Genomic DNA, 57,671 nt, shown 5'->3' with positions numbered 1-57,671 from the left:
TATTCACGCCAGAACGCGTGCGCAAATGTATAAAGGCCATTCTGATTGGACGCATATCGCTAGGGTTAAAGAAAATCCAAGAATTACCATGCCTATTTTTGGAAATGGTGATATCGATTCTCCAGAAAAAGCATTAGAGTACAAGAATAAGTTTGGTTTGGATGGAATGATGATTGGACGTGCAGCAATTGGATATCCATGGATTTTTAATGAAATCAAACATTATTTTACAACAGGAGAGAAACTAAGTGCTCCAACAATGGCTGACAGAATCGAAGCGGCTCGAAATCATTTGATCTGGAGTGTGGAATGGAAGGGAGAGCGATTGGGAATTGTGGAAATGCGTCGTCATTATACTAACTATTTCAAGGGAATTCATGGGTTCAAAGAATACAAGCAGAAATTGGTAACAACAGATGGTTTGCATCAATTACTGGATGTGTTTACAGAAATTGAACAAGTATATACAAATTATCAATTTGAAATATAAAAAAAGGCTGAACATCTAGTTCAGCCTTTTTTGTTTTTTTATTTTAAAGGGCGCAAGGTGTTGCTGTAGGTTAAAAGGTATTTTGCTTTTTCATTTTCGTACTTTTTCATTACATAAATAAATTTGTACTTCGTGGCATTTTTAGGTTCAATTTTGATTTCTTCATTAGTGAAATTGTCCTTTAAAGTTAGTGTAGTGGTGTTTTGAAAACTAAAACTATCCGCGTATTTGGTTTTCAAATTTGAAATGGGATAATCCGCATACGTTTTTTTGTTGTTTTGGAACGCTAAAATTTGTTCACCTTTAAAACCTTGGGTAAGGATTAGCACACTTTTGTTGCTTGCGGTTGCGTTAAGGTCTTTTAAAATTTTCGCTTTTTCAGTGTCACTTACACTTTTAAAATCATCTCTAACTTGGATGTTGGTTGTGCTACACATAATAAACAATTGACATGTAACGAGCAGTAAAATCTTCTTCATTTTTTAAGTTTCATTTGTATTTAAACGAATTCCTGGCTATTCTATTATATCTTTGTAGAATTAATTTCATTTTATGCTACAAAAAATTGGTCATCGTGGTGCTCAAGGATATGTTGCTGAAAACACATTAGCATCATTTCAAAAAGCTATAGATTTAGGTGTGGATGCTATCGAGTTAGATGTGCATTGTTGTGCTAGTGGTGAATTAGTAGTTTTTCATGATTTTACTTTAGGTAGGATGACGGATGGAGTAGGTGAAATTCACAATTTCACACTACCTGAATTGAAAGAACTTAAAGTAGCAAATCAATATGATATACCTACTTTGGAAGAAGTTTTGCTTTTTGTTGATAGAAAATGTAAGGTGAATATTGAGCTTAAAGGGCATAACACAGCTAAAGCGGCTTGTGATTTAATTTTGCAATGTATTGAAGATCATAATTGGTTAATGAGTGATTTTATAGTGTCGAGTTTTCAAAGTGATGAATTGGAGAAAATGGTTCATTTAAATCCACAGATACCTTTGGCAATTTTGACACAAGCAAGTGTAGAACAAGCTATGGAATGGGCGAAACGATTTGGAGCAACTATTATACATCCCCATTTTTCGTTATTGACGGAGGAAAATTGTAAAATGGCAAAAGTTTTAGGTTTTCAAATTAATACTTGGACAGTAAATGACTTGTCTGATATCGAGCGTATAAAGAAATGGGGTGTTGATGGGATTATTTCAGATTATCCCGATAGAATATAAAGTTAAAGATGAATTCAAATTACGATATACTAATTGTAGGAGGTGGTGCGGCTGGATTTTTTACGGCGATTAACATAGTTGAAAGGAAACCGCATTTGAAGGTTGCTATTCTAGAACGTGGTAAAGAGGTTTTGTCAAAAGTTCGTGTTTCAGGTGGAGGTAGATGTAATGTGACGCACGCTTGTTTTGTTCCTAATGAATTGGTGAAATTTTATCCAAGAGGGGAGCGCGAGTTAAAAGGTCCTTTTCATCAGTTTTGTTCAGGTGATACAATTGAGTGGTTTGAAAGCCATGGTGTAGAACTTAAGATTGAAGAAGATGGTAGAATGTTTCCGGTAACGGATTCTTCTCAAACAATTATTGACTGTTTTTTACAAGCTACTAAAAGCTTGAAAATAGATGTTCTCACGGGACAAAGTGTGCGTTCTGTTTTTAAATCGGAAGATTTTTGGAAAGTAGAAACCAATATTGAAACTTTTGTATCTGAAAAAGTTGTTATGACTACTGGTAGTAATCCCAAAATTTGGGAAATGTTAGAAAGTCAAGGTCATAAGGTGGTTTCTGCGGTTCCTTCTTTGTTTACCTTTAATATCAAAGATGCTCGTATTAAAGATTTAATGGGTGTTGCTGCTTTTGCATCAGTAAAAGTAAAAGGATCCAACTTAAAAGCTTCAGGACCTTTGTTGATTACGCATTGGGGTATGAGTGGACCAGGTATTCTTAGGCTTTCTGCTTGGGGAGCTCGTGAATTGTTTGATAAAAATTATCAATTTGTTTTACAAGTCAATTGGCTGAACGAAGTTACTTTTGAAGAATGTTTAGAAGAGCTTAAAGACTTGAAAGAAGAAAACAGTAAAAAGTTAGTAGTTAAATTTTGTCCGTTTGATTTTCCAAAACGTTTGTGGGAAAGTTTAATTGCTGCAGCAGGTTTTCAAGCTGATTTAAAATGGGCAGATGTTTCAAAAAAGCAAATGATAGCTTTGGCTGAACAGCTAACAAATGGCCATTTCCAAGTAAATGGGAAAAGCACTTTTAAAGAAGAGTTTGTAACTGCAGGGGGTATTGATTTAAAAGAGGTGAATTTTAAAACTATGGAAAGTAAGCTACTTCCAGGGTTGTTTTTTGCTGGGGAGGTTTTAAATATTGATGCAATAACAGGTGGTTTTAATTTTCAAAATGCTTGGACGGGTGGTTTTATAATCGCACAAAATATATAAAGAAAAACGCTTCCTTTTGGAAGCGTTTTTCTTTATTTTTCTCTACCACCGTCAAGTTGGTCTTGCCAGTTTTTGAGTTCGTGCCATTTGCCTTCGTAGGCTAATTTTGCCTGTCTCGGCCATGTGCCAGGATCATGTATTGCGTATCGTTCTCCTGCTTTCATTAATATTTCACGACATCGGTCAACAGAGGTTTCGGATAAGCTTTTCCAAGATTGTATTCCAGAAGTGGTGAATAACTCTTCAATTTTGGGACCAATGCCTTCAATTACTTTTAAATCGTTTTCTTTTATTTTTTTTCCAAAAATAGATTTTGCTTCTTCAGCGTCAAAAGGTTGATGCGATGCAGTAGGAGTTGAAATGAGATTTTGATATGATTTTTCACTCTGCCTATAAGCGGCTATTTGTTCTTCAAGTGCACGTTTTTCTTTTTTGCAGGTTTCAAGTTCTAAATTTGAAATTCCGATTTGAGGTTTTTGTTGTGATTTACCAATAAAATATCCGATAAATCCACAAATTAATCCTGTAATAGTAAATGTGATCATCATGTCCTAGTTGTTTGATTGTTACTCAAATTTAATGAATTTTAACAAAAAAAAACAACAAAAACTTTGGAAATCAAATAATTAAAGGTTTAGAAAATAAATGCTTCCTGTTAGAATAGTAGCAAATCCTACCCACGCAAGGTAAGGGATAAGAAGACGACCTGCTGTTTTGTCTAGTTGTTTAAATAAAATATAAGTTTCGTAAATGATGAGCCATAAAAGAATAATTTCAATTAAAGCGAGTAATATGTTGTTGAGACCAAAAAATAAATAGGACCAAAGTGCATTTAAAAGTAATTGTGCTGTAAAAAAGAAAAGTGCTTTTTTTACGGCAGTTTTATTGGATTCTAATTTGTTCCATATTATTCCTCCAGAAACACCCATCATGATAAATAATAAGGTCCAAACTGGTGCAAATACCCAATTTGGAGGATTGAAAATAGGCTTTTCAATTGTGGGGTACCAAGTGGTAATCGAACTTTGAGTTACCAAACTCGAAAGATAACCAATGGCCAAGCAAATGGCTACAACATATATGATTCTTAAATATTTTCCCATAATAAATTTCAGTTGGTACAAAATAACGAATAAAGAAATTAATTAGGTTGTTCAAAAATGGTATTTTTGCTAAAATTTAAAATTATGTTTTCCGAAAAGGATTTTATTGCGTCAAATTATACTACTATTGAGAATGCAAATTTTCAATGGTCTGCACCTAGTAATATTGCTTTAGTGAAATATTGGGGTAAAAAAGACAATCAAATTCCAGCCAACCCTTCTATAAGTTTTACGCTAAATAATTGTAAAACCATTACTTTGTTAAGTGTAGTAAATAAAGGAGATGTGAATGATTTTTCTTTTGATTTGTTGTTTGAAGGAAAACCGAAAGAAAGTTTCAGACCAAAAATTCAAAAATTCTTGGAACGTATTGTTGTTTATTGCCCCTATTTGAAACAATACCATTTAACAATCGATACTGAAAATACTTTTCCACATAGTTCTGGTATCGCTTCTTCTGCTTCTGGTATGGCTGCTTTGGCAATGAATATCATGAGTTTGGAAAAAGAAATATGTCCAAGTATTTCCGAAGATTATTTTTATACAAAAGCATCATTTTTGGCACGATTAGGTAGTGGAAGTGCTTGCAGAAGTGTTAAAGGTCAAGTAGTGGTTTGGGGTAATCATGCTGAGGTTTTAGGAAGTTCCGATTTGTTCGGTGTTGATTTTGACGCAATGCACGAAGTTTTTCAAAATTATCAAGACACTATTTTATTAGTAGATAAAGGAGAAAAACAAGTTTCGAGTACGGTGGGGCACGATTTGATGCACAATCATCCTTTTGCTGAAAAGCGTTTCGAACAAGCGCATGAGAATTTGTCTAGTATAAAAGAAATACTTATTTCTGGAGATATACCAGAATTTGTTAAGGTTGTAGAAAGTGAAGCTTTGACTTTGCATGCTATGATGATGACTTCAATGCCATATTTTATCTTAATGAAACCGAATACGCTTGAAATTATCAATAAGATTTGGAGTTTTAGAAACGAGACTGCTATTCCGGTTTGTTTTACATTAGATGCTGGTGCAAATGTGCATGTTTTGTATCCGGAAAATGTGAAAGAAATAGTTTTACAATTTATTAAGAATGAATTGGTTGGGTTTTGTCAAAATGGTCAGTATATTTGCGATCAAATTGGACAAGGTGCAAACCAATTGAAATAATTCGTACATTTACGTTAGCGTATTTAGCAAAATCATATCCAGCTATGAAAGGACCATTATTTTATTCAAAAATATTATTGTTTGGAGAGTATGGGATTATAGAAGATTCCAAAGGGCTTTCAATTCCTTACAATTTTTATAAAGGTGCATTAAAATCTTCTGAAAACCCAACTGAAGAAGCTTTGAAATCCAATCAAAGTCTGTTGCGGTTTTCAATGTATTTGGATCATTTACAAAATGATAAGCCTGAGTTGGTTACTTTCAATATTCAAGAAATGCAAAATGATATTGCTTCTGGGATGTATTTTGATTCTAGTATACCGCAAGGTTATGGGGTAGGAAGTAGTGGTGCATTAGTTGCTGCTATCTATGATAAATATGCTAATGATAAAATTACGGTTCTAGAAAATTTAACACGCGATAAATTATTACAGCTTAAAGGTATTTTTGGTCAAATGGAATCTTTTTTTCACGGGAAAAGTTCTGGGTTAGATCCATTAAATAGTTATTTAAGTTTACCCATTTTAATCAATTCAAAAGATAATATTGAACCAACAGGTATACCTAGTCAAAGTGTACAAGGTAAAGGGGCTGTTTTCTTGATTGACTCTGGAATTGTTGGTGAAACTGCACCTATGGTAAATATTTTTATGGAAAATCTTAAAGATAATGGTTTCCGTAAAATGTTAAAATCGCAATTTATCAAACATACTGATGCGTGTGTTGAGAACTTCTTGCATGGTGATATCAAATCTTTATTTGAAAATACAAAGAAGTTATCAAAAGTGGTTTTAAATCATTTTAAACCTATGATTCCTGAGCAATTTCATCAGGTTTGGCAAAATGGTATTGAAACGAATGATTACTATTTAAAGCTTTGTGGTTCAGGTGGTGGAGGGTATATTTTAGGATTTACTGAGGATTTAGAGAAGGCAAAAGCTTCATTGAAGGATTATAAGCTAGAGGTAGTTTATAACTTTTAAAATAGCTATTTTTATTTTGCCCTAACTTTCTAAATTTTCGTCTCTAAATGCTGACAAGAAAATCTAAATTATTCTTAACTAAAATTTTCAGTTTCTTTTCTGTAATTCGAGGTTACAATATTTGGGTTGTTGCTTTAGCGCAATATTTAGCTGCTATTTTTATACTGGCTTCTGAAAGAAGAGCCTTGGATATTCTACTAGACTGGCAATTGTTTTTAATTGTAATTGCGTCTTCTTTAACAATTGCTTCGGGTTATATCATCAATAATTTTTACGATGCTCAAAAAGACTTGATTAATCGGCCTAGAAAGGCTATGATTGATCGTTTAGTAAGTCAAACAACTAAATTAAGAGTGTATTTTGCAATTAATTTCCTGGTGGTTGTGTTGATGTCTTTTGTTTCTTGGCGAGCCGTTTTGTTTTTTTCATGTTATATCTTTTTAATTTGGTTTTATTCTCATAAGCTTAAAAAGTTATTTATTATAGGTAACCTTACGGCGGCATTGTTGGCAATTCTTCCATTTTTCGGAATCTTAATGTATTACAAAAACTTTAAATCCGTGATTTTTGTTCATGCCACTTTTTTAATGCTATTAATCTTAATACGAGAAATCATAAAAGACCTAGAGAATATTGAGGGTGATTTTATTAATGAATACAAAACGATTCCTGTGCTTTTAGGAGAGTATAAAGCAAAATCAATTATAACGATATTGACTATTGCTACCGTATTCCCAGTTTATTATTTAACGGATGTTTATGAGGTAGGGCTTATGGATATTTATTTTTATATCAGCCTTATGCTTTTAATTTTCTTTTTAGTACAACTTTGGAAATCGCACACAAAAGAGTCGTATGTAAAATTACATTTTCTATTAAAACTCATTATTGTTTCCGGTGTATTTTCTATTGTTTTGATTGAACCTTCTGTTTTGATTCACGGAAAGAAGCTAATATCAACATATTAGTTATATCTTTGCAAAAAATAGTTAGAGAATGACACGTCATCAGGGAAATGATAGAAATAGACCCGGCTCATCACGCCAAGGGGGTCAAAAAAAGGCAAGTACATCTAGAGGTAACGCGCCAATTCGTAAAAAACCTTCAAAATTTAGTGTAAAAGCTACAGAAAATCAAGCACCAAAAACACCAAAAACGCCATCGAATCCAGATGAAATGCGTTTGAATAAATACATCGCTAATTCGGGTATGTGTAGTCGTAGAGATGCAGATATTTATATTCAAAGCGGAAATGTAAAAGTAAATGGTGAAGTAGTTACTGAGATGGGGTATAAAGTAAAATTGTCAGATACTGTTCAATTTGACGGTGCCACCATAAATCCAGAAAAGAAAGAATATATTCTTTTGAATAAGCCTAAGAACTTCTCAACTGCAGGAGATGATCAAAAAGGTGATGGAAATGTATTAGACTTGGTAAGAGGCGCAACACGTGCTAGTATTCAACCTATAGGAAGAATGGATAAAACTACTACGGGCCTTTTATTGTTTACTAATGATACTGATATGGTGCGTAAGTTTACTACGCCTAATCAACGATCTTCAAAGTTGTATCAAGTTTCATTGGATAAAAATTTAAAGTTTGAAGATTTGGAGAAAATTTCAAATGGTATAACGATTGACGAGCATAGGGTATATGTGGAGGAAATTACTTATATCGAAAATGAACCAAAAAGTGAAATTGGGATTAAAATGAAAACGGCTAATGTAAAGATTGTTCGTAAGATTTTTGAACATTTAAACTACGATGTGATAAAATTAGATCGTGTAACTTTTGCTGGTTTAACGAAGAAAAATTTACCTAGAGGTAACTGGCGTTTTCTTACAGAGCAAGAAATTATCAATTTGAAAAATGCCTAGTGCCTTGGAACAAATTGCGTTGCTTTGGTTTGAAGCGTTCAATTCAAAAGATTTAGAAGGCTTATTAGTGTTGTATAGCGAAGATGCTGTACATTTCAGTCCGAAACTTAAAATAAGACAGCCAGAAACCAATGGTTTGATTGTTGGTAAAGATGCAATGCGTGATTGGTGGAGTGGGGCTTTTGAACGATTACCTTCATTGCAATATGTGGTTACTACTTTAACAGCGAATTCTGAGCGTGTTTTTATGGAGTATGTACGTAAGGTAGAAAATGAAGATGATATGCTTGTAGCCGAAGTTTTAGAGGTTTTAGATGGTAAGATTGTTGCCTCTCGTGTTTATCACGGTTAGAAAGATTTAATTTTAAATTATTATATAAAAAAAACACCTTGATTTATCAAGGTGTTTTTTTTATGAACTATACTTTTGTGTATTATAATTTAGCTCTGTTGTCTTCAATAGTTGCTTTTTCTTTTAAAGCTTGGTAAGCTCTAGATTGCGCAGCGTTTTGTTGTTGCGTTTTTTCTTGGCTAATGTATGAAGCGTAAGAGTTTGTTTTTGGCGCTTCTACTACAGCAGTTTTTTGTACCATGAAGATACCGCTGTTTCCTTCAATAACCCCTGAAGTTTTGTTTGCTTCTAAGTTGAAAGCTTTACCTACAACTTTAGGCTCGTTTCCAATGTTTGGAATGTTTGGAGTTCCTAAAGCGATGTTTGAAGCTGTAATAACTGAACCACCTGAAGTTTTAGCAACATCAGCTAAAGTTGCTCCTGTCATTTTCTTTTTAAGAATTTCAGATTTTTTCTCATTCTTTAAAATACCGCCTACTGATTGTCTAGCGATATCTAAAGACAATAATCCGCTTTCGTTACGTGATTTTAACTTTGCAATAACAAAACCTTGTGGTGTTTCAAAACGTTTAACATCTCCAATGTTTGTGTCTTCATTATGTGTCCAACGTACAATTTCTCTTTCGTTTCCTAAAGAACCTATGTTCTCATCTGAAGATTTAATGTTGGTTGCTGGAATAACTTCAACTGCTGCAGCTTTGGCTACTTCAGCAAAGTCTTTTCCGTTAGCGTCAGCTTCTATTTTACTTGCTTTTGTATAAATAGCGTCAATAGTAGCTTCAGAAGGTTGAATGCTTTGTGCAACTGTTCCTAGTAATACAGCATCATATTTAGCAGAAACTTTAATTACGTGGAATCCGAAAGCAGTTTCTACAACTCCAATAGCTCCAACTGGGCTATCAAATACGAAATCGTTGAAAGTAGGAACCATTTGTCCTGGAGTGATATTGTCATATTCACCACCGTTTGATTTTGATCCTGGGTCTTCAGAATTTTCATTTGCTAATGTTACAAAAGAAGATGGGTTTGCTTTTGCTTTTGCTAATAAATCATTTGCTAAAGTTTTTGCTTCTTCTTTAGTTCTTGTAGCAGTTGAACGCTCAGCTCCTGCAAATCCAATTAAAATATGGCTTGCTTTTGCGCTAGAATTTGGTTTTCTATCAAGCATTCTTGAGATACACTGGTGACCGTTGAAAACGTATGGTCCAAATACTTCTCCCTTTGATAAGTTAAATAATTGTTCTTGGAACTCTAATGGTAAATCTTTTTTCGCTACATAAGTAGAATCAAATTTAATGTCAGAATTTTCATTTACGAATTCTCCAACGTTTTTGATTTCTCTGAAACTTGGTAATGTATCATTAGTTTTAGTTGTTTCGTTATAAACAACTTGTCCGAACATAAGTCTGTTGATTTTTTTAGCCATCTCAGCCTCATCTTCTTTTGAAGGTTTGTTTTCTAATAATACATAATCAATACTTGTAGTATTTTCAGATTTGTATTTTTTAGCGTTGTTTTTCATGTAAGCGATGATTTCATCGTCTGACACTTTAACTTCTTCATCGTTAACGGTATTGTAAGGAACTGTCACATATTGGAAAGTTACTTTTTTATTTTCCAAAAGGTGTTTGAATTCACCTTCAGCTTTAGTTGTATATACACCACCTTTTACCATGTTGTAATACATTTGCTCAACTGCAGCTTTTTCAGCTTCTTTTTCAAAGTTTTGCCATTCAACCCAACGATCTTGGTTTGGGTCGTTTTTAATTGATAATACAAACTCTCTGAATTTTGCTTCGTCAAACATACCAGCTTCATTTAAAAACTGTGGGTTTTGAGCAAAATATGGGTTTGTTTTGATAACATTGATTAACTGTTCGTTTCCAATGCCTAAACCTAATTTTTCAATTTCATTACCAATAACTACACCTCTAACTTCTTGTTCCCATACGCTGTTAATAGCTTGCGTGCTAGTGGTGTTTTGGTTTTGTTTTTCAAGTTGCGCAACTTTACGCATAAATGCTTGACCATCAATATCGGTACCGTCTACGGTTCCTACGTTATTGGAATTAGTTCCAAATCCACCACTCTTGATGACATCTGCCAAAACAAATGAAAACAATGCCAATGCAATGATTACAATTAGGATGAATGAACGTTGTCTAATTTTAGATAAAACTGCCATTTTTATATCAATTTACTTTTATTCAGTGGGCGAAAATACAATTATCTATTCAATAATAAAATAGATAAGTTATAAATTCGGTTAAAATTTTAATGTTTTTTTATTGTTTTTCTTCAGTTATTGAAAGACGGACGAGTTCAATCTTTTTATTTGAAGCAGAATGGATGTTTATTTCAAAACTATCAATTCTGATTTTTTCTTCATTTTGAGGAATTTCTTTAGTATTATGTACGATAAATCCTCCTAAAGTACTATAGGAATCCGATTCTGGAATGTTTAAATCATACTTTTCATTGATGTATTCAACATCTAAACGTGCAGAAAATAAATACGATGTTTCATCTATTTTTTCATCGATAAGTTCTTCGTCTAAATCGTGTTCGTCTTCAATTTCTCCAAACAATTCTTCGATGATGTCCTCTACAGTAACAATTCCAGACGTACCTCCGTATTCATCTATAATAACAGCCATACTTCTCCTTTTTTTAGTAAGTATGTCTAAAAGGTCCTTAATGTATATCGTTTCCGGTACATATTCAATAGGAATCATTATCGATTTAATGGTCTTTGGTTTTTTAAACAATTCGAAAGAATGTACATAACCAAGAATGTCATCAATTGAGTTTTGATAAATCACAATTTTAGAATATCCTGTTTTGACAAAAAGTTCTTTAAGTTCTGTAACAGAATCTAAAATGTCAACTCCTGAAATTTCGGTACGAGGTGTCATAATGTCTCGAGCTTTCAAGTCGGAGAATTCTAAAGCGTTTTGAAAAATTTGAATCTCAGAATCAATTTCGTCATCTTTTGAAACACCATTCATTTGTTCGGAAATATAATTTCCTAATTCAACCTTACTAAAATAATCTTGAATTTGGTCTCCCTCTGTTTTGAAGAAACGTTTTAAGATAAAGTCGGATATCCATATCGTAAAACGCGATACCCAATAAAAAAGTTGATAGAAGAAATAAGCTGGTGTAGCGAAAAGCTTCACAAAATAATTAGCATAAATTTGAAAGAAAACCTTAGGTAAAAATTCAGCAGTCATTAAAATTACAGCTGTTGAAATTACAGTTTGTAACAATAGGTTGGTAAAAGAACTGAAATTATAGCTAAGATTATTAATCCAGTCCATCAATAAATCACCAGAGTAAATACCATAGATTACCAATACCACATTGTTGCCTACTAGCATTGCGGTGATAAACTGTGATGGTTTCTCGATAAGTTTAGCGAGAATTTTTGAATTGAAGTTGTTTTGTTTTTTTTCTATGGAAAGAAAAACTTTGTTTGAAGAAACGTACGCTATTTCCATTCCAGAGAAGAACGCAGAAAGTAATAAGCAAATAACAATTATGGTTATTTCCATGTGTTATTTATTTCTGTTTTGGTGTTTGTTGTAAAAATGTCTTCTGAAAAAGAACATCCCTAGTGCAACAATTGCGATAATAACACTTAGCCATGGGTTTTCTCCGTGTTGTTTTTTCGAGTAAGCGTCATAAAAGAAAAATAATGCGAATACAATATAAACGTATTGTATGATTTTCATGTAAGTCATAGTGGTTGTATTTGAATCAAAAATAAGGAAAAAAAAGATTAGGTCAACAAATTAATTAGCAGTAGTGTTGACTTCACCGCTTCCGCTTTGCATGTTAAATATTTTGAAATCTTTGCTGAAGTCTACTCCTGGACCTTCCAGGTAGCCACCTTCACTATCAGAATATTTGAAGTGTTGTTCGGTAAAGAACCACTCGTTTTTTTGGTCAAAATAGAGTTGAGAAGTTTCCATTTTTTTTCCATCAAAAGAAGTAATAGTTACATTGCCTTGTAGATCAATAATATTAGTGTTTTTGTAGGATATGGCATAGTTTGAAGTAATAGTAGTGGTAATTTTATTATTGTTATCATACATGTTTACTTCAATGCCTTTTGGGAATTCTGTGAAAGGGAATTCAATGTTGCTATAGTCTAGCATTTTTGGGCTTTTTAAAACCGATTTGACCCTTCCTGAATCGGTGTATTTCAAATTCAGAGTGTCGGCATCACCAGTTGGCATAAACGTAGAACGGTTTATCTTTTGGACATCTTTTAAGTTACCTTCACATGAAAAAAACATAGTCACGACAAAAATCGTGACCATGTTTAATAGATATGTTTTGAAATTTGATTTCATATTACAATGTTGGTACAACAACACTTTCTCCTACCCAACAGTTGAAAGCAATTCTTTGACCTTGTTTTCCAGATTGGAAAATTTCAGTTCTACTTGGAGCAGCAGCTCTATAGCTAGCAGCCATTTTTGTAGCTGTTGCTTTTAATGAACCATCAACTGCAGCTTTATCAGCATAGTTAGCGGCTAGCCAGTACATCGCTCTTTTTTCAAATGGATCACCACCACAATCGTTGATACTGTTGCCGTATAATTGAGCAATTAATAGGTAAGCTCTTCCGTATGACGGTTTAACTTGTAAAGCTTTTCTAGCGTAAGTTCTTGATTGACTTTTGTTTGTTTTCATATAAACAGAAGCCATTTTGTAATATACACTTGCTTTCTTTGTATTGTCATTATACAAGTTTGCTGCTTGGTTGAAATATTCCATAGCTTTTGTTGTGTTTTTCTTTTGTAATTCCACAACTCCTAATTTGTAAGCAGCGTCTGCACTTGGATTTAATTTGTATAATGCTTCTGAAATTTTAGAGAACAATGGATCGCTATCACATTCTTTTGCTTCTAAACGGTCAGCAGCTCTTTTTAACCAAATTTCATTTGTTTTGTTTTGTTCAAAACCTTTTTGATAGAATGGTATTAATTTATCACAAGTTGATAATTCAACAATGATTGCATCCATACTTGAAGTAACTGTACCTATGTCTTCTAGGTTGCTTTCAAGTTTGTTTTTTGCTTTTGCTTCTTTAGCGCTCAAAGTTTCTCCGCCTTCTTCTCTTGATAAGAATTGGTCTAAATCAGTCGAGCTTTCTTTTTGTAATTCAGCAAGTTTTTCGTTGATGTCATCATATTTGTCAAAAACTTGTTGTAACTCAATCCCTTTGTTTCCTGCTTTGTAATCGTTTACAAAGATTTCGAAATAAGCGTAAATTGCACGTACATCGTTAAAGTTGGCTTTGTCGTTTTTGAAACCATTGTCAAAATATTTAAAAGCTTCTTCTTTTGTGCCAATGTTGTTATCAAAAAGGGCTAATCCTTTTTTCATATCAACTCCAGCTCCATATTCTGGGAAGTTCGCATAATATTCATCATACAACTTCATTAAATCACGTACGTATTTTTCTTTTTCAGAAGCGTCTTTTGCGTCGTTTATTTTATACTTAATAGCATATTCACCGTATGTATAAACCCCTTTATGGAAAGTAGGACAATCTTTTCTTAAAGTAGTTAAGTAGTCATAAGCTGAAGCATCTTTAGCTTTTACAGAAGTTGCCATTAAACTTAAAGTCTCCGTACAAGCTTCTGTGTTTTGAGAAAAACCAAATGAGCTTACTGCCAGCGCTACTAATAAAGTTAATTTCGTTTTCATTTTCATTTTTAAATTTAATCAATTAATACTTTTCTAAACCATTTATCACTAATTGATAATCCTATGCTTAAGTTAAAATAATTTTCTTGAATCAGGTTGCTATTTGTAGTTCCTCTCTTTCCGAATTCTAATCCTAAATCCAGTTTAGAAGTTCCAAGTGGGAAACCAAAACCAAAATTCATGCCATAATTGTTAATGTCTTCGCTGTTTACAATTAAACCAGTTTTTTCATAACGGAAACCAGCTCTGTAAATCACTCTTTTAAAATAATTTGTAAAAGAATCGTAGTCTGGAATATAATATCCACCGATAGCATAAGTTTGTCCGTTTTTATATTCTGATAATGTATTTTCTAGGCGGTTAGTCTGATCTTTTGAGTTCAAAAGTGCAATATCGGCGCCTAAAAGCCATTTGTTACGCTCTCCAATACCACCACCAAAAGAGAATCGAGATGGAATGATAAGTTTTGATTCGTTTGAGTAAGTATCGCCTTGGTCAACAACTAATTCGTTTCCACTAGCTGAGAATGTTACAGTAGAAAGAGTTCGGTCGTTATCGGTATTAAGTTTTGATTTTGGTTGGTAGGTAATACCAGAATAGAAATCTAGTTTTTCATTTAACTTTCTGTTGTACAAAAATCCGGCTTTTACCGAAATTCCTTTGATACTAGATTCGTTTAGTTCTCTTGTTGCCAATTGAACATTTGTAATCGATTCAACAATTTTGTTTTCTATATTTCCAAAGTTGTATTCAAAATTAAGACCAAAACTTAGATTTTTGTTAAACGAATAAGCTCCTCCTAAATATACTTTATTGATATAACCATCGCCAGAAAAACGTTTGGTTCTTTCCAAATCATTCTCTGTTGTAGTGTTGCTGATTTTGTATCCAACGGAACTGTATGGCATCAATCCTAAAGTAGCACCAAATTTACCCATAGGAATTCCAACGTTTAGATAGTCGATACCAGTACGTTTTGCGTTTTCCGAGTTGATGTTGTTTTTCAAATTAGAAAAAGTAGAAGTTCCACCAATGGAAAAGTTAGTTAACTTTAGGTGTGAATATGAAGCTGGATTTAATAAGTTAACAGTAATACTGTCGCCCGTTATGGCAAGACTTCCCATGGCTTTTTCAGCCTCGGTTCCTCTAAATCGTACTTCTCCAATACCGAATGCAGAATACGGAGATGCCGTGTTTTCTTGAGAGTAACCTACTAAGCCCATAAACAAGCTTAAGATAGCGATAACTTTTTTAGTCATTTTTTTTTATACAATAAGTAAATAATTGATTCAAACTCTCTAAAAGAAAATTTGGATTGGCAAATATGATGCTTTTTAAACTTTTAGCCAAAAATTCTGCGTCTCCTCCTGTTAAAATTATTGTTAAATCTTGATATTTATGCAAATAACGCGCTATGAAACCTTCTATTTCATAGCGTAATCCGTTTACAACACCAGAGTGAATGGCTTCGTTTGTGTTGTTCCCAATGAAATTTTCGGGTTCTTTGTTTTCTAATAACGGAAGTTTGGCTGTAAAAGTATTCAGACTTTTATAGCGTATACTTAAGCCAGGACTGATTGCACCACCTAAATAATTTTGTGAGGCATCAATAAAATCATAAGTAATGCATGTGCCTGAATCAATTATCAAACAATTTTGATGTGGAAATTGTAAGCTTGCACCAGCTGCTAATACCATTCGGTCAACTCCTAGAGTTGTAGGGGTTTGGTATAAATTATGGAAAGGGAATTTTGTTTGATGCGAAATTTCGACAAGTGCGGTGTTTTGTTTTAAGTATTCAATTGCTTCAGTGTTTAAATTACTCACACTAGAGCTGATGGAATTTTTGATTGATGGAAATTTTTTTAAAATTTGCTCAAAATTATATTTAGCGTCTTTTGTATCGAATACGAATTTTTCTTGGAGACTATTTTGTTCAAATACAGCACTTTTGATTCGTGTGTTTCCAATGTCGATTGTAAGTAGCATTAATGGATTTTTATTTTGTAAATATACAAATAGATTTTTTTAAGAAAATGTTTTGGTAAATTTAAAAATGATTCTATATTTGCACACGCAATAACAAAGTGATAAGCTTTTAATTGTAAAAGGTACCTTAGCTCAGTTGGTAGAGCAACGGACTGAAAATCCGTGTGTCCCTGGTTCGATTCCTGGAGGTACCACTTAAAAATCCCAAAGATAACTTTGGGATTTTTTGTTTTATATAGTTTTGTGAAATAGTTTCTTCAATAAAAAAATCCTATCTTTTTAGATAGAATTTTAATTATAATACCATTTCGTCGTATTTTAAAATTGTAGTATATCCCCTTTGGGTAAAATATTCTATAGGGCTTTCTTTGGAGATAACCATTACAAAATCGCCTCCCCAAGCACCAAGGCTTTTTATGACGCCTTTAAAATCATGAAAAAGTAATTCTTTTACTGTTTCCGTTTCCAGTACGTTACTCATGATAACTTGATGTTTTTCCATTAACATGGCAAAATCACGACCTTCAGTTGCTATTATGGCTTCTGCTGTTATAGTGTTTATTTCAGGAATAACTTTGTCAATCCGGTGTTGCTTGGTAATATAGTTTGAGATGGCAGACTTGCTATTTTGTTTTTGATTCAAATAAACAAAGTGAATGTTTTCTTTGAATGGCGGATTGAAATCTACCGTTTCGCTATGCGGTTTATTGTTTTCAATTGAATAGACGATTGGTAAATTAGATTGTGCGCAAGCAATATCGTATCCACTTCCACCGAAACTTTCTCTTAATAATTCAAATGCATCAATTTTTAACCACTGACCAATATTGTTGATTAATGTAGAAGATGTGCCAAGTCCCCATAATCGAGGAAAAGTTAAATGGGTAGTAATAATATATCCGTTACTTTCATTGATAAAAGTTTTGTTTTGGACGTAAGCCTGATGTAATATTTGTATCAGTGTGTTTTGGATGTTATTAAAATGTTCACTTGTAGCTTTGTTTGTAATAGCATCAAAAGTAATGATATCTTCAAACCAAATAGTGTTATCACTGTCATAACTCGTCCATTTGATTTCTTTGTTTTTGCCATTTTCAACAACTAGGTTTTGTCCAAATTTTGTTGGTACGGCCAAAGCTTTGGCACCATCCAAAACAGCATATTCTCCTGTAATTAATAACTTGCCGTTACTGTAAAAAGACTGTTTTTGCATTTGATGCTTTTATTTTCTTAAACTTTCCAAATAATCGACAACCAAACTATGTGAAATAGTATTGTTTTTGAAATAATCCAAAACCAAATGTTTCTCTTCCTTTGTAGCGTGATGTTGATTGAGAATGTTGTTGATGTGCATTTTCATGTGGCCTTTTTGAATACCAGTTGTTGTAAGTGAACGTACGGCGGCAAAGTTTTGGGCTAACCCTGTTACAGCAACAATTTGCATTAACTCTTCAGCACTTGGGTTTTCAAGCATTTCAAGTGAAAACTTAACAAGAGGGTGTAATGAGGTTAGACCTCCAATGGTTCCTAAAGCTAAAGGGATTTCCATCCAAAAAGTAAAAATGTCATTTTCAATCTTGGCATGAGATAGACTTGTGTATTTTCCATCTTTACTTGCGTATGCGTGAATTCCTGCTTCAATAGCTCTAAAGTCATTTCCAGTAGCTAACACTACAGCATCAATACCGTTCATAATGCCTTTGTTGTGCGTTACCGCTCGGTAAGGTTCTATTTCTGCAATTTTAATAGCGTTGACAAATTTTTCAGCAAACTCTCTTGAATCAATATTTTTATCATCACTCATTTGGTTCACAGGACAAGAAACTTCTGCACGAACAATACAATTTGGGACATAATTACTTAAGATGCTCATGATAACCTGTATGTTTTTTTCGTTATCATCAAAATCAGCGTAATCGTGCGCTTCGTGTTCCAATGTTTTGGCAAACTGTTCTAGACAAGTATTGATAAAGTTTGCTCCCATGCTGTCTTTTGTGTTAAACGTAGCATGTAGTTGGAAGTAATTTTCTAATTCGTTGGTTTTATCACGTAACTCAATGTCAAGTATTCCACCACCTCTTTTTTGCATGTTCTTAGTAAAGCTTTCTGTTTCTTTAAAGAACTGCGGTTTTATTGTGTTGAAAAATGCGGTTAGTTTTTCAGTGCTTCCTTTGAATAAGAAGTGAACTTGGCCTATTTTTTCAGTATTGATAACGGTTGTTTTAAATCCGCCTCTTTCATCCCAAAATTTTGCTGCTTTTGATGCGGCGGCCACTACTGAACTTTCTTCAATAGCCATAGGAATAGTATAGCTTTTCCCGTTTATGTTGAAATTTGGAGCTACACCATATGGGAGGTAGAAATTGGTTAGCGTGTTTTCAATGAATTCGTCGTGAAGTTTTTGAAGATTTTCACTTGTATTCCAATATTGCGTCACTATATTTTTTGCTTCTGTTGGATTTGAAAAATAGGTATTTGTTATCCAATCTATTTTTTCTTCTTTCGAAAGCTTTGAAAAGCCTTTAATATTTTGGGTCATCTTGATTGAAAATTATGAGGCAAAGATACTAATTCGATTTGTTTTCAAAGTGCTTTTATTCGATAGAAGTTTATTTTCAATTGATTGTAATATATTTTGTTTTTGTAAAAGTAAAAGGGATATTTTGTGGGGATATTAAGAGGTAAAAATGCAGTGTTGTTTCTTTTAACAGAAAAAAGATGGTAATTTGATAAAATTTGATTAAAATTGGAGGTTTTTTTATAAATAATTGAAATGAAATACTTTTACAAGACGTTAGTCTTACTTTTATTGACTTCACTATCAACAGTTGCCCAAAAATCAATAACCTTAGATGAAATTTGGACAGGTGCATTTAGAACACAAGGAATGGATGAACTAAATGCGTTAACTACAAAAAATCAATACACTGTTTTAAATTACAATGCAAATACGCGTAGTATGCAAATCGATTTGTTTGATTATGCTACGCTTGGAAAAATTAGTACTTTAATTGATACTAAAGATTTTCCAGTTTTGAGAGGTATTGATAGTTATTCGTTTAATGCTAAAGAAGATAAAATATTGATCGCGAATAATTCTGAGCAAATTTTCAGACATTCATTTACTGCAGATTATTTTATTTATGACCTTTCTTTGAAAACATTGACAAAAATAGGAGAGAATAAAATTCAAGAGCCTACTTTTTCACCTGATGGTTTTAAAGTAGCGTATGCTTTTCAGAACAATTTATTTGTTTATGATGTTCAGTCGAAAGCGCATACACAGATTACTACGGATGGAAAGAAAAATGCAATTATAAATGGTATTACCGATTGGGTTTATGAAGAAGAATTTGCTTTTGTAAGAGCATTTGATTGGAATAAAAGTAGTGATAAACTTGGATTCATCCGTTTTGATGAATCGGAAGTTCCAGAGTTTTCTATGGATGTGTATGCAGGAGGTTTGTATCCTTCTCAGGCAGTTTTCAAATATCCAAAAGCAGGTGAGAAAAATGCAACGGTTTCGTTACACCTTTTTGACTTGAAAACAAGTAAAACGCAAAAAGTTGATTTAAGTAATTATAATGATTTTTATATTGCGCGTCTACAATGGACAAATGATGCGAATGTATTATCTGCTCAAGTTTTGAATCGCCATCAAAATAACTTGGATTTATTATTTATAGATGGGGCTAATGCCTCGAAAAAAGTGGTGTTAAATGAAACAGATAAAGCGTATGTTGATGTAACTGATAATTTGACTTTCTTAAAAGATAATAGTTTTATATGGACATCTGAAAAAGATGGATACAATCATATTTACCACTATACTAAAGAAGGTAAGTTGAAAAAGCAAGTTACTAATGGCAACTGGGAAGTAACTGCTTATTATGGTTATGATGAAAAATCGAAGAAGATTTTCTATCAATCGGTAGAAAACGGTTCGATTAATCGTGATGTATATAGTATAGGAATTGATGGTAAAGGTAAAAAACGACTTACTTCATTAACAGGGACGAATAATGCAACTTTCAGTCCAAATTTTGAATATTTTATCAATAGTTATTCTAGTGCTTCTAAAGCTCCTATTTATACTTTGAATACTTCTAAAAAAGGGGAGGTAGTTAAAGAGATTGTTTCTAATACAGCTTTGGAAAATAAACTTTCGCAATACGATTTGCCTTCAAAAGAGTTTACAGTAATTAAAACTGAAAAAGGTATTGAGCTAAATACTTGGGTGATTAAACCAAAGAATTTTGATGTCGATAAAAAGTATCCAGTGTTAATGTACCAGTATTCAGGACCGGGATCACAAGAGGTGGCTAATAAATGGAATTCGTATAATGATTATTGGTTTATGATGTTGGCACAACAAGGTTATGTTGTGGTTTGTGTTGATGGAAGAGGAACAGGTTTTAAAGGCGCTACATTCAAAAAATGCACGTATAAAGAATTAGGGAAATACGAAGTAGAGGATCAAATTGATGCAGCTAAAGTTTTAGGTACTTATTCTTATGTAGATAAAGATAGAGTCGGAATTTTTGGATGGAGTTTTGGTGGTTTCATGGCTTCAAATTGTTTGTTTCAAGGAGCTGATGTTTTTAAAACAGCAATTGCTGTTGCGCCCGTTACAAGTTGGAGATATTATGATAGTGTTTATACAGAACGTTATATGCAAACACCTCAAGAAAATGCTTCGGGTTATGACAATAACTCACCAATTAATCATGTGAATAAATTGAAAGGTAATTTCTTATTGGTTCATGGTACAGCTGATGATAATGTACACGTGCAAAATTCAATGGAAATGATTGAAGCATTGATTCAAGCAAATAAACAATTTGATTGGGCAATTTATCCCGATAAAAATCATGGTATTTATGGTGGTAAAACGCGCCTACAATTGTATACAAAAATGACTAATTTCTTATTAGAAAAATTATAATATGAGCAATACAGTAAATCAAGAAAAGACATTCCTGGGGCATCCTAGAGCACTATTTATATTATTTTTTACAGAAATGTGGGAGCGTTTTTCGTTCTATGGAATGAAAGCACTTTTAATTTTTTACTTAACCAAATATCATCTTTTTTCAGATGATTCGGGTAATTTACTAATAGGAAGTTATGCCGCTTTAGTATATGCAGTTCCTGTTATTGGTGGTTTTATTGCTGATAAGTATCTTGGATTTCGTAAGGCTATTGTTTTCGGGGGAATAATGTTAGTATTGGGGCATCTTGGTATGGCATATGAAGGGAATGCGGCAACACAATCTGTTACAGGAGAAATTACAAGGGATAATCTTGCATTACAGGTTTTCTATTTTTCTCTTGCCTTAATCATTTTAGGAGTAGGTTTTTTAAAAGCGAATATTTCTTCGTTAGTTGGAGAGCTTTACGAAGTAGGAGATAAGCGTCGTGATTCTGGCTTTACTTTATTTTACATGGGAATCAATTTAGGTTCGTTTCTTGCTACTATTATTTGTGTGTGGTTAGGAGAAGCTTATGGATGGAGCTATGGATTTGGTGCAGCAGGAGTTGGGATGTTCTTCGGTTTGTTAACTTTTATTTCAGGTAAGAAATTGTTAATGGGTAAAGGTGAATCTACTAATCCAGTATTTTTGGAGAAAAAGTCATTGGGCTTAAAAAATGAGTGGATTATTTATATTTTAAGTGTTTTGTCGACTTTGATTTTTTGGCAAATGGTGCAAAATCATAGTGCGGTATCATTAGCTTTACAAATTGCAGGAGGGGCTTCCTTTATATATATTGTGTATTATGCAATTACCCAATTGGACGGAAAAGCTAGAGAGCAGTTGATAGCACTTACTATTTTAATTGTTTTTACTATTGTGTTTTGGGCTTTATTTGAGCAAGCTTATACTTCAATGAACTTATTTGCAGATAGAATTTTAGACCGACATATTTTTGGAATTGAACTTTCAGCAGGACAGTTTTTAAGTTTTAATGCTTTGTTTATTATTTTACTAGCACCAATTTTTGCTTGGTTATGGGTGAAAATGGGGAGATACAATCCTAATACAGCAGTTAAATTTTCATTAGCATTAATGCTGGTTGGGCTTGGTTTTGGTGCTTTAGTGATGGGAATAAATGTGTCTGGTTTAGGTAAAGTCGCTGCAATTTGGTTGATTTTGGCTTATTTGTTACATACTTGTGGTGAATTGAGTTTATCGCCTGTTGGGCTTTCAGCAGTAACAAAATTATCACCATCTAAAATTGTTGGTTTTATGATGGGAGTATGGTTTTTAGCTACAGCAAGTTCAGAATTTATTGCATCTGTATTGGCAAATATTGCTTCGGTTGATACTTCAAATGGTCTTGCACCGGACTTAAATATTGCAAAACAGAGCTATTTGAAGCTATTTGAGTATTTATTTTACACAGGAATTGGTTTTGGAGTTATACTTTTAGTACTTTCGCCAATCATAAAAAAATTAATGCACGGAGTAGATAAAGAATTAAACAATTAGTTATTATGAGTCAGAATTCAACAGATCAATTTTTTAAGAACCCTGTACTAGGACATCCTGCTGGGTTATTTGTACTTTTTTTCACAGAAATGTGGGAGCGTTTTTCGTTTTATGGAATGCGTGTACTATTGATCAACTTTTTAACAATGGCAATTATAGGTGATAATCCTGGATGGGGATGGTCAGCTGAAAATGCAGGAGCGCTTTATGGAACTTATGCCATGTTATTATATATTACTCCAATTTTCGGGGGTATTATTGCCGACCGTTATATTGGATACCGTTGGGCTGTTGTTATTGGAGCTTTAATCATGACACTAGGTCATGCTGCAATGGCAATTGAATCGCCGGTTATGTTGTACACAGGTTTAGCATTGTTAGTAATAGGTACTGGTTTCTTTAAACCAAATATGACTTCAATTTTATCTGAAATGTATAAGGCGTTTCCAGAGAAGAAAGATGGAGCTTATACTATTTTCTATATGGGTGTAAACGCAGGTGCTTTCTTCGGAATGATGTTATGTGGATATCTTGCTGAAAAAGTAGGATGGCACTGGGGCTTTGGTTTAGCAGGTGTGTTCATGTTATTAGGAACACTTCAATTTTGGTTGTCAAAACCATTATTTGGAAGTATTGGCGAAGTGCCTTCAAAGGAGAACAGACAAGCAGAAGAAGCTGCTGCTAAATTGTCAACAAACGAAGAAGACAAACGTAATCCATTTACGTTAGTAGATAAAATTTTAATTGTTTGTACTACGGTAATAGGATTGTTATATGCATTTAATGACCCGTTGTCAAAAATTGGAAATATCAACTTGTTTCCATTTGAAGTAGGAGGATTAAGTGGACAAAACTTTGCGATTCTTATTGCGTTATTATTGTTCTTGTTTTTAGTTATCACAAGAATGATGCGTTATACTTTGGTTATTAGACACCGTATGATTGCCGTTATTGTGTTTGCTTTTTTCACTGTTTTCTTCTGGATGTCATTTGAACAAGGTGCATCTTCACTAGTAATTTTTGCTCGTGATAATGTTGACAGAACGCTTGAGGGTGGTGCTTTAACATTTTTTAATATTGTAAATACACTTTTAACAGTGGTGCCTCTTGCGATTGTGAGTTGGGTTTTGGTGTTGTTAGCAAAACAAACTTGGGCTAAAATTCCAGGATCTAATATTGTACTAGCCATTTGCTTTTTAGGAGTATGGGGTGTAGCAATTTGGATGTTGTATCAAGAGTTTACAGCAACTTCTTCTGAAATTACAGTTTCATGGTTCAGTATTTTAAACTCATTCTTTATTATTGCTTTTGCATCGACAGTTTCAAAATTATGGGATAGTAAATTTAATCCACCGGCAGCTATTAAATATGGCTTAGGATTAATTATTATGGCTATAGGTTTTGGGTTATTAGCATTTGGAGCATATGGTATAGTAGAAGGTGTTAAAGTTTCTATGGTATGGTTAGTTTTGGCCTATTTATTCCACACATTAGGAGAGCTGTTCTTGTCGCCTGTAGGATTGTCTTACGTAAGTAAGTTGGTTCCTGGACGTATGATTGCTTTTATGTTTGGTATGTGGTATTTGGCTATTGCAATTGGTAATAAATTAGCGGCTATTTTAGGAGGTCAAATTGAAAATATTACAAAAGAATATTCATTGTCAACATTCTTCTTGATTTTTACAATAGTGCCTATTATTGCTGGTATTTTGGTGATGACATTAAATCCTGTTTTGAAGAAATTAATGCACGGAGTTAAGTAGCAAACATTTTTTGGCATTTTTTTTGTCTAAATTTGGAATATAAATAGAAAGATTATGAAAAAAATATTAGCTGTAGCATTTTTATTCTTCATTAGTTTAGGTATAAATGCACAAGAATTAAAATGGCATACCGATGTTTCTGAGGCTGCTAAGCTTTCGTTAGAGCAAAAAAAGCCAATGTTGATGTTCTTTACTGGTTCTGATTGGTGTGGATGGTGTATACGTTTACAGAAAGAAGTTTTGAAGACAGATGATTTTGCTAAATGGGCCGATAAAAATGTGATTTTAGTTGAGCTTGACTACCCTAGAAGAACACCACAAGATCAAGCGGTACGTGAGCAAAACCAAAATATGCAACGCATGTTTAATGTTTCAGGCTACCCAACGGTTTGGTTTGTTAACCCAGAACAAAAAGAGGGTAAAAAAGTTAACCTAGATGCTTTAGGAAGTACAGGTTACGTTAAAGGAGGTCCTGATGCTTGGTTGGCGGTAGCAAATCAAATTTTAACGAATAAGAAATAAGCTTAAGGCTTTAAATTATAGAATCCCTTTTCAGCAGTTGCATGAAAAGGGATTTTTTCTTTCATACATGTTGCTTTCCATTGGTTAATGTAAAAATTCTTATTACTTCTATCGGCGACAATTTGTTTTGGGCTTAGATTTTGAATTAATCGATTTAGATTGATTTTAGGATTTTTTGTTAAGATGATTATATCAGCCTTTTGATTTGATGGTAGAGTAGCAGTGCTATCAATAATCAGTATTTTTTGATTTTGGAATATGTAGATGTTTTTCAATTCTTGTATTTCTGAAGTTTGGATAAAGTTTGATTTTTGGTATGCTGTTATTGGGTAAGTATTTGCAATGCTATCAGTGGTGTGAAATGAGATTTTTGATTCTTGTTTTACTGCTATTAAAGGTTCTTTTGCGTTGAAAACAATGAAATCATGAGTTTTAAATTGTTCATTTTTAGTGATGAGATAGGTTATTTGAAAACTTATTATTCCAACTAGTAACGCTATTATCCATTTTGGTTTGAAATTATGTAATGTTTTTAAGAATAAGAACAGCACTATATAGGATAAGATGCATAAAGTTGTTGAGTAAAATATGTTTGTAATTATCATGGTGTCCCAGTTTGCTATCCATTTGATATAGGAGTTCATGAGATGTATGATAATTTGTAATGCTGCTCCAAATAATTTACTTAGCGGTATAAAGATGTAATTGAGAGGAATTAATATTAAGCCTAAAATTAATACTAGTGTAGCTGTAGGAATGATTACCATATTAGCTATTAAGAATTGCATGGAGAATTGGTTGAAGTATAGAATTGCCAATGGTAATACGCCAATTTGTGCCGCTATTGAGACGTAGTTTAAGTTCACGATATAGCGCATTATTTTGTTTTTTGGGATATAGATTTTTTGGAAAATAGGAGTGAATGCAATAATTGAAAGTACCGCAGTATAACTCATTTGAAAGCCTATTTCAAATAGATAGTTTGGATTGTAAAGTAGTAGAAGGAGTGCTGAAATAGCGATTGTGTTATAAATGTTTTGTGTTTTATTTAGATACTGTCCAATACTGAACAGTGAAAACATTAGGACTGCTCGTGTTACAGAAGCTGACATTCCTGTTAGTAGTGCAAATCCCCATAAACTCAAAAGTGTTACAATTAAAAATAGTAGTTTGCCATTTTTTAGTTTTCTAATTGGCGAAAAGATGAAATTGAGTATGATAAATAACATTCCTACATGTAAACCAGATATGGCAAGTATATGAATGACGCCTGCTCTTGAATAGTTTGTTATGGTTTCGTTATCGAGAAATTGTCTTTGACCAAACAATAATGCGTTTACAATCGCAGTAGTGTTGGTATCCCAATTTAAAGGTTTAAAACTATCAATAAGATTGGTTCTTAGTTTATGGAGGTAGTATTTAAAAGTGGTATGGGTTTTAGTGATTATAAAAGTGTTTTCGGTTAAAAAGACTTCATGGAATATGTTTTGTCGTGCGAGGTATTCTTTATAGTCAAACGTACTTGGGTTAGTATTTTTAGGAATTTCAATTAAATTTGAATAGATGATGACTTCATTACCTGGGACTAACGCTTGATGACTTTTTAAAGGGTTTAAAAGTAATATGTCTCCTTTGACTGCTTTGTTATTTATGGAAAGAAGCGATACTATGTGTTTTGAGTGTTTACTATTTGGTTTGATATTCTCATTAACAATCCCTCTAATGCAATTTCTATTCTGAAAAGTGTATTGTGTATAGTGATAGGGTTTTGTTAGGTCTGAATGATGATAATGGGTTATTTGGCCTAGAGAGAATGCTATTAGTAATGTTGCAATACCATAATGTACTTGTGTTTTGTAATATGTCTTTTTTAAAAGAAAGGCAATTGTGAGTATTACAAAACTAAAAATAGTTAACCCAAAGAGCATGTGTTCTCCCGGTTGTAAATAAGCATTAGCTATACAACCAATGGAGAAAAATACCGTAAAGGGTATTAATGGGAATGCAAAATTTTTCAATTATATTCAAAATAGATGCAACTAAATTTACAAAATTATTTAATTGATAACTCTATTTATTTGCGCAAAAGTTTTACTGTAATATTCGTCTAGTGTTGAAGAAACAATCACACCGCTGCTTGTAGAAGCATGTACAAATGTAATGACATCATCTTCGATGTCTGTTATAATACCAACATGATTTATTTTACTGCGACCGTTTGTTTTGAAAAATATTAAGTCCCCTGGAGTTGCTTTTTTCTTAGAAATTGTTTCGCCATGTTTGGACATATCAATAGCTGTACGCGGTAAAACAATGTTATAGTTACCAAAAGTGCTAAAGACTAAACCGGAGCAATCCATACCTGTTTTGGTTGTTCCTCCTAATCGATATCTAACACCTACAAAATCCAATGCATCTGTTACGATTTTATCATTCAGTGTTGCGTTGGATTTTTTATTTTTTTTAGATTTCTTTTTAGTAGTATCATCATTTATTGAAGGTGTTTTTTTCGAACTATTATAAGCATAAAGTCCTTTTTTTTGAGCTTCTTTTTTTGATGTGACTATGTTAGATTGTGTTTTACAGCTAACTACAAATAAGGTTAAGAGAATTATTAGTATCGATTTTTTCAATGGATAGGCTTTTTGGCTAAAATAAAAATTATTTCTTAAAACTTGAAACAATTAGTTGTGCAGTTTTCGCACTTGCGCCTTCACCACCTAGTTTAGATTCTAGTATATCGTAATTTTTAAGCATTGTTTCACGATTAGGGCCTTCTAAAATTGCTTGAAGCTCTGATTTTAAACGTTTGGTATTAAAATCGTTTTGAATTAACTCCGTTACTACTTTTTGATCCATAATCAAGTTGACTAATGAAATGTATTTTAATGTAATAATCCGCTTTGCAATTTGGTATGAAACCCAACTCCCTTTATAACACACTACTTCGGGAACTTTAAATAAAGCTGTTTCTAATGTTGCGGTACCTGAGGTAACTAAAGCTGCTTTTGCAATACTCAACAAATCATAAGTTTTATTGGAAATAAAATGGACATTTTTGTTGGTTATGAAAGTCTGATAAAATTCATAATCCTGACTTGGAGCACCTGCAATTACAAATTGGTATTCAGGAAAATCGTTAACAACCGATAACATTACCTCTAGCATCTTTGTAATTTCTTGTTTTCGACTTCCTGGTAATAGTGCAATAATAGGCTTTTCGTTTAAGTTGTTTTCTTTACGGAATAGGTTTTCTTCAATTGGTACTCTTGTATGGATAGCATCAATCAGTGGATGTCCAACAAAGTTAACTGGAAATTGGTGTTTGTTTTCGTAGAAATCTTTTTCGAAAGGTAGAATTACATACATGTAATCAACATCTCTTTTAATCGATTTGATTCTGTTTTCTTTCCAAGCCCAAATTTGAGGTGAAATATAATAATGAGTAGGGATATTGTTTTCCTTCGCCCAATTTGCAATGCGCATATTAAAACCTGGGTAATCAATAAAAATGATTGCGTCAGGTTTAAAATTTGAAATATCTTCTTTGCAGATTTTAATATTATTTAAAATGGTTTTTAAATTTAAAACCACTTCCAAAAAACCCATGAAGGCCAAATCACGATAATGTTTTACCAAAGTACCGCCAACATTTTGCATTAAATCGCCACCCCAGAAGCGTAGTTCAGCATTAGGATCTTCCTTTAAAAGGGCTTTCATTAAATTAGCACCGTGTAAATCACCCGATGCCTCACCTGCAATGATATAATATTTCATTATAAAATAAGCGTAATTATGGTTAGTACAAACATGGATAAAATAACACCACGTGCCATTAAGTCTTTGTTTTTCTTGATTAAGAAAAAGAATAAAAGTAAATTAGGGATTGCTCCTAATGTTATAATTTTTCCGATAGATCCATCATTTTTCATATAATTGAATCCTGTTACAAAGTCACTACTAGTAAATAGTTTTAAAACAATAAAGCAACCAATAAAACCACCTAATAAGCCTAGTAATAGGCCAATAAAAATATCTTTTTTATTCATCTTGTTATAAATTCCAATTGTTTAATGTTTGTATGGCATGATGTGCTGTCAAGTCAAATTGAACAGGCACAACCGATATATAACCTTCTTCTAAAGCTCTTTCATCTGTATCATGTCCTTTGTCTTGATTGACAAATTTTCCTGTCAACCAGTAATATTCTTTTCCCTGTGGATTAATGCGTTTGTCAAATTCTTCCATCCACATTGCTTTTGCTTGTCTGCAGACTTTTATTCCTTTTATTGGAGCCTTATTTGTTTTTGGGAAATTAACATTCAATACAACGCCTTCTGGTAATCCTTTTAATAAAACTTCTTCTGCTATTTTTTTAACATAACCCCTTAAAGGTTCTAAGTCGGTTTCCCAGCTATATTCAACATGTGAAAAGCCAATAGCAGGTATCCCTTCTATACCGGCTTCAACTGCAGCACTCATGGTTCCAGAATAAATGACATTGATGGATGAATTTGACCCGTGGTTAATGCCAGAAACACACAAATCGGGTTTGCGTTTTAGTATTTCGCGTACTGCGAGCTTAACACAGTCTACAGGTGTTCCCGAACAACTGTATTCATGTTCAATTTCTGGATCAAGTTTTACCTTGTCAATATGTAAGGTATTGTTGATTGTAATAGCGTGGCCCATAGCGCTTTGAGGGCTGTCAGGGGCAACAACTACAACATCTCCAATTTCTTTCATGACCTCAATGAGTAACCTAATTCCTGGGGAAACTATGCTGTCGTCATTGGTAACAAGTATGAGTGGACGTTCCATTTTTATTTTTTTGCTAAATTAAATAATTTAACCCCTAATGCCATTTTATTTCACAATTTTTAGCTTGTTCTTTAACAAAAAATTATCGTATATTGCGATTAAGTGGCACGGTTTTTACGTAACTTTATTGAAATTTTTTTCAATGTTAAGAATGATTGAATTTATGAAAAGAAACTATAGAATTATTTTGTTGGTGACAGCTTTGTCTGCAGTATTGTGGAGTTTCATGCCCTCAACAAAAAAGAATGACCCTGAGAAAGACAAACTACTTTTGGAGTTGTTGACGTTTGTTCTCGAAAAGGGGCATTATAGTCCTGTGGAAATTAATGATGATTTTTCTAAAGATGTTTATGATAAATATTTGACAGGAATAGATCCAACAAAGCGTTTCTTCTTGCAAAGTGATGTAGATCAGTTTGGGGTTTATCAAACAACTATTGATGACATGATAAAATCAAAAGATCTTACTTTTTTTGATTTAACCTATTCACGTTTGTTGCAACGTATATCAGAATCACGTGCTATCTATAGAGATATTTTATCAAAACCTTTTGATTTTGATAAAGAAGAGATAATCAACGTAGATTATGAAAACCAGCCTTATGCTAAGAATAAATCGGATCTTAAAAATAGATGGCGTAAACAACTAAAATTATCAGTATTGTCTTCTATTACTGATAAATTAAAAGTTGAATCAGACAAGAAAGAGAAAGATCCTTCTTACAAGGAGAAATCATTCAAAGAGATAGAGAAGTCTTCTCGAGAAAATTCTTTGAAATCGTTAAATGATTATTTCGATTTTATTGAGAAAGAATTGGATCGCAATGATTGGTTTTCAATTTTTATCAACTCTATAGTAGAGCAATTTGACCCACATACTTTTTACTTTTCTCCAGATGATAAAGAAAAGTTTGATATCAGTATGAGTGGTAAGTTTGAAGGGATTGGTGCTAAATTACAAAAGAAAAGTGATGCTGTTGAAGTATCAGAATTAATCTCAGGTGGACCAGCTTGGAAAGGTAAAGAATTAGAAGCTGGGGACTTAATTTTAAAAGTTGCGCAAGGTGATGCTGAGCCTATTGAAATAGCAGGTATGCGTTTGGATGATGTAGTTAAGAAGATTAAAGGACCTAAAGGCACTGAGGTTAGATTGACAGTTAAAAAAGTTGACGGAACTATTGCGGTTATTTCTATTATTCGTGACGAAGTTGAAACGGAAGAAACATTTGCAAAATCCTCAACTGTAGAAAAGGATGGTAAAAAATATGGAATTATTTACTTGCCTAAATTTTACATCAGTTTTGATAACAAAGATGAGCGTGATGCCTTTAAAGATGTAGCTTTAGAAATAGAACGTTTGAAAAAAGAAGATATTCAAGGCTTAATAGTTGATTTACGTGGTAATGGTGGAGGATCGTTAGAAACGGTTGTTAATATGACCGGTTTGTTCATTGAGAAAGGACCTGTGGTACAAGTGAAATCGGCTTCTGAAAGGAAAGATGTGTTGTTTGATAAAGACTCTGAAGTGCAATGGGATGGTCCATTGGTAGTTATGGTGGATAATTTCTCTGCATCTGCATCTGAAATTTTTGCTGCTGCAATTCAAGATTACAGAAGAGGGATTGTTATTGGAAGTAAGCATACTTATGGTAAAGGTACAGTGCAAAACGTGATTGACTTGAATCAGTTTGTTCGTGGTAATTCTTTTGGCGATTTAGGGGCATTAAAAACTACAACGCAAAAATTTTATAGAATTAATGGTGGTTCAACTCAGCGTGAAGGAGTTTTAAGTGACATTGTTTTACCAGATCGTTTCGCATATTTGGATATGGGTGAACGTGATGAGAAGAATGCTTTAGCTTGGGATAAAATTGATTCAGCAGATTATAAAACGGTATTCTCTGATTTCAGTGATATTATAGAAAAGAGTAAAGAAAGAGTTTCTATCAGTGATCAATTTAAGCTAATCGATGAAAACGCTAAATGGATTTTTAATCGTAAGGATGAGAATGATTTTAGTTTAAATCTAAAAGAATTCCAAGCTGATCAAAACTTAACAGAGAGTCGTTTGAGAAAATTTAAAGCTATTTCAACTTATTCAAATGGTTTAATATTTAATTCATTGCCTTATGAAAAGGCTATATTCGATAAGGATTCTATTTTAAAAGAAAAAAGAGAACGTTGGCATTCTGATATGAAGAAAGATGTATATATTGATGAAGGTCTTAACATTTTAGGAGATTTGTATTCATCGTTGTATGCTAACAGAATTACTAAGGTTGATAGTAAAAAAAAGAAGAATAAGTTAACACGAATCGATTAATTACCAGCAGTATCAAAGAAGTTTGAATTCTTTGATACTGTAAAAAAATAATAGGTTATGAGTTTTACTCGAATAATAGGGTGCTTAGTAGCACCTTTATTTTTTATATCATGTAAAGAGGTAGTTTTAAATGCTGAATCAAATGAAGTTATTGAAATTTTTCAAGGTGATACAGATTTTAATTTTTTACCAACATCAACAACTAATAATGTTTATCATCATGATGCTTTTGCTTTTTCTTATGCAGAAGAATATGAACAATCAGAATGGGTAGCTTATTATTTGGACTCAAATGATATGTCGAGTGTTGATTTTGAGCGTCCCTATTTTAATCAGGATCCTATTGTAATTACAAAATCTGCAGATTGGAGGAACTTTAAAAAATCGGGTTACAATAAAGGTCATTTGTGTCCTGCGGCTGATCGTAAAAGCAGTTATGAGCTATATGAACAGACTTTTTTTACTTCTAATGTTTCGCCACAGTTATATGATTTTAATGCGGGTATTTGGAACCGAATGGAGCAAAAAGTGCGGTATTGGGCCAAACGTTATGATGGTGTTTATGTTCTAACTGGAGGTGTTTTAAGCGATAATTTGAAAACTATAGGTAAAGAGAAAGTTGCGGTACCAAATTATTTCTATAAGATAGTGTTAACCAAAGATAGAAGTAAGATGATTGGCTTTTTGGTACCACATCAAAAGACAAGTAAAGCAATTTATGAATTTGTTGTATCTGTTGATACAATCGAACAGATGACAGGGATTGACTTCTTTCCAAATTTAGAAGATGCATTAGAAACTAAACTCGAATCTGTTTCAAATGTGAAATTTTAAAAACCAATTTCTTACCACTCGTTTACTTTATTAGCGTCTAGCTTAATAAAAATAAATAGCATAATAGTGAATGCCCATAAACTTGATCCACCATAGGAGAAGAAAGGTAAAGGAACTCCAATTGTAGGGAATAGCTTAATCAGCATGGCTATATTTACAAAGAAATGAGTAAACATATAGGTTGCTACACAATAACCGTAAATTCTACTGAATTTAGTTTTTTGGTTTTCTGCTAAGTATAGAATTCTTAAGAATAAAGTAACAAATAAAAAGATTACCAATACACTGCCCGCAAAGCCCCATTCTTCACCTACTGTTGTAAAGATATAATCGGTATGCTGTTCTGGCACGAATCCTCCTTTTGTTTGTGTTCCCTCAAGATAACCTTTTCCTGTCCACCCACCAGAACCAATAGCAATCATAGATTGGTTTAAGTTGTAGCCTTCATTTTTTAGATCGACGTTGTCTCCAATCAATACATCTATACGGTCTTTTTGGTGTGGTTCTAATACACTATTGTAAACATAGTTTATAGAATAGGAAAAGCCGCATATTAGAGCAAAAATTACTATGTAAACAAATGGGTTACGGGATATTTTTTTATTTTTAAAATAATGAATTAACATTATAATAAAAACTGTTATTATAATGTAAATAGGATTTATTAATAGGGCCAAAAAGAACAAAAGTATGGCTAGAACACCAGATAATATGTACCAAGATGGTAATCCTTCACGGTATAATACAAATATTAATGAGATAAAGATCATTGCACTACCAGCATCGGGTTGCATTAAAATCAATAATATTGGGAGACCAATAATTGCAAAAGCCAATAGCTGATGTCTGAATAATTTTAGATTTATTTGAGAATAACTGAGGTATTTAGCAAGTAGAAGTGCTACACCTGTTTTTACAAATTCAGAAGGTTGAAAACTTAATCCTCCGAATTGATACCAATTGGTTTGTCCTTTGATGGTTTTGCCAAAGACAAATAAGCCTAAGAGTAGTAGGATACCAATACCATAAAACACAAAGGAGAGTCGTTCAAATACCTTTGCATCTACGAATAAAAGGATTAGTATCAACGGAATGCTCAAAAAGATAAAAATCATTTGTCTTCCATAAATTTGAGAAGTGTCAAATACGGAAGTTTCTTCAAGAGGTAATGAGGCAGAATAGATTGTCATCCAGCCTAAGATTACTAAAGTTATATAAAGTAAAAGTGTTATCCAGTCGATTCCACTTCCTACACTTTGGTTTCTCATCGTAATTAATTTTCTACCTCTTCTTTTTTGGCGTTTAACGTTTCTATTGATTTCTGAACTGCGCTTTGCGGTTGTCGTTGATAGATTAAATCTTCTATCTTTCTGTATTCATCTTGTAGGCTACCATTCAACATCCTATTTTCCAAATCATGGCGTGTAATCTTGCCTTTTACATATTTTTCTATCATAAGTGTTGCTATTGGACCAGCCCAACGACTACCCCAATAACCATTTTCAATAAAAACTGCTATGGCTATTTTTGGATTATCCGCTGGTGCAAAAGCCACAAATATGGAGTGGTCTTTTAATTGATGCTTTACACCTGCAACTCTAATAAAATTTTCTGCTGTTCCCGTTTTGCCACAAATTTGTAAACTGTCAACTTTCAAGCTGCTAGCAGTACCTATATTATAAACATCTGCTAAACCTTTAATCACTGGTTCAAAATATTTTGGATCAATGGTTGTCTTGTGTTTAGTGGTGTAATTAGAGTCTATTTTTTGACCTTTAATTGTTTTGACAATGTGCGGTGTATAATAATAGCCTCTATTTGCTACAGCTGCCATCATATTGGCTAACTGAATTGGAGTAGTGGTGATTTCTCCCTGCCCAATAGCATTAGAGATAATTGTCGTACTTCTCCATCCTCCGTTTGGATAGGCTCTTTTATAAGTTTTTGAATTTGGAATAGAACCTTTTCTACCGATTGGCATATCGGTTCCTAAGAATTGGCCTAAGCCAAAACTCTCTACATGATTGGCCCAAATATCTACACTTTCACTAGGTTTTTGATATTTGTCTATGGTTTTTTTGAAAACATTGGCAAAGTAGGTGTTACATGATTGATAAATACCATTGTTTAATCTGGAAACTCCAGCATCATGACATTTCATAAAAGCGCCTCTTCCGTAATAGAAACCATGGTGGCAAACAAAACCGGTGTTTTCGTCAATGACTTCTTCTTGTAAGCCGATTAGACCTGTTATAATTTTGAAAGGTGATCCAGGTGGATATTGAGCTAGTAATCCTCTGTCGTATAATGGTTTAGCAATTGAGTCGTAATAAAGTTCTGTATAGTTTTTTGATCTTTTACGACCAACTAATAAAGCTGGGTCATAGGTAGGAGCAGATACCAATGCTAATATTTCTCCACTATTTGGTTCAATGGCTACAATACCTCCTCGCTTATTTATCATCAACTCTGTGCCATATTTTTGAAGCTCAGCATCTATGGTTAGAGTTAGGTCTTTTCCTTGTTGTGAAATAGTATCAAATTTGCCTTCTTTATACGGGCCTATTACCTTATTGTGTTTATCACGGAGTAAGTATTTTACACCTTTTACTCCGCGTAAAATTTCTTCATATTGTTGTTCAACTCCTTGACGACCTATTAAATCACCACTGTTGTAGTATGGGTTTTGATTAATAATAGCCTCATTCACTTGTGTGATAAAACCAAAGATATTGGCGCCATAATCTACTTGATAGTCTCTTAATGCACGTTTTTGTGTATAGAAACCTTCAAATTTCCGTTCTTTTTCTTGAAAAGCTGCGTATTCTTTTTTATTTAATTGTGGTAAAAATACAGAAGGAAGTCTTGGGCTATATACTTTAGCCTTTTCTATTTTTTTGATAAATTCTTCTTTGGTAATACCTAATAAATTGCAAAAACTCAGCGTGTCAATGTTTTTTATTTCACGAGGCACGACCATGATATCGTACGATGGTTGATTAGCAACCAATAATTTGCCATTTCTGTCGTAGATATACCCTCTTTCAGGAAAGTCAAAAACCTTTTTTATGGCATTGTTTTCTGCTTTAAGTTTTAAGCTTTCATCTACTATTTGTAAATAAAAAATCTTGCTAATTAATATAATAGCTGCTATAATAATTAAGGCAGGTAATAAAGCTTTTCTCATCGCTTACTAGGTTTTATTAGGTAAATAATAAGCACGCTAATAGCAAATGTGAAAACGGTAGTAATTAATACTCTTGAAATTATTGTGAAGAATAAATTTATTCTAAAATATTCTAATGAAAATAAAACCAGATGGTGAGTGAAAATAGATAATAGTAAAAAGGATATTCTCTCTGTTGAAATTCTATCGGCAATTTTTACCGTTTGATATTCATAACTTAGACCAAAAGAAAATTTGAAGAAATTGGGTCTTAAAGTTGCTAGTATTATTGATGAAGCAGTGTGTATTCCACCTGAGTTACAAAAAACATCTAGTAGTAGGCCTAATAAGAAACTTGTTACTAGTAACGTATATTTATTGCCATTCACAGGAAACAAAAGAATAAATAGCACATACGGATAAGGGTTTACATATCCAAACAAATCAATATTATTGAAAATTATGATTTGTAAGAATAAAAGTATAACAAAGCGTAAAGTGTTTAGCAGTACTGTGCTCATGCTATTTTTTTGTTGTTTCGGTTTCTAATTCCTCTTTTTCAGTTCTCTTTTTATTTTCTATTATATAGACATAACCAAGCGCTGTCATGTCGTTAAATAAGCGTATGTTGATTGTGTAATAATTAGTTTTAGTATCAATAAATACGCTTTCAATTTTTCCGATGGGTATGTTTTCTGGGAAAATTTCAGATTCAGAACCGGTGACAATTGAATCTCCTTTTCGTAAAGCAGCTAGCCTAGGTACATCAATTAGTTGAACATAACCTACATTTTTCCCATCCCAAACCAAAGAACCAAAATGATTTGAGTTTTTGATTTTGGCATTTATCCTAGATTTTGTATTTAAAACACTAAGTACAGTAGCGTAATTGTTTGAAGTTTTTTCTATAATTCCAACAATACCTTTGTCGTTAATAACCCCCATATCGGTTGCGATACTGTCTTTTTTGCCACTATTAACCGTTAAATAATTTTCTCTTGTATTAAAAGTGTTTTTGATAATCTTAGATTTATGAACTATAAAGTTTTCCTGATTGTCAAAATTTATTTTTTTAATATCAAGTAAAGTATCTTTTTTATTGTAAAGTATTTGTTTTAGGCGTGCATTTTCTTCTGCCAAGTGATTGTTCATTTCTCTTAAATGAAGATATTCATTTAAGTTGTTAATGTTTTGGTAAACACCACCCGAAATGGCATTGGCAGAATTAATATACTCACTCCTATGATAGGAATGTGTTTTTATTGTGAGCACAAGACTAATGCCCAAAAGCAGCAAAAACAGCAATCTATAGCTGTTTTTTACAAAAAAATTGAGTATTTGCTGCATGTACTATTTTTTATTTGATAAGAATACTTTTAAATCTATTGATGTTCTTTAGTGCAATACCTGTCCCTCTTACAACTGCACGTAATGGATCTTCAGCAATGTAAACGGGTAAATCAGTTTTTAACGAAATTCGTTTATCTAAACCTCTTAACATCGACCCTCCACCAGCAAGGTAGATTCCTGTATTATAGATGTCCGCTGCTAACTCTGGAGGTGTTTGTGATAACGTTTCCATAACCGCATCCTCAATACGTTGAATTGACTTGTCTAAAGCTTTAGCAATTTCTCTATAAGATACGTCTACTTGTTTTGGTTTACCAGTTAATAAGTCACGTCCTTGTACTGACATATCTTCTGGTGGACTTTCTAAGTCTTCTGTTGCAGCTCCTATTTGAATTTTTATTTTTTCAGCAGTAGTTTCACCAACGAATAAATTGTGTTGAGTTCGCATATAATAAATGATATCATTTGTAAAGACATCACCGGCAATTTTTACCGATTTGTCACACACAATACCACCCAATGCAATTACAGCAATTTCAGTAGTACCACCACCGATGTCTACAATCATGTTTCCTTTTGGTTGCATAATGTCTACACCGATACCGATTGCAGCTGCCATAGGTTCATGTATAAGATAAACTTCTTTACCGTTTACACGTTCAGCAGATTCTTTTACAGCTCGCATTTCTACCTCTGTAATACCCGAAGGGATACAGATTACCATACGAAGAGCAGGGGTGAATAATTTTTTCTTTAATGCAGGAATACTTTTGATAAACATACTTATCATTTTCTCCGATGCATCGAAATCAGCAATAACCCCGTCTTTTAAAGGACGTATTGTTTTAATATTTTCATGTGTCTTACCTTGCATCATGTTGGCTTCTTTACCAACAGCGATAATTTTTCCAGAAATCCTATCACGGGCTACAATTGATGGACTATCAATTACAACTTTATCGTTGTGAATGATTAAGGTATTAGCGGTACCAAGGTCAATTGCGATGTCCTCAGTCATGAAATCAAAAAATCCCATATTCTTTTTGTGGGGTTATTGTATTAATATTCTATCTCTTTATACAAATGTAATGAAATTAATGCTTGAAATGACGAGTACCTGTAAATACCATAGCCATATTGTGTTCGTTGCAATAATTTATACTTAGCTCATCTTTAATTGAACCTCCAGGTTGAATAACGGCAGTAATTCCAGCATTGTCTGCAATTTCAACACAATCAGGGAAAGGAAAAAATGCATCACTTGCCATCACTGCACCTTTTAAGTCAAAATTGAATGAGTTTGCTTTTTCAATTGCTTGGCGTAAAGCGTCTACTCTTGAAGTTTGACCTGTTCCAGAAGCACAAAGCTGTTTGTTTTTTGCAAAGACAATAGTGTTTGACTTTGTGTGTTTGCAAATTTTTGAAGCAAATAATAAATCTTCAATCTCAGCTTCTGTTGGAGCTGTATTGGTAACGGTTTTTAAATGCGATTTATTGTCTGTAATGTTGTCTTTATCTTGAACTAAAATTCCGTTTAGGCAAGTACGTACTTGTTTTGTAGGTAATTCTACTTCATTTTGTACTAAAAGTATTCTGTTTTTCTTTTCAACTAATAAAGCTTCCGCATCTGCGTCAAACGAAGATGCAATTATAACTTCGCAGAATAAACTGTGAATTTCTTGAGCAGTTGCTAAATCAATATTTCCGTTTGCAATTAAAACACCACCAAAAGCAGAAGTAGGGTCTCCGGCTAAAGCATCAACATATGCTTCTTTCATAGTGTTTCTAGTTGCTAAACCACATGCGTTGTTGTGTTTTAAAATAGCAAATGTAGGAGCGTCATTCTTAAATTCACTCATTAAATTTACAGCAGCATCTACGTCTAATAAATTATTGTATGATAATTCTTTACCGTTTAATTTGGTAAACATTTTGTCAAACTCACCAAAGAAAAATCCTTTTTGATGTGGGTTTTCTCCATAGCGTAAAACTTGACCATCAGCAATGCTTTCTTTGTAATATGTGTCTTCAGTGTTGAAGTAGTTGAAGATTGCAGTATCGTAATTAGAGGAAACATGGAAGGCTTTAGTAGCTAAAAGTTTTCTTTGTTCTATTGTAGTAGCCCCGTTTCCTTCTGTATAATAGTTTAAAAAAGTAGTGTATTCGTCAACAGATGCAACGATAACCGTATCTTTAAAGTTTTTAGCAGCAGCTCTAATTAATGAAATACCACCAATATCAATTTTTTCAATAATATCGGCTTCACTAGCGCCAGAAGCTACAGTCTTTTCAAATGGGTATAAGTCAACAATAACTAAATCAATTTGCGGAATGTTAAATTCTTCCATTTGTTGTACATCACTTGGATTGTCTTGACGGTTTAAAATTCCTCCAAAAACTTTTGGGTGTAAAGTTTTTACTCGACCTCCTAAAATAGATGGGTAAGAAGTTACGTCTTCAACAGCAACAACTGGAATTCCTAAGTCTTTAATAAATGTTTCAGTTCCACCAGTTGAGTAAATTGTTACATTGTTTTGGTGTAGTGCTTTAACAATTGGTTCTAAACCTGTTTTATCAAACACAGAAATTAAAGCAGATTGAATGTTTTTAGTTGTATTCATTTGTCGTGTTGTTTTAATGTGCAAAAGTAGTTATACTTCTCAAAAGATTCAAACTAATTTGTATGGATTTTAAGAAAATTCATTACTAGAAAAATATGATTTTCAAATGGAATAAAAATGTAGTTGTTTTCTTGTTTTTTATTTGCTATTTCGAAAGTGATCCATTTGTATTCTCATCTCAAAATAATGAATTTCATACTGATAGGCTTTTTGTCAACTTTATCTATCCGTAAATTTCTTGTAACAAATAGCTTCTTTTGTCTACTTATTAGAATATTAATATTGCTATGCTTTTATATTTTCGTTTACTTAGGGAAAGTCTTGCGTTTGCTTTGAATGCTCTTCGGAATAATAAGCTTCGAACTTTGCTTTCTTTATTAGGTGTCACTATCGGTATTTTTTCAATTATTGCTGTACTTGCTGCGGTAGATTCAATGGATAGGAAAATTAAAAGTGACTTAAGTGATATGGATGTAAATACTATCTACTTGATGAAAGGTACCTTCGGTCCATCTGATGTGCCTCGATGGAAAAGAGAGCAGTTTCCTAATGTAACGTACGAAGAATATGAGTTTTTAAAACGTTCTGTAAACAATGTGGATAAAATGTCGTTTAATATTTTTACCAGAAGTGAGAATATCAAATACTTAGATAAAACTGTAAGTTCAATACGCATCAATCCTACAACTCACGAATTTGTAGATATTAATCCAATGAAAATTGAGAGGGGTAGATATTTTAACGAGTCAGAATCGAATTCTGGAAGCGGAGTTATTATAATAGGTAGTGAAGTGGCTAATGGGCTATTTGGTGCGTCTTCAGAGCCTTTAGGGAAGAAAATACGTTTGTATGGGCAGAAGTTTACTGTTATTGGTGTTCTAAAGAAACAAGGCGAGTCTACATTTGGACCTAGCGCTGATGTTTCAGTTTTTATACCAGTGAATTTCTTAAGAAGACTCTATGGTGATAACAATAAAGCTTTAACTCCAGTTGTTGTAATTAAGCCTGTAAAGGGTGTAGATATTGATGCTTTTAAAGCGGAGTTGACGCATAAACTTCGAACTTTCCGAAGTGTGAAACCTGGGGAAATTAATAACTTTTTTATAAACGTTTTATCTGGGTTTACTGACTTTATAGATAATATTGTTGGTCAGATGAATATGATAGGATGGGTGATAAGTGGTTTTTCACTTTTGGTAGGTGGTTTTGGAATTGCTAATATTATGTTTGTTTCGGTTAAAGAACGTACTAATTTAATTGGAATACAAAAGGCACTTGGAGCTAAAAACAAGTTTATATTATTTCAGTTTCTTTTTGAAGCAATTATTCTTTCGGTGATTGGTGGAGTAGTGGGAATGTTTTTGGTTTGGGTTATTGGTTTGGTTCTAACCAATGTGTTGGATTTTGAATTTGTATTAAGTTTGCAGAATATGATATTAGGAGCTGGTTTGGCTGCTTTTATCGGCTTGCTTTCTGGGTTAATACCAGCAATCACTGCTTCTAAATTAGATCCGGTAGAAGCAATTCGAACAGGTATGTAGAGGCGCAATCAAAGTATAAAAAAATCCCATTCATTTGAATGGGATTTTTATTATCGTAAATCTTGATTTAAAATTAAATCAATGTATAAGTTGATTTTGTTTTTTAATTCTTTACGGTGTGCAATGAAGTCTAAGAATCCATGCTCTAGTAAGAATTCAGATGATTGGAAACCTTCTGGTAAATCTTTACCTGTAGTGTCTTTTACAATTCGAGGACCAGCAAAACCAATTAAAGCTCCTGGTTCTCCGATATTGATGTCTCCTAGCATTGCATAAGAAGCAGTTGTGCCACCTGTTGTAGGGTCTGTACAAAGCGAAATGTATGGGATTTTAGCATCTGCTAATTGTGCAAGTTTTACAGAAGTTTTTGCTAACTGCATTAAAGAATAAGCAGCTTCCATCATACGCGCACCACCAGATTTTGAAATCATCACAAATGGAATCTTATTTTGGATAGAATAGTCAATTGCACGTGCAATTTTTTCACCCACTACCGCTCCCATAGAGCCACCAATAAAGGCAAAGTCCATACAAGCAACAACTAAGTCGTTACCTTTTGACTTTCCAACAGCAGTTCTTACAGCGTCTTTAAGTTTTGTTTTTTCAGTTACTTCTTTAAGACGGTCTTTGTATTTTTTAGTGTCTTCAAACTTTAAAGGGTCTTTAGAAGTTATGTTTGCATTTAATTCTTCGTATTCGTTATTGTCGAATAAAATTTCAAAATACTCGTTACTTCCAATTCTAACGTGAAAATCGTCTTCTGGACTTACCCAAAGATTTTTAGCTAACTCTTCTGTATCAACAATTTTTCCTGTTGGAGATTTGTACCATAAACCTTTAGGGACATCTTTTTTATCTTCTGTAGCCGTTTGGATACCTTTTTCTTTTCTTTTAAACCAAGCCATAATTCTTGTTATTATGAGTTAAAATTATTAGGATACGAATTGCTAAATCTGTACCCTATCAAATTATAGTGTGTTAACGTTATTTAAATCAGCGAAAGCTTGTTCTAAACGTTTGTTGAATGTTAATTCGCCTTCACGAACCCATTTTCTTGGATCGTAATATTTTTTATTTGGACTATCTTCTCCAGTTGGGTTTCCAATTTGAGTTTTCAAGTAATCAATATTGTTTACAATATAGTCTCTTGTGCCTTCTGTAAAAGCAAATTGTAAATCTGTGTCAATATTCATTTTGATTACTCCGTAAGAAATTGCTTCACGAATTTCTTCCAAAGTAGATCCTGATCCACCGTGGAATACAAAATCAACTGGATTTGCTTTAGTGCTAAATTTTTCTTGAACGAATTCTTGAGAATTTTTCAAGATTTTAGGTGTTAATTTTACATTTCCGGGTTTGTATACACCGTGAACATTTCCGAATGCTGCTGCAACTGTAAAACGAGGGCTTACTTTCATTAATTCTTCATATGCATAAGCTACTTCTTCTGGTTGCGTGTAAAGTTTAGAACTGTCAACGTCTGTGTTGTCGACACCATCTTCTTCACCTCCTGTAATTCCTAATTCAATTTCAAGAGTCATGTCCATTTTGCTCATTCTTTCTAAATATTTTTTAGAAATTTCAATGTTCTCTTCGATTGGTTCTTCTGATAAGTCAATCATGTGTGAGCTGAAAAGCGGTTTTCCAGTTTCTGCAAAATGTTTTTCAGAAGCGTCTAAAAGACCATCAATCCAAGGTAATAAGTTTTTAGCACAGTGGTCTGTATGTAAAATTACAGTTGCTCCGTAAGCCTCTGCTAAAGTGTGTATATGTTTTGCACCAGCTACAGCTCCTAATATAGCAGATTGTTGGTTTTCGTTTGATAATCCTTTTCCAGCATTATATGATGCTCCTCCATTTGAGAACTGTATAATTACAGGAGCGTTTAATTTTGCTGCAGTTTCCATAACACCATTAATAGTGCTTGATCCTACTACATTTACAGCAGGTAATGCAAAGCCTTTCTCTTTTGCGTAATTAAAAATTTCTTGTACCTGATCGCCTGTCGCAACTCCTGGTTTTATGTTGTGGCTCATAGTTGTTTATTTTGTTTAATTCGACAAAATTAATAATTTAAAAATTAGAATGGATAATTAATACCAAAATTTAAAACAGTTCTGCTTAAGTTTAAATCACGGAACCATCTTTCGCTCATTTCTTTTCCAGGATTGTAAGTTTTGTAGCCCAAGTCGATTCTGAAAACGAAGAAACTGAAGTCATATCGGAATCCAATACCTGTACCAAGTGCTATATCTTGTAACGATTGAAAGCCGTTAAAGGTGTATTTTTCGTCTTCTACATTGTCAAATACATTCCAAATGTTTCCGGCATCTGCAAACAATGCGCCATAAAGGTCTCCGAAGAAATTAAAACGATATTCTGCACTAAAAGCTAATTTGAAGTTGGCTTCATTGAAATCGTTAATACCGCCGCTGCTCCCTGGACCTAAGCTATATGCTTGCCATCCTCTGTTGTCGTTTGATCCTCCGGCAAAGTAACTTCTAGAAAAAGGGATTGAGTTTGCATTTCCATAAGGAATTGCTATACCGGCAAATGTTCGGACAGCAAATGATTGTTTCTTTCGAAATCCCCAATGCTTGGTATAATCAAATTCTGATTTTACATATTGAGCATATTCAATACCGAAAAGTGTTCGGTTTCCATTGTCGCTTAAAGGCTCGTTAACCTGTCTTGCTATAATAGATGATACGTTTCCAGCGGATTCTATTTTTGCTCTAAAAGCATAAAAAGTATTATCAAGAATTCCATTTTGTGTGTTTTTACTAAACGTGAAATTAGAAGATACAATTAAGTTGTTTTCTGTAAGACGTACTTTACGCTCTGCAATACTTCTGATGGATTTATAGTCGGTATCGTTTGGTGAAAGAATGGTTTGTCCTGTAACAACATCTTCTATAAAGTTGTCAGCCCCGTCAAAAGTTAGGTTTCCTTGTTCGTCAAAATCTCCAGGTCCTGGGTTTGTGAAATAGATGTGTGATAAATCGTTAAGTCTGTTGTACGAAGAACGATAAACATTAAAGTAATTGTCAGCATTTAAATTACGAATGAACTGGGTGTTGAACAAATCCAAACGCATGGAAGTGTCATCTTTAGGTCTCCAATTGTAATTGATAATGGCTGTAAAGTTTTCTTTGTCTAATCCAATGTTTTTTTGGTTGGTTAAACCAAAACTCATTTGGGTTGTTGGGAGCATTTCCTTTCTAATAATGCTAGTGGTATTGATTGGAAAGAATATTCTAGGGAATGTAAGTTTTGCGTCACCACCATATTCCGAAATGTTGAAAAAAGTATTGTTTGGGTTCGCAAGATCTCTTGAAGACCCGATATTTCCTTTTGCTGAAATTTGAAAGATTTCGGCTCTTTTGAAAATATTACGCCATGTAAAAGACATACCGCCTGTGATACCAAAATCTTGTATGTTAGAATGTGTAAAGTCTACAAAAGGGGCCCAAGTATATTTTTTTCTAGGTAGTAAATAGACGTTCGCAATTAATCCATTCTCATCTTCTGGATCTTCTACATATTCTATGGTTTGTGATTTGAATGTTTGAAGGTTGTTAATTGAGCGTGTCGTTAAATTTTTATTTAAATCGCTAAAGTAATCGCCTTTGTTTATGAAAATTGTATTTGTTAAAGCTTTTGGTTTGTAATTTAATTTTCCATCACTATATATGGTAAAGTCTTTATAGGAAACACTATCGTTTATTCTGTTGACTTCTTTTTCAGATAAGTTTTTTGTAAAAATATTTACGCTATTTATTTTGTATAATTTGAATGGTACAGTTACAGTAGTGTCTCCTTTTTTAACGGATTGGTTTTCAATTTTTACAACCGTATTCAATTTATGGTTTGGGTTTTTAATGTCATATACGGTATAACGTATATTATTGACTTGGAATTTGTAAGCGCCACTATTTCTGAAATATTTTGTAATGCGTTCACGCTCCAAGTTCAGGTTGTTTAAATTGTAAGGGTCACCTGATTTTAATAGGGATTCGTTTTCAATTAAGTTATATAAACTGTCTAATACAGGGGTTTTGATTTCTGTTGTTATCGTGTCTAGTTTAAATTGAGCACCTGAATTTATGCTATAAGTAACTTTGCCTTTTCTTTTTCCAATGCTATCAATTTTAGAGTCGATTGTTACATTGAAGAAGCCATTGTTTTCATAATAGGTTTTTAATCTTCTTTTTGAGTTTTCTACCTTTTTAGGGTCTATTAATACTGGTGCTTCACCCGTTTTTTTTAAAAAGTTGCTCATGCCTGAGACTATGAAAGACTCGCTAAGGCGGTCTACCTGTTTGTTGGATAAAATTTTAGCTAAATTTTTTCTACGATTCGGTTTACGATTTAGCCAATCATAATATAGCGAATCGGCATTTTCTTTAGCCAAGTTGTATAAGGTTAGACGTAATGGAAACCCTGCAATACTACTATTGGGTTTTTGATAAAGAAGACTTTCAATGCGTTCGCTTTTGTTTATAGTATCATTAACCAAAATTGTGTTTTTGGTCAGTAGGCTTTTGTCTTTCGGTACCTTTTTAATTATGGAACAAGCGTTGAAAATTGTTCCGATTAAAAATATTAGTACTATTTTTGATAAATTTTTCTTCAAGTTGTTCTAAATAGTTAGTCAAAAATACAATTTTTATGGTTAGTAAAAACCAAATTAAACTTATAACAAGTTTACATCAAAAAAAATATAGAAAGCAACACCAAATGTTTATTGCTGAGGGGAAAAAAGTAATTGAGGAATTACTTTTGGCTCAATACGATTTGATGTATTTATTTGCTAAGGAAAATTTTTTTCCACAAGTTGATGTAAGCAAAGTTTATGCCATTTCAGATTTAGAACTTAAAAGAATTACAGCATTAACTACTGCAAATGATTGTTTGGCTGTGTTTAAAATGCCTGCGGAACAACTAATCAATAATAGTGGATTGGTTTTAGCTCTGGATGATGTGAGGGACCCAGGGAATTTAGGGACAATTATTCGATTGTGTGATTGGTACGGAATTGAGACTTTAGTTTGTTCTCATGAGTCCGTGGATTGTTATAATCCAAAAGTTATCCAAGCTACTATGGGATCAATTAGTAGGGTTAATATTGTTTATACAGATCTTCAAGATTATATCACAAAATCCAATTTGCCTGTTTTTGGGACTTTTATGGATGGAGATAATATTTACCAAACAAAATTGCCTGAAGAAGGTATTATTGTGATGGGGAATGAGGCGAATGGAATTTCTACAGCAATAGAAAGCTTAGTTTCATCTCGCATTTCAATTCCTAGATTTGGAAAACTACAGCAAACGGAAAGTTTGAATGTGTCAACCGCAACTGCAATTATTTTAAGTGAGTTTAAGCGTAATTCTTAATGAAATGCAAAGTTGATGTAGATTCCTCTGGTTTGCATACCTTGAATGTTTCCTGTCCATGGGCTACTCGGGTCGTTATCTCTTATTAGTTCATCTCTAGTACTGAAAACGCCTCTAATTGATGGTGAGAATTTGAAATATTCTAGGTAAATGTCAATTCCAAAACCAATTTCGTAAAAATTGGTCCACTTGGTCATCCTGAAGACATTGTTTGAGTTATCGTCAGGAGAATCGTTATTACTTCCTAAGTTCAATGCAGTAGAAAGACCACCAATCAAGTAAGGTTTTATGTTGCCTGTTCGCTTAGAAGAAAATTTCATAAGCATTGGAAAAGTAATATAAGTAGAACGAACTTCTCTTAGTTTATCGACATCGTCTTCTATATTTGGGAAAGTCAAATTACGTTGTGTAATAATTAAACCAGGCTCAAAGCGAAAGTCAATATGCTCGTGAAGTCTAAGATTACCAATAAGTCCTACGTTGAAACCAGTTGTGGTTTGTACGTCTATATCTTTGGTAACCGAAAGGTAATCGAATTTAAAATCTAGACTGTTAAAGCCAAGGTAGTATCCCCAATGTATGCGTTGCTTGTCAAAATTTTCTTGGTTGATAAGCGGATCTTTACCGAAAATGCCAAATTGAGCAAATGCAGTAGTTGAAAAAAGAAATACTAAAATTAAATTCTTCATATTATTTTTTAGAAGCATGATAAATTGTGGCTACCCCAAATGTTTGTGGTAAGTCTTTTACATCTATAAACCCTATTTTTCTCAAAATATTGTTCAAAGCTTCTCCAAAAGGAAATTCATTAGCTGAATCTGATAAATATTTATATGCTGATTTATCTTTTGAAAATAATTTCCCGATTAATGGAAGTATGAATTTTGAGTGAATAGCGTAACCTTGTTTGTATGGGAATTTAGTAGGTACTGAGGTTTCTAAAATAACAAAAATGCCATTTGGTTTTAATACACGTAAGATTTCAGATAATCCTTTTTCTAAGGTTTCAAAATTACGAACGCCAAAAGCAACAGTTATAGCATCAAAGTAATTATCAGGATAAGGAATGTTTTCACTGTCACCTAGTACCATTTGGATTTTGTGGTCTAGTTTTCTTTCCGCAATTTTCTTTTTACCAACTTCCAACATACCGGCAGAAATATCTAAGCCGATAATTTCTTCTGCAGCAGTATTGGTCATTAAAATAGCTAAATCACCTGTTCCAGTAGCAATGTCTAAAACTGTTTTTGGTTTTTTATCCGCTACTAGTTTTAAGACTTTTTTACGCCATTTTGTATCAATGCCGAATGAAATAACACGGTTTAATCCGTCATAATTTCCTGAAATGGTATCAAACATTTGAGCAACTTGTTCTTTTTTACCCAAATCCGAATCTTTATAAGGCGTGATGTTTTTTGACATTTTTTTTGTTTTGGAAAGCAAAAGTACAAATTATATTTCTTCTTTGGTGGCTCTTATATAAGTAAAATATGTGAAAGCGAATTTGTGTTTTTCGTCACTTGGGTGATACTCTTCATTTATAATTGACCAATCACTGTTGATGATTTGTGGAAAAAAAGTATCTGCTTCAACTTCGGTATGTACCCTAGTTAATTCAATTTTATCCGCAAGGTCCATTGATTGTTTATAGATTTCACCTCCACCTATAACATAGATGGTCTCATTATTTGGACAAATTGCTATAGCTTCTTCAAGGTTGTTGACAACCTTACAGCCTTCGGGTACTTCGTAGTTTTTTTGTCGCGTAATTATTACGTGAGTTCTATTAGGAAGTGGTTTTGGAAAGCTTTCAAAAGTTTTTCTTCCCATTATTATATAATGTCCTGACGTTAACTGTTTGAATCGTTTGAAATCGTCAGGTAAGTGCCAAACTAAATCGTTGTCTTTACCTAATGCGTTGTTTTCAGCAGCAGCAGCAATTATAACTAACATGTTATTTTTTTTGAGGTTACTAAATTAGTGAAAATTATTTTATGCATTTGTTGTTTGTCTGGGTTTTGACTTGTAACATTTTGTGATTTAGTTGTTATAAAACGGAAGTAATTTGTTTGGATAAATTTTATGTAGTTTTTTTATATGATAATTATAATTTTAATAAAAATTTAAATAATATGAAAAGAAAACTACTATTATTGGTTGGTTGTCTATTTTTTGTAATTGCTCCATTGTTTGCAAATAATGCAAAAGGGGGAGATGGTAAAGCAGTAACTACATCTACCATTACAGTTTTTGATGAAGTTGTTTTTTACGATGGATACGCTGCTTTGGTTACTTCTCCAGCACCTCCATCAGGGGTGTTGAGGTTGAAGAATTCTTTAAATTCAAGAAAATTGACTGATGTAGAGATAAGTCAATTTGATGCATCTGTTACTATGAATGTAGTAGTGAAAGCAGCATGTGATAATTATGATAGAATTGGTAATATTAGTTTAGCATTGGTGCCTAAAAATTCAACTACTTATAATCCTTCAAATGTTCAACGCATTGAACTTGGTCGATTTATTACCCCTTTTATGAATAAGAATTACATGCCTGATGAGGTGCCTTATTCGTTTAGTGTTTCAAATTTGACTCGTATTTTGCAAGATCAAAATTTATCTTCTATGTATGATTTTTGGATAGAGTTTGAACTTTTTGGTGTTGCTTCTGCTGCACAACAGCAAGTAGCTGGCTGTGCTGGAAGAAACGATGTTTTTTTAGGGAGTCTGACTTTTGATACAGGTTTTGGATTTTCTCTTTCAACGGGATATAATTATTTTCAACCTATAGCATTCAAAGAAAGATTTAATAATTATCAAGCAGGTGCATCTGATGCAATTGGTCAAACAGTTAAAACTATAAATATAAATTTGTCAACTCCAATAACTAATGCAAAGTTGTATTTAATTACCTCAAATCATGGCGCAAATTCCGGTGGTGAAGAATATAATCGACGTTTTCATTATGTTACTTTTGATGGAAATTCTGTATTAACCTATAAACCTGGTAGTACAAGTTGTGAGCCGTTTAGAATGTATAATACGCAAGCAAATGGTATTTATGGAAGTTCGCCAAGAACTGATGCTGTTTGGCAATCGTTTAGTAACTGGTGTCCTGGTGATAAAATTCCAATTCGTGTAATTAGTTTAGGAAGTTTATCTGCGGGAGCACACACTTTTGTTATTTCTGTTCCTGATGCTCAGTTTGTAGGTCAACAAGGTAATTTTCCTTTTTCGCTGTACTTGCAAGGGGATTCTGCTACGGCTTTGTCAAGTGAGCAATTTGATACTGTGAATTCTTTTATAATGTATCCAAATCCAGCTACAGATGTAGTCTCGATTGAATCAGTTAACAACGTTAAAGAGGTTGTTGTTTTTGATGTTTTAGGGCAACAAGTGCTAAAAACTAATTCTGATAATTTTTCAGTTTCTGAATTACAGTCGGGAGTGTATATCGTAAAAGCAGTTTTTGAAAACAATACTAGTGTTACTCAAAAACTAGTTAGAAAATAATAGTAGAAATATGTGTATAAAAAAGGAGCTGACTAAATTTAGTCAGCTCCTTTTTTATATTGCTACAGCTCCTTTAATGTGAGGATGAGGGTCGTAGCCTTCTAGCGTGAAATCATCAAATGTAAAATCAAAAATATTTTTAATTTCTGGGTTTAATTTCATAGTTGGTAGAGGTCTGCATTCTCGCGAAAGCTGTAATTCTAATTGTTCAATATGGTTGTTGTAAATGTGTGCATCACCAAATGTATGTATAAAATCACCAACTTGTAAATCACATACCTGAGCAATCATCATGGTAAACAAAGCATATGATGCAATGTTGAAAGGTACACCTAAAAAGATGTCGGCACTGCGTTGATACAATTGGCAACTTAATTTTCCATCTGCAACGTAAAATTGAAAGAATGCGTGACACGGAGGTAATGCAGCTTTGTTGTTGGCAACATTTTCTGCAAAAGAAGCAGTCGTGTCTGGAAGTACACTAGGGTTCCACGCAGATACAAGCATTCTCCTGCTATTAGGGTTGGTTTTTAAGGTTTCGATTAATTCTGCGATTTGATCTATTTCTTCGCTATTCCAGTTGCGCCATTGGTGTCCATAAACCGGACCCAAATCACCATTTTCATCTGCCCATTCGTCCCATATCTTAACGCCGTTTTCTTTTAAATAAGCAATGTTGGTGTCGCCTTTTAAAAACCACAACAATTCATGTATAATTGATTTCAAGTGTAACTTTTTTGTAGTCACCATTGGGAAACCTTCATTCAAATCAAATCGCATTTGGTAACCAAATACACTGATAGTACCAGTGCCGGTTCTATCTCCTTTTTGATTTCCATTTTCTAATACATGTTTTACTAAGTCGTGGTATTGTTTCATGGTTTTAGTTTATGTGTTTAAATTAACCAATAATCATTCCGGCTATTGTGGCTGATAAAAGTGATGCTAAGCTTCCTCCTATTACGGCTTTTAAACCAAATTCAGATAAAGTTTTTCTTTGATTGGGAGCCAAAGAACCTATTCCGCCAATTTGTATGCCAATCGAGGCAAAGTTAGCAAATCCGCATAACATATAGGTGGCCATAATAATTGATTTTTCATAAGTAAAATGAATATCATTGGTTATGTTTTTTAATTCTGCAAGCTGAATGTATCCTACAAATTCTGAAGCTGCTAGTTTAATGCCTAATAGTTGTCCCATTAACATCATGTCTTCTTGCGCTACACCGATTAGCCACATTAATGGTGAAAATATAATTCCAAGAATTGTTTCGAGCGAAAAAGAGGAATACGGAGTGTAAGTGGAAATTAAATTGTTTAATCCAGTATAATAACCAATTTTGTCCAATCCGTAATTTAACATGGCGATAAATGCAATAAAAACTAATAGCATCGCTGCTACATTTGCTGCCAGTTTAAGGCCCTCGGAAGTTCCTGTTGCAATAGCATCTAAAATATTTGACCCAATTTTGTCCTTTGTGACTTCAATAGTTGAGTCAATTTTTTCTGTTTGTGGGTATAGTATTTTCGAGATAATAATTGCGCCAGGAGCTGCCATTACAGAGGCGGCTAAAAGATGTCGTGCAAATTCGGCTTCTAGTATTTTGTCTCCTCCTCCGAGAAAGCCAATATATGCCGCTAATACTCCACCTGCAACTGTTGCCATTCCACCAATCATTACAAGAAGTATTTCACTCTTGTTCATTTTTTCAAGATAGGCCTTAATCAAAAGTGGTGCTTCTGTTTGTCCAAGAAAGATGTTGCCGGCAACGGATAAACTTTCGGCTCCTGAAATTTTGAGAAGTTTGGTTAAAAAGATTGCTAATAGCTTAACGATTCTTTGAATGATTCCCAAATAGAATAGTAAAGATGTTAAAGCAGAGAAAAAGATGATGGTAGGTAATACTTGAAAAAGAAATATAAATCCAAAGCTTTTAATGTCCATCATTCCGCCAAGTAAGAATTCACTTCCAGCTCGAGTGAATTCAAGTACTTTTGTGAAAAGCTTTCCGACGAAATCGAAAAACACTTGAACAAATTCTATTTTAAGTATTCCAAAAGCTAAGACAAGTTGGGCAGTTAGGCCAATCCCTACAGTTTTCCAGTTAATTTTTTTTCTGTTATTACTGAAGAGAAATGCAATCCCAATTAGGACAAGCATTCCTAAAAGACCTCTTGCAACCCCTGTAAAAGTGATTCCTTGGTTTTTAATCAATGGACTTTCGGCTACTTTTAAGATAGTGGTTTTTGGAGTTGTAAATGAATATGTTTTTTGTTTTCGTTTAAGGGTTAGGGATGAATCCGTTAGTGTTTCGATTTTGAATCGTTTTGTAAGTGATTCTTCTGTCTCTTGAAATAAAAATAATTGCTTTCCTTGTAAGGTGTAATCTCCTTCTAATATTAAACTGTCTGAAGGGAGGTTAATCTTGAATGTCCCATCTTTTAGCTTAAGGTACTCGTTTTCACTATTTTGGTACTGCCATTTTTTTTCAATATTTTGACCTGATAAAAAAGCACACGAGAACAAAAGGATAAGAAGCAATAATTTTTTATGCATAAACAGACTATTTAAGATTCTTTCTTAGAAATTTCATCTCTTATTTTGGCTGCTTTTTCATAATCTTCATTTTGTACTGCTTCTTCAAGTTTATCGTATAGCTCTTGTAACGAATACGAACTGTAATCTTCTAATTTAGCAGCGTCATCTTCTTTAAAGCCAAATGTTTCTGGGGTTGATAAAACATCATCATCCTCTGAATTTGATTTCTCTTCATCGTGTGGATTCATGTTTAAGTAAATACCAGCTTTATCTAATATGTTTTTGTATGTAAAAATTGGCGCATTGAATCGAAGTGCAAGCGCAATGGCGTCTGAAGTTCTTGCATCAATAATTTCTTCAATTTTATCTCTTTCACAAATTATGCTAGAGAAGAATACTCCGTCAACTAGTTTGTGGATGATGACTTGTTTGACTACAATTTCAAAACGATCGGCAAAATTTTTAAATAAGTCATGCGTCAAAGGACGTGGAGGTTTGATTTCTTTTTCTAAAGCAATGGCAATGGATTGTGCTTCAAAGGCACCTATGACTATAGGTAAGTTTCGTTCTCCATCAACTTCATTCAATATCAAAGCGTACGCTCCATTTTGAGTTTGACTATATGAGATTCCTTTTATTGTTAATTTAACTAAACTCATAAAAATTTACTTGGCTGGTAATGTAGCCTTGGTTTTAAAATTAAAGGTCGTTTCGTTTTATATAACTGAATTACAAAGATAAACAAACTAAAATCTGGAACAGTTATAAGACCACAAAAATAAAAAAAAGAGCTATCCAAACAAAGATACGATATCAAAGTTTAGATAGCTCTTTACAGCTTATCTTTTTTATTTAAGAATTGCTTTCTTTGAAAGCTTTTAATTTTTCAATTAATTGAGGAACAACTACAAAGGCGTCACCTACAACTCCATAGTCTGCAACTTTGAAGAAAGGTGCGTCAGCGTCTGTATTGATGACAACTTTTACTTTTGAAGAGTTAATACCCGCAATGTGTTGGATTGCTCCAGAAATACCTACTGCAATGTATAAGTTAGCAGCAACTGGTTTTCCTGTTTGCCCAACGTGCTCGCTATGCGGTCTCCAACCGATATCAGAAACTGGTTTTGAACATGCTGTTGCAGCTCCTAAAACTGAAGCTAACTCTTCAATCATTCCCCAGTTTTCAGGGCCTTTCATACCACGACCTGCAGAAACAACAATCTCAGCATCAGCAATGGTAACTTTACCTGTTACTTTTTCAATGTTTACCGTTTTTACGCCAAAATCTGCATCGTTTAATGTAGGGTTGAAATCATCTTCAGTTAATGCTGAAGATGATTCAATTAAACCAAAAGAGTTTTTAGCTAAACCGATAATTTTTACTTCTGTTTCAATTTCAGTAACATTGAACGCTTTGTTTGAAAAAGCATTTCTTTTTACTTGGAATGGAGAAGTGCTTACTGGCAAAGCAATAACGTTTGAAGCATATCCTGCATTTAAAGCTACAGCTACAAGTGGAGCAGCGTATAAGCTATCTGTTGTAGAAGATAAAACTACTAATTTTGTTCCTTCTTTTTCAGCGGCTTGTTTGATTACATCAGCAAAAGCTTTTGCGTTAAAAGTATTTAATTTGTCGTTACTTACTTTTAAAACTTTGTCAACTCCATAGTTTGATAATTCTGCAACGTTTGAAGCGTTAATTGTTAACGCGGTAACTGTAGTGCCCATTGATTCGGCTACTTTTTTTGCGTAAGAAGCTAATTCGAAAGCAACTTTTTTAAATTTTCCTTCTGCTGATTCAGCGTATATTAAAATAGACATGTGTTTTTTAATTTAAGGTTAAACAGATTAGATTACTTTAGCTTCGTTGTGTAACAAGCTTACTAATTCATCTAAATTATCTGGGCTTACTAATTTGCAAGCTGACTTAGGTGCTGGTTTTTCAAATTTTACTGCTTTAGTAGCAGGAGCATCACCAGTTGGTTCGTTAACTGCTAAAGCTTTTGAACGAGCCATCATAATCCCTCTCATGTTTGGAATACGTAAGTCTTTTTCTTCAACTAAACCTTTTTTTCCACCTATGATTAATGGTAAAGTAGTCGATACAGTTTCTTTTCCACCGTCAATTTCACGTGTAGCTTTTACATCGTTTCCTGTAACTTCTAATCCGATACATGAGTTAATAAAGTTGTATCCTAACATTGCAGACATCATTCCAGGAACCATTCCGCCATTATAGTCAATAGATTCGATACCTCCAATAACTAAGTCGTAGTTGCCTTGTTTTACAACTTCAGCAAGTTGTTTTGCAACAAACATCCCGTCAGTTGGGTTTGCGTTAATACGGATAGCCTCATCAGCACCAATTGCTAAAGCTTTTCTTAAAGTTGCTTCAGCATCAGTTCCTCCAACATTAACTACTGTTACTGTAGCACCTTGTTGTTCTTTAAACCATATAGCTCTAGTTAAACCAAATTCATCATTAGGGTTGATTACAAACTGCACACCATTAGTGTCAAATTCAGTGTCTCCATTTGTGAAGTTAATTTTTGATGTAGTATCAGGTACGTGACTGATGCAAACTAATATTTTCATTTTATAAAGTATATAAGTTGATAATTTTCGGGGTACGAATTTAAGTAATATAATTGAATAAAATACTATGCATGCATAATAATTTTTATATAATTCCTTAATTTTTAAGAAATCAAATAAGGTTTCACTCTTTTTTTGAAAGATCAAAATATTAAAACCGAGTTTAATTGGGGATATTTTTCCTTTTAATAATGTATTTTTTTTTATTTTTGCGACACATATAATTATAAGTAATGAAAACGATACAATTTAGAGAGGCAGTTTGTGAAGCGATGAGCGAAGAAATGCGCCGTGATGAATCGATATATTTAATTGGTGAAGAGGTTGCAGAATATAATGGAGCTTACAAAGCGTCAAAAGGGATGCTTGATGAGTTTGGTCCGAAAAGAGTAATTGATGCACCCATTGCAGAATTAGGTTTCGCCGGAATTGCGGTTGGATCTGCTATGAATGGGAACCGCCCAATTGTTGAATTTATGACATTTAACTTTTCATTAGTTGGTATTGACCAAATTATCAATAACGCAGCTAAAATGCGTCAGATGTCTGGTGGTCAATTTAATATTCCAATTGTATTTAGAGGACCTACAGCTTCTGCAGGTCAGTTAGCAGCAACACACTCTCAAGCTTTTGAGAACTGGTATGCAAACTGTCCAGGTTTGAAAGTAGTTGTGCCTTCAAATCCTTATGATGCAAAAGGATTATTAAAATCGGCTATTCGCGATAACGATCCTGTTATCTTCATGGAGTCTGAGCAAATGTATGGTGACAAAGGAGAGGTGCCAGAAGGAGAGTACACTTTACCATTAGGTGTAGCAGATGTTAAGAGAGAAGGTACAGATGTTACTATTGTATCTTTTGGTAAAATTTTAAAAGAGGCTTTCATTGCAGCTGATGAATTAGCAAAAGAAGGAATCTCTTGTGAAATTATCGATTTAAGAACTGTTCGTCCATTGGATTATGATACGGTTTTAAATTCGGTTAAGAAAACAAATCGTCTAGTAGTATTAGAAGAGGCTTGGCCATTTGGAAGTATTGCTTCAGAGATAACGTATATGGTTCAGGAGCAAGCATTCGATTACTTAGATGCTCCAATCCAGAGAATTACTACTGCTGATGTGCCAGCACCATATTCTCCAGCATTGTTGAAAGAATGGTTGCCAAATGCTTCAGACGTTGTAAAAGCTGTAAAAAAAGTAGCATATAAATAAATAGAAACTTACTATATTTGAAACTTCATCAGGAAACTGGTGAAGTTTTTTTATTTATCCGAATCTTATTTTTAAATGAAACCATATCACTATTTAATTGCCTTCTTGTTTTTTTCTTCATTCTTATTGGGTCAAACGAAAGTTGGAGGAAAAGTTACCGATGAATTTGGTGATCCAGTTGCTTTTGCCAATGTGGTGTTTAAAGATTCGAAAGAAGGAGTAATTACAGATGAGAATGGTGACTTTTATTTTGAATCGGATAAAGATTATACTGCATTAGTAGTTACGTTTGTTGGTTTCAGTAGGGAAGAGGTGCCTTTAAAAAAAGGTTTGAATGCCAATTTAAAAATTGTTCTTAAAGAAGGTACTGAACTCAAAGAGGTGGTGGTGTATACAGGTAAGACCTCAAAAAAGGATAATCCAGCACTTGATATTCTTCGTAAAATTTGGGAACGCAAACGTAAAAACGGACTTTACATGTTTGATCAATATAAGTATGACAAATATGAAAAAGTTGAGTTTGATATGAATACTCTTGATAGTGCTTTTATGAATAGTAAAATCTTCAAGGGTATGGAGTTTATTTTTGATAATATTGATACTTCTCGAATTACAGGAAAGACTTATTTGCCGATTTTTATTAATGAAAGTTTGAGTGAAGTATATGGAGATAATGTACTGAAAAAGAAAAAAGAGATTTTAAAAGCGAATAAAAACTCTGGCTTTGGTGATGGAGACGGTGTTAATACTTTCATTAAAGATTTGTATGCAGAATATGATATCTACAATAACTATTTAAAGTTTTTTGACAAGGATTTCGTGAGTCCTTTGTCGCGCACAGGAATAAACGTT

The 57,671-nt window shown here is 33.3% G+C and carries 53 protein-coding genes and 1 tRNA gene (2 of these 54 cut by a window edge); 20 read left to right on the top strand and 34 right to left on the bottom strand.

The features are described 5' to 3' along the window. Positions 1–490 carry the 3' portion of a tRNA dihydrouridine synthase DusB gene (gene dusB / locus ACFS5J_RS08085; RefSeq protein ID WP_379811587.1) on the top strand. Its footprint begins 506 nt before the window's first position, so 490 of the gene's 996 nt are visible here — the last part of the coding sequence; the start codon falls outside the window, past its left edge; it ends in the stop codon at positions 488–490. Between the two features lie 38 nt (positions 491–528). On the opposite strand, the gene ACFS5J_RS08080 is transcribed toward dusB, so the two are convergent. After that, a complete protein-coding gene (locus tag ACFS5J_RS08080) occupies positions 529–969 on the bottom strand; it encodes a hypothetical protein (protein WP_379811586.1) in 441 nt (146 codons plus the stop codon). A gap of 73 nt (positions 970–1,042) precedes the next feature. Here ACFS5J_RS08080 and ACFS5J_RS08075 point away from each other — a divergent pair, with 73 nt between their 5' ends. Together ACFS5J_RS08075 and ACFS5J_RS08070 are read left to right on the top strand one after the other, a co-directional pair. Further along, entirely contained in the window at positions 1,043–1,723 is a 681-nt protein-coding gene (locus tag ACFS5J_RS08075; protein WP_379811585.1) for a glycerophosphodiester phosphodiesterase, read from the top strand. Positions 1,724–1,731: 8 nt separating this feature from the next. Further along, positions 1,732–2,940 carry a BaiN/RdsA family NAD(P)/FAD-dependent oxidoreductase gene (locus ACFS5J_RS08070; RefSeq protein WP_379811584.1) on the top strand — a complete coding sequence of 403 codons (1,209 nt, stop codon included), beginning with the start codon at positions 1,732–1,734 and terminating at the stop codon, positions 2,938–2,940. A 32-nt stretch (positions 2,941–2,972) separates the two neighbouring features. Here the strand turns inward: ACFS5J_RS08070 and ACFS5J_RS08065 are convergent, their stop codons facing one another. After that, complete coding sequence (locus ACFS5J_RS08065; RefSeq protein ID WP_379811583.1) at positions 2,973–3,488, bottom strand: hypothetical protein; 516 nt, start codon at positions 3,486–3,488, stop codon at positions 2,973–2,975. Between the two features lie 78 nt (positions 3,489–3,566). Continuing rightward, a complete protein-coding gene (locus ACFS5J_RS08060) occupies positions 3,567–4,043 on the bottom strand; it encodes a TspO/MBR family protein (RefSeq protein ID WP_379811582.1) in 477 nt (158 codons plus the stop codon). An 84-nt stretch (positions 4,044–4,127) separates the two neighbouring features. On the opposite strand from ACFS5J_RS08060, the gene ACFS5J_RS08055 reads away from it, so the two are divergent. From ACFS5J_RS08055 to ACFS5J_RS08035, 5 genes are read left to right on the top strand one after another with little or no spacing between them, the layout of a single operon-like run. Further along, the gene (locus ACFS5J_RS08055) at positions 4,128–5,207 is read left to right on the top strand and encodes a diphosphomevalonate/mevalonate 3,5-bisphosphate decarboxylase family protein (protein WP_379811581.1); all 1,080 of its coding nucleotides are present in this window, start codon (positions 4,128–4,130) and stop codon (positions 5,205–5,207) included. A 44-nt stretch (positions 5,208–5,251) separates the two neighbouring features. After that, entirely contained in the window at positions 5,252–6,190 is a 939-nt protein-coding gene (locus ACFS5J_RS08050) for a mevalonate kinase family protein (protein WP_379811580.1), read from the top strand. A 47-nt stretch (positions 6,191–6,237) separates the two neighbouring features. Then, entirely contained in the window at positions 6,238–7,158 is a 921-nt protein-coding gene (locus ACFS5J_RS08045) for a geranylgeranylglycerol-phosphate geranylgeranyltransferase (RefSeq protein ID WP_379811578.1), read from the top strand. Positions 7,159–7,186: 28 nt separating this feature from the next. Next, positions 7,187–8,068 (top strand): pseudouridine synthase, encoded by an 882-nt coding sequence (locus ACFS5J_RS08040; RefSeq protein WP_379811577.1) that lies wholly within the window; start codon positions 7,187–7,189, stop codon positions 8,066–8,068. 4 nt (positions 8,069–8,072) lie between these two features. Beyond that, the gene (locus tag ACFS5J_RS08035; RefSeq protein ID WP_379811576.1) at positions 8,073–8,420 is read left to right on the top strand and encodes a nuclear transport factor 2 family protein; all 348 of its coding nucleotides are present in this window, start codon (positions 8,073–8,075) and stop codon (positions 8,418–8,420) included. An 82-nt stretch (positions 8,421–8,502) separates the two neighbouring features. Here the strand turns inward: ACFS5J_RS08035 and ACFS5J_RS08030 are convergent, their stop codons facing one another. From ACFS5J_RS08030 to ACFS5J_RS08000, 7 genes are all read right to left on the bottom strand, one after another. After that, a complete protein-coding gene (locus tag ACFS5J_RS08030) occupies positions 8,503–10,605 on the bottom strand; it encodes a peptidylprolyl isomerase (protein WP_379811575.1) in 2,103 nt (700 codons plus the stop codon). A 100-nt stretch (positions 10,606–10,705) separates the two neighbouring features. Then, positions 10,706–11,974, bottom strand: coding sequence for a hemolysin family protein (locus ACFS5J_RS08025; protein ID WP_379811574.1), 1,269 nt, complete (start codon positions 11,972–11,974; stop codon positions 10,706–10,708). Between the two features lie 3 nt (positions 11,975–11,977). Further along, entirely contained in the window at positions 11,978–12,163 is a 186-nt protein-coding gene (locus ACFS5J_RS08020; protein ID WP_379811573.1) for a hypothetical protein, read from the bottom strand. Positions 12,164–12,214: 51 nt separating this feature from the next. Then, positions 12,215–12,745: an LPS export ABC transporter periplasmic protein LptC gene (gene lptC, locus ACFS5J_RS08015; RefSeq protein ID WP_379811572.1), complete on the bottom strand. Its 531-nt coding sequence runs from the start codon at positions 12,743–12,745 to the stop codon at positions 12,215–12,217. A 34-nt stretch (positions 12,746–12,779) separates the two neighbouring features. Continuing rightward, positions 12,780–14,141 (bottom strand): tetratricopeptide repeat protein, encoded by a 1,362-nt coding sequence (locus ACFS5J_RS08010; RefSeq protein ID WP_379811571.1) that lies wholly within the window; start codon positions 14,139–14,141, stop codon positions 12,780–12,782. 14 nt (positions 14,142–14,155) lie between these two features. Next, the gene (locus ACFS5J_RS08005) at positions 14,156–15,400 is read right to left on the bottom strand and encodes a hypothetical protein (RefSeq protein ID WP_379811570.1); all 1,245 of its coding nucleotides are present in this window, start codon (positions 15,398–15,400) and stop codon (positions 14,156–14,158) included. Then, a complete protein-coding gene (locus ACFS5J_RS08000) occupies positions 15,393–16,130 on the bottom strand; it encodes a type III pantothenate kinase (RefSeq protein ID WP_379811569.1) in 738 nt (245 codons plus the stop codon). The genes ACFS5J_RS08005 and ACFS5J_RS08000 overlap by 8 nt, the downstream gene beginning before the upstream one ends. A gap of 121 nt (positions 16,131–16,251) precedes the next feature. On the opposite strand from ACFS5J_RS08000, the gene ACFS5J_RS07995 reads away from it, so the two are divergent. Next, positions 16,252–16,324: transfer RNA gene (locus ACFS5J_RS07995), tRNA-Phe, on the top strand. A gap of 101 nt (positions 16,325–16,425) precedes the next feature. Here the strand turns inward: ACFS5J_RS07995 and ACFS5J_RS07990 are convergent. Next, positions 16,426–17,343: a GYDIA family GHMP kinase gene (locus ACFS5J_RS07990; protein WP_379811568.1), complete on the bottom strand. Its 918-nt coding sequence runs from the start codon at positions 17,341–17,343 to the stop codon at positions 16,426–16,428. Positions 17,344–17,352: 9 nt separating this feature from the next. Continuing rightward, positions 17,353–18,669: a hydroxymethylglutaryl-CoA reductase, degradative gene (locus ACFS5J_RS07985; protein ID WP_379811567.1), complete on the bottom strand. Its 1,317-nt coding sequence runs from the start codon at positions 18,667–18,669 to the stop codon at positions 17,353–17,355. Positions 18,670–18,903: 234 nt separating this feature from the next. Here ACFS5J_RS07985 and ACFS5J_RS07980 point away from each other — a divergent pair, with 234 nt between their 5' ends. The 4 genes from ACFS5J_RS07980 to ACFS5J_RS07965 are packed head-to-tail and all read left to right on the top strand — an operon-like array spanning position 18,904 to position 24,906. Continuing rightward, on the top strand, positions 18,904–21,075 hold the full coding sequence (locus ACFS5J_RS07980) for a S9 family peptidase (protein ID WP_379811566.1): 2,172 nt from the start codon (positions 18,904–18,906) through the stop codon (positions 21,073–21,075). Between the two features lies 1 nt (position 21,076). Continuing rightward, a complete protein-coding gene (locus tag ACFS5J_RS07975; RefSeq protein WP_379811565.1) occupies positions 21,077–22,621 on the top strand; it encodes a peptide MFS transporter in 1,545 nt (514 codons plus the stop codon). A 5-nt stretch (positions 22,622–22,626) separates the two neighbouring features. Further along, positions 22,627–24,384 (top strand): peptide MFS transporter, encoded by a 1,758-nt coding sequence (locus ACFS5J_RS07970; protein WP_379811564.1) that lies wholly within the window; start codon positions 22,627–22,629, stop codon positions 24,382–24,384. 54 nt (positions 24,385–24,438) lie between these two features. Continuing rightward, positions 24,439–24,906, top strand: coding sequence for a thioredoxin family protein (locus tag ACFS5J_RS07965; protein ID WP_379811563.1), 468 nt, complete (start codon positions 24,439–24,441; stop codon positions 24,904–24,906). Between the two features lie 2 nt (positions 24,907–24,908). Here ACFS5J_RS07965 and ACFS5J_RS07960 read toward each other — a convergent pair whose 3' ends face one another. From ACFS5J_RS07960 to surE, 5 genes are read right to left on the bottom strand one after another with little or no spacing between them, the layout of a single operon-like run. Continuing rightward, on the bottom strand, positions 24,909–26,924 hold the full coding sequence (locus tag ACFS5J_RS07960; protein ID WP_379811562.1) for a ComEC/Rec2 family competence protein: 2,016 nt from the start codon (positions 26,922–26,924) through the stop codon (positions 24,909–24,911). Between the two features lie 39 nt (positions 26,925–26,963). After that, positions 26,964–27,539: a C40 family peptidase gene (locus tag ACFS5J_RS07955; protein WP_379811561.1), complete on the bottom strand. Its 576-nt coding sequence runs from the start codon at positions 27,537–27,539 to the stop codon at positions 26,964–26,966. Positions 27,540–27,567: 28 nt separating this feature from the next. Then, positions 27,568–28,683, bottom strand: a complete 1,116-nt coding sequence (gene lpxB, locus ACFS5J_RS07950) for a lipid-A-disaccharide synthase (RefSeq protein ID WP_379811560.1) — start codon at positions 28,681–28,683, stop codon at positions 27,568–27,570. Next, positions 28,683–28,955, bottom strand: coding sequence for a hypothetical protein (locus ACFS5J_RS07945; RefSeq protein WP_379811559.1), 273 nt, complete (start codon positions 28,953–28,955; stop codon positions 28,683–28,685). Before ACFS5J_RS07945 ends, lpxB begins: the two co-directional genes overlap by 1 nt. A 4-nt stretch (positions 28,956–28,959) precedes the next feature. Next, complete coding sequence (gene surE / locus ACFS5J_RS07940; RefSeq protein ID WP_379811557.1) at positions 28,960–29,727, bottom strand: 5'/3'-nucleotidase SurE; 768 nt, start codon at positions 29,725–29,727, stop codon at positions 28,960–28,962. A gap of 142 nt (positions 29,728–29,869) precedes the next feature. On the opposite strand from surE, the gene ACFS5J_RS07935 reads away from it, so the two are divergent. Both ACFS5J_RS07935 and ACFS5J_RS07930 read left to right on the top strand, forming a co-directional pair. Next, on the top strand, positions 29,870–32,050 hold the full coding sequence (locus tag ACFS5J_RS07935; protein ID WP_379811555.1) for a carboxy terminal-processing peptidase: 2,181 nt from the start codon (positions 29,870–29,872) through the stop codon (positions 32,048–32,050). 57 nt (positions 32,051–32,107) lie between these two features. Then, the gene (locus ACFS5J_RS07930) at positions 32,108–32,884 is read left to right on the top strand and encodes a DNA/RNA non-specific endonuclease (protein WP_379811554.1); all 777 of its coding nucleotides are present in this window, start codon (positions 32,108–32,110) and stop codon (positions 32,882–32,884) included. Positions 32,885–32,895: 11 nt separating this feature from the next. Here the strand turns inward: ACFS5J_RS07930 and rodA are convergent, their stop codons facing one another. Genes rodA through purH form a run of 6 tightly spaced genes read right to left on the bottom strand, consistent with a single transcriptional unit; the run spans position 32,896 to position 40,021 of the window. Continuing rightward, positions 32,896–34,152, bottom strand: a complete 1,257-nt coding sequence (gene rodA, locus ACFS5J_RS07925) for a rod shape-determining protein RodA (protein WP_379811553.1) — start codon at positions 34,150–34,152, stop codon at positions 32,896–32,898. A gap of 5 nt (positions 34,153–34,157) precedes the next feature. Beyond that, on the bottom strand, positions 34,158–36,071 hold the full coding sequence (gene mrdA / locus ACFS5J_RS07920; RefSeq protein ID WP_379811552.1) for a penicillin-binding protein 2: 1,914 nt from the start codon (positions 36,069–36,071) through the stop codon (positions 34,158–34,160). Beyond that, on the bottom strand, positions 36,068–36,571 hold the full coding sequence (locus ACFS5J_RS07915; RefSeq protein ID WP_379811551.1) for a rod shape-determining protein MreD: 504 nt from the start codon (positions 36,569–36,571) through the stop codon (positions 36,068–36,070). The genes mrdA and ACFS5J_RS07915 overlap by 4 nt, the downstream gene beginning before the upstream one ends. Before the next feature lies 1 nt (position 36,572). Further along, positions 36,573–37,397, bottom strand: a complete 825-nt coding sequence (gene mreC, locus ACFS5J_RS07910; protein ID WP_379811550.1) for a rod shape-determining protein MreC — start codon at positions 37,395–37,397, stop codon at positions 36,573–36,575. 10 nt (positions 37,398–37,407) lie between these two features. Further along, a complete protein-coding gene (locus ACFS5J_RS07905) occupies positions 37,408–38,436 on the bottom strand; it encodes a rod shape-determining protein (protein WP_379811549.1) in 1,029 nt (342 codons plus the stop codon). Between the two features lie 58 nt (positions 38,437–38,494). Further along, positions 38,495–40,021 (bottom strand): bifunctional phosphoribosylaminoimidazolecarboxamide formyltransferase/IMP cyclohydrolase, encoded by a 1,527-nt coding sequence (gene purH / locus ACFS5J_RS07900; RefSeq protein WP_379811548.1) that lies wholly within the window; start codon positions 40,019–40,021, stop codon positions 38,495–38,497. 287 nt (positions 40,022–40,308) lie between these two features. On the opposite strand from purH, the gene ACFS5J_RS07895 reads away from it, so the two are divergent. Then, the gene (locus ACFS5J_RS07895; RefSeq protein WP_379811547.1) at positions 40,309–41,562 is read left to right on the top strand and encodes an ABC transporter permease; all 1,254 of its coding nucleotides are present in this window, start codon (positions 40,309–40,311) and stop codon (positions 41,560–41,562) included. Between the two features lie 50 nt (positions 41,563–41,612). On the opposite strand, the gene accD is transcribed toward ACFS5J_RS07895, so the two are convergent. From accD to tamL, 3 genes are all read right to left on the bottom strand, one after another. Further along, positions 41,613–42,467: an acetyl-CoA carboxylase, carboxyltransferase subunit beta gene (accD, locus tag ACFS5J_RS07890; protein ID WP_379811546.1), complete on the bottom strand. Its 855-nt coding sequence runs from the start codon at positions 42,465–42,467 to the stop codon at positions 41,613–41,615. A gap of 63 nt (positions 42,468–42,530) precedes the next feature. Beyond that, the gene (gene fbaA, locus ACFS5J_RS07885) at positions 42,531–43,598 is read right to left on the bottom strand and encodes a class II fructose-bisphosphate aldolase (protein WP_379811545.1); all 1,068 of its coding nucleotides are present in this window, start codon (positions 43,596–43,598) and stop codon (positions 42,531–42,533) included. A gap of 44 nt (positions 43,599–43,642) precedes the next feature. Then, positions 43,643–46,198 (bottom strand): translocation and assembly module lipoprotein TamL, encoded by a 2,556-nt coding sequence (tamL, locus tag ACFS5J_RS07880; protein WP_449267431.1) that lies wholly within the window; start codon positions 46,196–46,198, stop codon positions 43,643–43,645. Between the two features lie 35 nt (positions 46,199–46,233). On the opposite strand from tamL, the gene ACFS5J_RS07875 reads away from it, so the two are divergent. Next, on the top strand, positions 46,234–46,962 hold the full coding sequence (locus tag ACFS5J_RS07875; protein ID WP_379811543.1) for a TrmH family RNA methyltransferase: 729 nt from the start codon (positions 46,234–46,236) through the stop codon (positions 46,960–46,962). Here the strand turns inward: ACFS5J_RS07875 and porT are convergent. Genes porT through ACFS5J_RS07860 form a run of 3 tightly spaced genes read right to left on the bottom strand, consistent with a single transcriptional unit; the run spans position 46,959 to position 48,915 of the window. Further along, positions 46,959–47,651, bottom strand: coding sequence for a type IX secretion/gliding motility protein PorT/SprT (gene porT, locus ACFS5J_RS07870; protein WP_379811541.1), 693 nt, complete (start codon positions 47,649–47,651; stop codon positions 46,959–46,961). The two genes, ACFS5J_RS07875 and porT, sit on opposite strands and share 4 nt — an antisense overlap. 1 nt (position 47,652) lies before the next feature. Further along, on the bottom strand, positions 47,653–48,384 hold the full coding sequence (gene ubiE, locus ACFS5J_RS07865) for a bifunctional demethylmenaquinone methyltransferase/2-methoxy-6-polyprenyl-1,4-benzoquinol methylase UbiE (RefSeq protein ID WP_379811540.1): 732 nt from the start codon (positions 48,382–48,384) through the stop codon (positions 47,653–47,655). Positions 48,385–48,414: 30 nt separating this feature from the next. After that, on the bottom strand, positions 48,415–48,915 hold the full coding sequence (locus ACFS5J_RS07860; protein WP_379811539.1) for a dihydrofolate reductase: 501 nt from the start codon (positions 48,913–48,915) through the stop codon (positions 48,415–48,417). A gap of 179 nt (positions 48,916–49,094) precedes the next feature. On the opposite strand from ACFS5J_RS07860, the gene ACFS5J_RS07855 reads away from it, so the two are divergent. Continuing rightward, positions 49,095–50,474: a peptide-N-glycosidase F-related protein gene (locus ACFS5J_RS07855; RefSeq protein ID WP_379811538.1), complete on the top strand. Its 1,380-nt coding sequence runs from the start codon at positions 49,095–49,097 to the stop codon at positions 50,472–50,474. Positions 50,475–50,528: 54 nt separating this feature from the next. Here the strand turns inward: ACFS5J_RS07855 and ACFS5J_RS07850 are convergent, their stop codons facing one another. The 5 genes from ACFS5J_RS07850 to ACFS5J_RS07830 form a co-directional block, all read right to left on the bottom strand. Continuing rightward, on the bottom strand, positions 50,529–51,353 hold the full coding sequence (locus ACFS5J_RS07850) for a thymidylate synthase (RefSeq protein ID WP_379811537.1): 825 nt from the start codon (positions 51,351–51,353) through the stop codon (positions 50,529–50,531). Positions 51,354–51,375: 22 nt separating this feature from the next. Then, a complete protein-coding gene (locus tag ACFS5J_RS07845) occupies positions 51,376–53,031 on the bottom strand; it encodes a NupC/NupG family nucleoside CNT transporter (protein WP_379811536.1) in 1,656 nt (551 codons plus the stop codon). 11 nt (positions 53,032–53,042) lie between these two features. Continuing rightward, a complete protein-coding gene (locus ACFS5J_RS07840; protein ID WP_379811535.1) occupies positions 53,043–53,672 on the bottom strand; it encodes a bifunctional nuclease family protein in 630 nt (209 codons plus the stop codon). A gap of 193 nt (positions 53,673–53,865) precedes the next feature. Further along, complete coding sequence (locus ACFS5J_RS07835) at positions 53,866–54,834, bottom strand: electron transfer flavoprotein subunit alpha/FixB family protein (RefSeq protein WP_379811534.1); 969 nt, start codon at positions 54,832–54,834, stop codon at positions 53,866–53,868. A 27-nt stretch (positions 54,835–54,861) separates the two neighbouring features. Further along, positions 54,862–55,608, bottom strand: coding sequence for an electron transfer flavoprotein subunit beta/FixA family protein (locus tag ACFS5J_RS07830; protein ID WP_379811533.1), 747 nt, complete (start codon positions 55,606–55,608; stop codon positions 54,862–54,864). Between the two features lie 233 nt (positions 55,609–55,841). On the opposite strand from ACFS5J_RS07830, the gene ACFS5J_RS07825 reads away from it, so the two are divergent. Both ACFS5J_RS07825 and ACFS5J_RS07820 read left to right on the top strand, forming a co-directional pair. Next, complete coding sequence (locus ACFS5J_RS07825) at positions 55,842–56,819, top strand: pyruvate dehydrogenase complex E1 component subunit beta (RefSeq protein ID WP_379811532.1); 978 nt, start codon at positions 55,842–55,844, stop codon at positions 56,817–56,819. A 75-nt stretch (positions 56,820–56,894) separates the two neighbouring features. After that, a protein-coding gene (locus ACFS5J_RS07820; protein ID WP_379811531.1) for a DUF5686 and carboxypeptidase-like regulatory domain-containing protein crosses the window boundary here: on the top strand, positions 56,895–57,671 show its 5' end (the start). It continues 1,710 nt past the right edge of the window; 777 of the gene's 2,487 nt are visible here — the first part of the coding sequence; it begins with the start codon at positions 56,895–56,897; its stop codon lies beyond the right edge, outside the window.

Source organism: Flavobacterium chuncheonense (assembly GCF_042686145.1).
GTDB classification, from domain to species: domain Bacteria; phylum Bacteroidota; class Bacteroidia; order Flavobacteriales; family Flavobacteriaceae; genus Flavobacterium; species Flavobacterium chuncheonense.
The sequence above is the reverse complement of the archived record's forward strand: the minus strand, read 5'-3'. Positions and strand labels throughout refer to the sequence as shown.

Bases quoted from the DNA above. Each gene is read 5' to 3' on its own strand.
- ACFS5J_RS08040 (WP_379811577.1), top strand. From the start codon at position 7,187: ATGACACGTCATCAGGGAAATGATAGAAATAGACCCGGCTCATCACGC.
- ACFS5J_RS07850 (WP_379811537.1), bottom strand. From the start codon at position 51,353: ATGAAACAATACCACGACTTAGTAAAACATGTATTAGAAAATGGAAAT.
- ACFS5J_RS07945 (WP_379811559.1), bottom strand. From the start codon at position 28,955: ATGAATAAAAAAGATATTTTTATTGGCCTATTACTAGGCTTATTAGGT.
- ubiE (WP_379811540.1), bottom strand. From the start codon at position 48,384: ATGTCAAAAAACATCACGCCTTATAAAGATTCGGATTTGGGTAAAAAA.
- ACFS5J_RS08060 (WP_379811582.1), bottom strand. From the start codon at position 4,043: ATGGGAAAATATTTAAGAATCATATATGTTGTAGCCATTTGCTTGGCC.
- surE (WP_379811557.1), bottom strand. From the start codon at position 29,727: ATGGAACGTCCACTCATACTTGTTACCAATGACGACAGCATAGTTTCC.
- ACFS5J_RS08050 (WP_379811580.1), top strand. From the start codon at position 5,252: ATGAAAGGACCATTATTTTATTCAAAAATATTATTGTTTGGAGAGTAT.
- ACFS5J_RS07895 (WP_379811547.1), top strand. From the start codon at position 40,309: ATGCTTTTATATTTTCGTTTACTTAGGGAAAGTCTTGCGTTTGCTTTG.
- fbaA (WP_379811545.1), bottom strand. From the start codon at position 43,598: ATGAGCCACAACATAAAACCAGGAGTTGCGACAGGCGATCAGGTACAA.
- ACFS5J_RS07840 (WP_379811535.1), bottom strand. From the start codon at position 53,672: ATGAGTTTAGTTAAATTAACAATAAAAGGAATCTCATATAGTCAAACT.
- ACFS5J_RS08045 (WP_379811578.1), top strand. From the start codon at position 6,238: ATGCTGACAAGAAAATCTAAATTATTCTTAACTAAAATTTTCAGTTTC.
- ACFS5J_RS07975 (WP_379811565.1), top strand. From the start codon at position 21,077: ATGAGCAATACAGTAAATCAAGAAAAGACATTCCTGGGGCATCCTAGA.
- ACFS5J_RS08005 (WP_379811570.1), bottom strand. From the start codon at position 15,400: ATGACTAAAAAAGTTATCGCTATCTTAAGCTTGTTTATGGGCTTAGTA.
- ACFS5J_RS08030 (WP_379811575.1), bottom strand. From the start codon at position 10,605: ATGGCAGTTTTATCTAAAATTAGACAACGTTCATTCATCCTAATTGTA.
- ACFS5J_RS07985 (WP_379811567.1), bottom strand. From the start codon at position 18,669: ATGACCCAAAATATTAAAGGCTTTTCAAAGCTTTCGAAAGAAGAAAAA.
- ACFS5J_RS07830 (WP_379811533.1), bottom strand. From the start codon at position 55,608: ATGAAAATATTAGTTTGCATCAGTCACGTACCTGATACTACATCAAAA.
- ACFS5J_RS07935 (WP_379811555.1), top strand. From the start codon at position 29,870: ATGTTAAGAATGATTGAATTTATGAAAAGAAACTATAGAATTATTTTG.
- accD (WP_379811546.1), bottom strand. From the start codon at position 42,467: ATGGCTTGGTTTAAAAGAAAAGAAAAAGGTATCCAAACGGCTACAGAA.
- ACFS5J_RS07860 (WP_379811539.1), bottom strand. From the start codon at position 48,915: ATGTTAGTTATAATTGCTGCTGCTGCTGAAAACAACGCATTAGGTAAA.
- purH (WP_379811548.1), bottom strand. From the start codon at position 40,021: ATGAATACAACTAAAAACATTCAATCTGCTTTAATTTCTGTGTTTGAT.
- ACFS5J_RS08065 (WP_379811583.1), bottom strand. From the start codon at position 3,488: ATGATGATCACATTTACTATTACAGGATTAATTTGTGGATTTATCGGA.
- ACFS5J_RS08020 (WP_379811573.1), bottom strand. From the start codon at position 12,163: ATGACTTACATGAAAATCATACAATACGTTTATATTGTATTCGCATTA.
- lpxB (WP_379811560.1), bottom strand. From the start codon at position 28,683: ATGAAATATTATATCATTGCAGGTGAGGCATCGGGTGATTTACACGGT.
- mrdA (WP_379811552.1), bottom strand. From the start codon at position 36,071: ATGAGAAAAGCTTTATTACCTGCCTTAATTATTATAGCAGCTATTATA.
- ACFS5J_RS07825 (WP_379811532.1), top strand. From the start codon at position 55,842: ATGAAAACGATACAATTTAGAGAGGCAGTTTGTGAAGCGATGAGCGAA.
- ACFS5J_RS07970 (WP_379811564.1), top strand. From the start codon at position 22,627: ATGAGTCAGAATTCAACAGATCAATTTTTTAAGAACCCTGTACTAGGA.
- ACFS5J_RS07930 (WP_379811554.1), top strand. From the start codon at position 32,108: ATGAGTTTTACTCGAATAATAGGGTGCTTAGTAGCACCTTTATTTTTT.
- ACFS5J_RS08070 (WP_379811584.1), top strand. From the start codon at position 1,732: ATGAATTCAAATTACGATATACTAATTGTAGGAGGTGGTGCGGCTGGA.
- ACFS5J_RS08080 (WP_379811586.1), bottom strand. From the start codon at position 969: ATGAAGAAGATTTTACTGCTCGTTACATGTCAATTGTTTATTATGTGT.
- lptC (WP_379811572.1), bottom strand. From the start codon at position 12,745: ATGGTCACGATTTTTGTCGTGACTATGTTTTTTTCATGTGAAGGTAAC.
- ACFS5J_RS08055 (WP_379811581.1), top strand. From the start codon at position 4,128: ATGTTTTCCGAAAAGGATTTTATTGCGTCAAATTATACTACTATTGAG.
- ACFS5J_RS08025 (WP_379811574.1), bottom strand. From the start codon at position 11,974: ATGGAAATAACCATAATTGTTATTTGCTTATTACTTTCTGCGTTCTTC.
- ACFS5J_RS07875 (WP_379811543.1), top strand. From the start codon at position 46,234: ATGGTTAGTAAAAACCAAATTAAACTTATAACAAGTTTACATCAAAAA.
- ACFS5J_RS08010 (WP_379811571.1), bottom strand. From the start codon at position 14,141: ATGAAAACGAAATTAACTTTATTAGTAGCGCTGGCAGTAAGCTCATTT.
- ACFS5J_RS07980 (WP_379811566.1), top strand. From the start codon at position 18,904: ATGAAATACTTTTACAAGACGTTAGTCTTACTTTTATTGACTTCACTA.
- rodA (WP_379811553.1), bottom strand. From the start codon at position 34,152: ATGAGAAACCAAAGTGTAGGAAGTGGAATCGACTGGATAACACTTTTA.
- ACFS5J_RS07905 (WP_379811549.1), bottom strand. From the start codon at position 38,436: ATGGGATTTTTTGATTTCATGACTGAGGACATCGCAATTGACCTTGGT.
- ACFS5J_RS08000 (WP_379811569.1), bottom strand. From the start codon at position 16,130: ATGCTACTTACAATCGACATTGGAAACACACGAATCAAAAGTGCTGTA.
- ACFS5J_RS07965 (WP_379811563.1), top strand. From the start codon at position 24,439: ATGAAAAAAATATTAGCTGTAGCATTTTTATTCTTCATTAGTTTAGGT.
- ACFS5J_RS07990 (WP_379811568.1), bottom strand. From the start codon at position 17,343: ATGCAAAAACAGTCTTTTTACAGTAACGGCAAGTTATTAATTACAGGA.
- ACFS5J_RS07835 (WP_379811534.1), bottom strand. From the start codon at position 54,834: ATGTCTATTTTAATATACGCTGAATCAGCAGAAGGAAAATTTAAAAAA.
- mreC (WP_379811550.1), bottom strand. From the start codon at position 37,397: ATGCAGCAAATACTCAATTTTTTTGTAAAAAACAGCTATAGATTGCTG.
- ACFS5J_RS07845 (WP_379811536.1), bottom strand. From the start codon at position 53,031: ATGCATAAAAAATTATTGCTTCTTATCCTTTTGTTCTCGTGTGCTTTT.
- ACFS5J_RS07915 (WP_379811551.1), bottom strand. From the start codon at position 36,571: ATGAGCACAGTACTGCTAAACACTTTACGCTTTGTTATACTTTTATTC.
- ACFS5J_RS07855 (WP_379811538.1), top strand. From the start codon at position 49,095: ATGAAAAGAAAACTACTATTATTGGTTGGTTGTCTATTTTTTGTAATT.
- porT (WP_379811541.1), bottom strand. From the start codon at position 47,651: ATGAAGAATTTAATTTTAGTATTTCTTTTTTCAACTACTGCATTTGCT.
- ACFS5J_RS08075 (WP_379811585.1), top strand. From the start codon at position 1,043: ATGCTACAAAAAATTGGTCATCGTGGTGCTCAAGGATATGTTGCTGAA.